Annotated in this window: 73 protein-coding genes and 2 pseudogenes; 47 read left to right on the top strand and 28 right to left on the bottom strand. The window is 44.1% G+C overall.

Going from position 1 to position 53381, the window contains the following annotated elements; genetic code table 11:
• Window positions 1–387 precede the first annotated feature (387 nt).
• From QUB12_RS21600 to QUB12_RS21580, 5 genes are read right to left on the bottom strand one after another with little or no spacing between them, the layout of a single operon-like run.
• A complete protein-coding gene (locus tag QUB12_RS21600; protein WP_333308349.1) occupies window positions 388–1842 on the bottom strand; it encodes a bifunctional DNA primase/polymerase in 1455 nt (484 codons plus the stop codon).
• 2 nt (window positions 1843–1844) lie between these two features.
• Window positions 1845–2075, bottom strand: a complete 231-nt coding sequence (locus QUB12_RS21595) for a hypothetical protein (protein WP_333308346.1) — start codon at window positions 2073–2075, stop codon at window positions 1845–1847.
• Window positions 2076–2077: 2 nt separating this feature from the next.
• Window positions 2078–4273, bottom strand: coding sequence for a hypothetical protein (locus tag QUB12_RS21590; protein WP_333308344.1), 2196 nt, complete (start codon window positions 4271–4273; stop codon window positions 2078–2080).
• 39 nt (window positions 4274–4312) lie between these two features.
• Window positions 4313–4690 (bottom strand): hypothetical protein, encoded by a 378-nt coding sequence (locus QUB12_RS21585; RefSeq protein ID WP_333308342.1) that lies wholly within the window; start codon window positions 4688–4690, stop codon window positions 4313–4315.
• 27 nt (window positions 4691–4717) lie between these two features.
• The gene (locus QUB12_RS21580) at window positions 4718–4846 is read right to left on the bottom strand and encodes a hypothetical protein (RefSeq protein ID WP_333308340.1); all 129 of its coding nucleotides are present in this window, start codon (window positions 4844–4846) and stop codon (window positions 4718–4720) included.
• A gap of 260 nt (window positions 4847–5106) precedes the next feature.
• On the opposite strand from QUB12_RS21580, the gene QUB12_RS21575 reads away from it, so the two are divergent.
• Complete coding sequence (locus QUB12_RS21575) at window positions 5107–5412, top strand: hypothetical protein (RefSeq protein WP_333308338.1); 306 nt, start codon at window positions 5107–5109, stop codon at window positions 5410–5412.
• A gap of 83 nt (window positions 5413–5495) precedes the next feature.
• On the opposite strand, the gene QUB12_RS21570 is transcribed toward QUB12_RS21575, so the two are convergent.
• On the bottom strand, window positions 5496–6158 hold the full coding sequence (locus tag QUB12_RS21570; protein ID WP_333308337.1) for a hypothetical protein: 663 nt from the start codon (window positions 6156–6158) through the stop codon (window positions 5496–5498).
• 1166 nt (window positions 6159–7324) lie between these two features.
• Here QUB12_RS21570 and QUB12_RS21565 point away from each other — a divergent pair.
• From QUB12_RS21565 to QUB12_RS21525, 9 genes are all read left to right on the top strand, one after another.
• On the top strand, window positions 7325–7642 hold the full coding sequence (locus QUB12_RS21565) for a hypothetical protein (protein WP_333308335.1): 318 nt from the start codon (window positions 7325–7327) through the stop codon (window positions 7640–7642).
• Window positions 7643–7736: 94 nt separating this feature from the next.
• Complete coding sequence (locus tag QUB12_RS21560; protein ID WP_333308333.1) at window positions 7737–8048, top strand: hypothetical protein; 312 nt, start codon at window positions 7737–7739, stop codon at window positions 8046–8048.
• Window positions 8049–8535: 487 nt separating this feature from the next.
• The gene (locus QUB12_RS21555; RefSeq protein ID WP_333308331.1) at window positions 8536–9063 is read left to right on the top strand and encodes a hypothetical protein; all 528 of its coding nucleotides are present in this window, start codon (window positions 8536–8538) and stop codon (window positions 9061–9063) included.
• A gap of 2 nt (window positions 9064–9065) precedes the next feature.
• Complete coding sequence (locus QUB12_RS21550) at window positions 9066–9248, top strand: hypothetical protein (RefSeq protein ID WP_333308329.1); 183 nt, start codon at window positions 9066–9068, stop codon at window positions 9246–9248.
• A complete protein-coding gene (locus QUB12_RS21545) occupies window positions 9248–10030 on the top strand; it encodes a hypothetical protein (protein WP_333308327.1) in 783 nt (260 codons plus the stop codon). Before QUB12_RS21550 ends, QUB12_RS21545 begins: the two co-directional genes overlap by 1 nt.
• On the top strand, window positions 10027–10350 hold the full coding sequence (locus QUB12_RS21540; RefSeq protein ID WP_333308325.1) for a hypothetical protein: 324 nt from the start codon (window positions 10027–10029) through the stop codon (window positions 10348–10350). Before QUB12_RS21545 ends, QUB12_RS21540 begins: the two co-directional genes overlap by 4 nt.
• Window positions 10343–12037: a hypothetical protein gene (locus tag QUB12_RS21535; RefSeq protein ID WP_333308324.1), complete on the top strand. Its 1695-nt coding sequence runs from the start codon at window positions 10343–10345 to the stop codon at window positions 12035–12037. The genes QUB12_RS21540 and QUB12_RS21535 overlap by 8 nt, the downstream gene beginning before the upstream one ends.
• A gap of 9 nt (window positions 12038–12046) precedes the next feature.
• Entirely contained in the window at window positions 12047–12337 is a 291-nt protein-coding gene (locus QUB12_RS21530; RefSeq protein WP_333308322.1) for a hypothetical protein, read from the top strand.
• Between the two features lie 9 nt (window positions 12338–12346).
• Complete coding sequence (locus QUB12_RS21525; protein WP_333308320.1) at window positions 12347–12529, top strand: hypothetical protein; 183 nt, start codon at window positions 12347–12349, stop codon at window positions 12527–12529.
• A gap of 126 nt (window positions 12530–12655) precedes the next feature.
• Here the strand turns inward: QUB12_RS21525 and QUB12_RS21520 are convergent, their stop codons facing one another.
• Both QUB12_RS21520 and QUB12_RS21515 read right to left on the bottom strand, forming a co-directional pair.
• A complete protein-coding gene (locus QUB12_RS21520; RefSeq protein ID WP_333308318.1) occupies window positions 12656–14008 on the bottom strand; it encodes a collagen-like protein in 1353 nt (450 codons plus the stop codon).
• A complete protein-coding gene (locus tag QUB12_RS21515) occupies window positions 14008–14337 on the bottom strand; it encodes a hypothetical protein (protein ID WP_333308316.1) in 330 nt (109 codons plus the stop codon). Before QUB12_RS21515 ends, QUB12_RS21520 begins: the two co-directional genes overlap by 1 nt.
• 56 nt (window positions 14338–14393) lie before the next feature.
• Between QUB12_RS21515 and QUB12_RS21510 the strand changes: the two genes are divergently transcribed.
• The 14 genes from QUB12_RS21510 to QUB12_RS21445 all read left to right on the top strand — a co-directional run bounded on the left by QUB12_RS21510 (window position 14394) and on the right by QUB12_RS21445 (window position 23180).
• Window positions 14394–14891 carry a hypothetical protein gene (locus QUB12_RS21510; protein WP_333308314.1) on the top strand — a complete coding sequence of 166 codons (498 nt, stop codon included), beginning with the start codon at window positions 14394–14396 and terminating at the stop codon, window positions 14889–14891.
• Window positions 14888–15475, top strand: a complete 588-nt coding sequence (locus QUB12_RS21505; RefSeq protein ID WP_333308313.1) for a hypothetical protein — start codon at window positions 14888–14890, stop codon at window positions 15473–15475. Before QUB12_RS21510 ends, QUB12_RS21505 begins: the two co-directional genes overlap by 4 nt.
• A 4-nt stretch (window positions 15476–15479) precedes the next feature.
• The gene (locus QUB12_RS21500; protein ID WP_333308311.1) at window positions 15480–15692 is read left to right on the top strand and encodes a hypothetical protein; all 213 of its coding nucleotides are present in this window, start codon (window positions 15480–15482) and stop codon (window positions 15690–15692) included.
• Window positions 15689–17368, top strand: a complete 1680-nt coding sequence (locus QUB12_RS21495) for a hypothetical protein (protein WP_333308309.1) — start codon at window positions 15689–15691, stop codon at window positions 17366–17368. The genes QUB12_RS21500 and QUB12_RS21495 overlap by 4 nt, the downstream gene beginning before the upstream one ends.
• A gap of 5 nt (window positions 17369–17373) precedes the next feature.
• Complete coding sequence (locus QUB12_RS21490) at window positions 17374–18390, top strand: hypothetical protein (protein ID WP_333308307.1); 1017 nt, start codon at window positions 17374–17376, stop codon at window positions 18388–18390.
• Window positions 18391–18468: 78 nt separating this feature from the next.
• Entirely contained in the window at window positions 18469–18774 is a 306-nt protein-coding gene (locus QUB12_RS21485) for a hypothetical protein (protein WP_333308305.1), read from the top strand.
• Window positions 18775–19974, top strand: coding sequence for a hypothetical protein (locus QUB12_RS21480; protein WP_333308303.1), 1200 nt, complete (start codon window positions 18775–18777; stop codon window positions 19972–19974).
• 180 nt (window positions 19975–20154) lie between these two features.
• The gene (locus QUB12_RS21475) at window positions 20155–20787 is read left to right on the top strand and encodes a hypothetical protein (RefSeq protein ID WP_333308301.1); all 633 of its coding nucleotides are present in this window, start codon (window positions 20155–20157) and stop codon (window positions 20785–20787) included.
• 67 nt (window positions 20788–20854) lie between these two features.
• Window positions 20855–21229: a hypothetical protein gene (locus QUB12_RS21470; RefSeq protein ID WP_333308299.1), complete on the top strand. Its 375-nt coding sequence runs from the start codon at window positions 20855–20857 to the stop codon at window positions 21227–21229.
• Between the two features lie 2 nt (window positions 21230–21231).
• Window positions 21232–21606, top strand: a complete 375-nt coding sequence (locus QUB12_RS21465) for a hypothetical protein (protein ID WP_333308298.1) — start codon at window positions 21232–21234, stop codon at window positions 21604–21606.
• Window positions 21607–21611: 5 nt separating this feature from the next.
• Window positions 21612–21908, top strand: coding sequence for a hypothetical protein (locus QUB12_RS21460; RefSeq protein ID WP_333308296.1), 297 nt, complete (start codon window positions 21612–21614; stop codon window positions 21906–21908).
• The gene (locus tag QUB12_RS21455; RefSeq protein ID WP_333308294.1) at window positions 21908–22180 is read left to right on the top strand and encodes a hypothetical protein; all 273 of its coding nucleotides are present in this window, start codon (window positions 21908–21910) and stop codon (window positions 22178–22180) included. The genes QUB12_RS21460 and QUB12_RS21455 overlap by 1 nt, the downstream gene beginning before the upstream one ends.
• Window positions 22181–22188: 8 nt before the next feature.
• Window positions 22189–22404 (top strand): hypothetical protein, encoded by a 216-nt coding sequence (locus QUB12_RS21450; protein WP_333308293.1) that lies wholly within the window; start codon window positions 22189–22191, stop codon window positions 22402–22404.
• Between the two features lie 11 nt (window positions 22405–22415).
• A complete protein-coding gene (locus QUB12_RS21445) occupies window positions 22416–23180 on the top strand; it encodes a C39 family peptidase (RefSeq protein WP_333308291.1) in 765 nt (254 codons plus the stop codon).
• 98 nt (window positions 23181–23278) lie between these two features.
• Here QUB12_RS21445 and QUB12_RS21440 read toward each other — a convergent pair whose 3' ends face one another.
• From QUB12_RS21440 to QUB12_RS21430, 3 genes are all read right to left on the bottom strand, one after another.
• Complete coding sequence (locus QUB12_RS21440) at window positions 23279–23830, bottom strand: tetratricopeptide repeat protein (RefSeq protein ID WP_333308289.1); 552 nt, start codon at window positions 23828–23830, stop codon at window positions 23279–23281.
• Window positions 23831–24074: 244 nt separating this feature from the next.
• A complete protein-coding gene (locus tag QUB12_RS21435; RefSeq protein WP_333308288.1) occupies window positions 24075–24599 on the bottom strand; it encodes an HAD-IIIA family hydrolase in 525 nt (174 codons plus the stop codon).
• A 2-nt stretch (window positions 24600–24601) separates the two neighbouring features.
• The gene (locus QUB12_RS21430) at window positions 24602–24880 is read right to left on the bottom strand and encodes a hypothetical protein (protein WP_333308286.1); all 279 of its coding nucleotides are present in this window, start codon (window positions 24878–24880) and stop codon (window positions 24602–24604) included.
• A gap of 573 nt (window positions 24881–25453) precedes the next feature.
• Between QUB12_RS21430 and QUB12_RS21425 the strand changes: the two genes are divergently transcribed.
• Complete coding sequence (locus QUB12_RS21425; RefSeq protein ID WP_190737907.1) at window positions 25454–25636, top strand: hypothetical protein; 183 nt, start codon at window positions 25454–25456, stop codon at window positions 25634–25636.
• A gap of 76 nt (window positions 25637–25712) precedes the next feature.
• Here the strand turns inward: QUB12_RS21425 and QUB12_RS21420 are convergent, their stop codons facing one another.
• From QUB12_RS21420 to QUB12_RS21390, 7 genes and pseudogenes are all read right to left on the bottom strand, one after another.
• Window positions 25713–26636: a leucine-rich repeat protein gene (locus QUB12_RS21420; protein WP_190737909.1), complete on the bottom strand. Its 924-nt coding sequence runs from the start codon at window positions 26634–26636 to the stop codon at window positions 25713–25715.
• A gap of 279 nt (window positions 26637–26915) precedes the next feature.
• A complete protein-coding gene (locus QUB12_RS21415) occupies window positions 26916–27527 on the bottom strand; it encodes a type II toxin-antitoxin system PemK/MazF family toxin (RefSeq protein ID WP_333143147.1) in 612 nt (203 codons plus the stop codon).
• A gap of 4 nt (window positions 27528–27531) precedes the next feature.
• Complete coding sequence (locus QUB12_RS21410) at window positions 27532–28074, bottom strand: type II toxin-antitoxin system antitoxin SocA domain-containing protein (protein WP_333143146.1); 543 nt, start codon at window positions 28072–28074, stop codon at window positions 27532–27534.
• Window positions 28075–28199: 125 nt separating this feature from the next.
• Complete coding sequence (locus QUB12_RS21405; protein WP_333143145.1) at window positions 28200–28658, bottom strand: DUF7689 domain-containing protein; 459 nt, start codon at window positions 28656–28658, stop codon at window positions 28200–28202.
• Window positions 28648–29397 carry a hypothetical protein gene (locus QUB12_RS21400; RefSeq protein WP_333143144.1) on the bottom strand — a complete coding sequence of 250 codons (750 nt, stop codon included), beginning with the start codon at window positions 29395–29397 and terminating at the stop codon, window positions 28648–28650. Before QUB12_RS21400 ends, QUB12_RS21405 begins: the two co-directional genes overlap by 11 nt.
• A 152-nt stretch (window positions 29398–29549) precedes the next feature.
• Window positions 29550–30020, bottom strand: a complete 471-nt coding sequence (locus tag QUB12_RS21395; RefSeq protein WP_333143153.1) for a DUF4079 domain-containing protein — start codon at window positions 30018–30020, stop codon at window positions 29550–29552.
• Between the two features lie 45 nt (window positions 30021–30065).
• Window positions 30066–31335, bottom strand: a pseudogene (locus QUB12_RS21390) (RNA-guided endonuclease InsQ/TnpB family protein).
• Between the two features lie 181 nt (window positions 31336–31516).
• On the opposite strand from QUB12_RS21390, the gene QUB12_RS21385 reads away from it, so the two are divergent.
• A complete protein-coding gene (locus tag QUB12_RS21385) occupies window positions 31517–32998 on the top strand; it encodes an ankyrin repeat domain-containing protein (protein ID WP_333308285.1) in 1482 nt (493 codons plus the stop codon).
• A 508-nt stretch (window positions 32999–33506) separates the two neighbouring features.
• Here QUB12_RS21385 and QUB12_RS21380 read toward each other — a convergent pair.
• Entirely contained in the window at window positions 33507–34451 is a 945-nt protein-coding gene (locus tag QUB12_RS21380; protein ID WP_333308283.1) for a 2OG-Fe(II) oxygenase, read from the bottom strand.
• 225 nt (window positions 34452–34676) lie between these two features.
• Complete coding sequence (gene purH, locus QUB12_RS21375) at window positions 34677–36224, bottom strand: bifunctional phosphoribosylaminoimidazolecarboxamide formyltransferase/IMP cyclohydrolase (protein ID WP_333308281.1); 1548 nt, start codon at window positions 36222–36224, stop codon at window positions 34677–34679.
• Window positions 36225–36697: 473 nt separating this feature from the next.
• On the opposite strand from purH, the gene QUB12_RS21370 reads away from it, so the two are divergent.
• Window positions 36698–38590: a PAS domain S-box protein gene (locus QUB12_RS21370; protein WP_333308279.1), complete on the top strand. Its 1893-nt coding sequence runs from the start codon at window positions 36698–36700 to the stop codon at window positions 38588–38590.
• Window positions 38591–38794: 204 nt separating this feature from the next.
• Here QUB12_RS21370 and glcD read toward each other — a convergent pair whose 3' ends face one another.
• The 3 genes from glcD to QUB12_RS21355 form a co-directional block, all read right to left on the bottom strand.
• Entirely contained in the window at window positions 38795–40270 is a 1476-nt protein-coding gene (gene glcD, locus QUB12_RS21365) for a glycolate oxidase subunit GlcD (protein WP_333308277.1), read from the bottom strand.
• Window positions 40271–40339: 69 nt separating this feature from the next.
• Complete coding sequence (locus QUB12_RS21360) at window positions 40340–41224, bottom strand: DUF6671 family protein (RefSeq protein WP_333143138.1); 885 nt, start codon at window positions 41222–41224, stop codon at window positions 40340–40342.
• Window positions 41225–41424: 200 nt separating this feature from the next.
• Entirely contained in the window at window positions 41425–41817 is a 393-nt protein-coding gene (locus QUB12_RS21355; RefSeq protein WP_333143137.1) for a transporter, read from the bottom strand.
• Between the two features lie 122 nt (window positions 41818–41939).
• Between QUB12_RS21355 and QUB12_RS21350 the strand changes: the two are divergent.
• The 3 genes and pseudogenes from QUB12_RS21350 to QUB12_RS21340 all read left to right on the top strand — a co-directional run bounded on the left by QUB12_RS21350 (window position 41940) and on the right by QUB12_RS21340 (window position 43977).
• Window positions 41940–43151: pseudogene (locus tag QUB12_RS21350) on the top strand (glycosyltransferase).
• 188 nt (window positions 43152–43339) lie between these two features.
• Window positions 43340–43570, top strand: coding sequence for a hypothetical protein (locus QUB12_RS21345; protein ID WP_333143136.1), 231 nt, complete (start codon window positions 43340–43342; stop codon window positions 43568–43570).
• Between the two features lie 239 nt (window positions 43571–43809).
• Window positions 43810–43977: a type II toxin-antitoxin system RelE/ParE family toxin gene (locus QUB12_RS21340; protein WP_333143135.1), complete on the top strand. Its 168-nt coding sequence runs from the start codon at window positions 43810–43812 to the stop codon at window positions 43975–43977.
• A gap of 38 nt (window positions 43978–44015) precedes the next feature.
• Here QUB12_RS21340 and QUB12_RS21335 read toward each other — a convergent pair whose 3' ends face one another.
• Window positions 44016–44273 carry a BrnA antitoxin family protein gene (locus QUB12_RS21335; RefSeq protein ID WP_333109585.1) on the bottom strand — a complete coding sequence of 86 codons (258 nt, stop codon included), beginning with the start codon at window positions 44271–44273 and terminating at the stop codon, window positions 44016–44018.
• A gap of 71 nt (window positions 44274–44344) precedes the next feature.
• A complete protein-coding gene (locus tag QUB12_RS21330) occupies window positions 44345–44596 on the bottom strand; it encodes a helix-turn-helix transcriptional regulator (RefSeq protein WP_333143134.1) in 252 nt (83 codons plus the stop codon).
• 148 nt (window positions 44597–44744) lie between these two features.
• Here QUB12_RS21330 and QUB12_RS21325 point away from each other — a divergent pair, with 148 nt between their 5' ends.
• From QUB12_RS21325 to QUB12_RS21250, 16 genes are all read left to right on the top strand, one after another.
• On the top strand, window positions 44745–44882 hold the full coding sequence (locus QUB12_RS21325; protein WP_333143133.1) for a hypothetical protein: 138 nt from the start codon (window positions 44745–44747) through the stop codon (window positions 44880–44882).
• A gap of 163 nt (window positions 44883–45045) precedes the next feature.
• Window positions 45046–45288 carry a hypothetical protein gene (locus tag QUB12_RS21320; RefSeq protein ID WP_333143132.1) on the top strand — a complete coding sequence of 81 codons (243 nt, stop codon included), beginning with the start codon at window positions 45046–45048 and terminating at the stop codon, window positions 45286–45288.
• Complete coding sequence (locus QUB12_RS21315; RefSeq protein WP_333143131.1) at window positions 45285–45536, top strand: type II toxin-antitoxin system RelE/ParE family toxin; 252 nt, start codon at window positions 45285–45287, stop codon at window positions 45534–45536. The genes QUB12_RS21320 and QUB12_RS21315 overlap by 4 nt, the downstream gene beginning before the upstream one ends.
• A gap of 101 nt (window positions 45537–45637) precedes the next feature.
• Window positions 45638–45892 (top strand): hypothetical protein, encoded by a 255-nt coding sequence (locus tag QUB12_RS21310; protein ID WP_333308274.1) that lies wholly within the window; start codon window positions 45638–45640, stop codon window positions 45890–45892.
• A complete protein-coding gene (locus tag QUB12_RS21305; RefSeq protein ID WP_333143129.1) occupies window positions 45889–46020 on the top strand; it encodes a hypothetical protein in 132 nt (43 codons plus the stop codon). The genes QUB12_RS21310 and QUB12_RS21305 overlap by 4 nt, the downstream gene beginning before the upstream one ends.
• Before the next feature lie 73 nt (window positions 46021–46093).
• Complete coding sequence (locus QUB12_RS21300; protein WP_333143128.1) at window positions 46094–46306, top strand: hypothetical protein; 213 nt, start codon at window positions 46094–46096, stop codon at window positions 46304–46306.
• 2 nt (window positions 46307–46308) lie between these two features.
• Window positions 46309–46569, top strand: a complete 261-nt coding sequence (locus QUB12_RS21295; RefSeq protein WP_333054057.1) for a type II toxin-antitoxin system RelE family toxin — start codon at window positions 46309–46311, stop codon at window positions 46567–46569.
• Window positions 46570–46720: 151 nt separating this feature from the next.
• On the top strand, window positions 46721–46951 hold the full coding sequence (locus QUB12_RS21290; RefSeq protein WP_333109591.1) for a hypothetical protein: 231 nt from the start codon (window positions 46721–46723) through the stop codon (window positions 46949–46951).
• Window positions 46944–47330, top strand: a complete 387-nt coding sequence (locus tag QUB12_RS21285; protein ID WP_333143127.1) for a type II toxin-antitoxin system VapC family toxin — start codon at window positions 46944–46946, stop codon at window positions 47328–47330. Before QUB12_RS21290 ends, QUB12_RS21285 begins: the two co-directional genes overlap by 8 nt.
• 126 nt (window positions 47331–47456) lie before the next feature.
• On the top strand, window positions 47457–47657 hold the full coding sequence (locus tag QUB12_RS21280) for a hypothetical protein (protein ID WP_333143126.1): 201 nt from the start codon (window positions 47457–47459) through the stop codon (window positions 47655–47657).
• A 42-nt stretch (window positions 47658–47699) separates the two neighbouring features.
• The gene (locus tag QUB12_RS21275; protein WP_333143125.1) at window positions 47700–47912 is read left to right on the top strand and encodes a ParE family toxin-like protein; all 213 of its coding nucleotides are present in this window, start codon (window positions 47700–47702) and stop codon (window positions 47910–47912) included.
• A gap of 80 nt (window positions 47913–47992) precedes the next feature.
• On the top strand, window positions 47993–48217 hold the full coding sequence (locus tag QUB12_RS21270) for a DUF433 domain-containing protein (RefSeq protein ID WP_333031785.1): 225 nt from the start codon (window positions 47993–47995) through the stop codon (window positions 48215–48217).
• Between the two features lie 3 nt (window positions 48218–48220).
• Window positions 48221–48580, top strand: a complete 360-nt coding sequence (locus QUB12_RS21265; RefSeq protein WP_333102749.1) for a DUF5615 family PIN-like protein — start codon at window positions 48221–48223, stop codon at window positions 48578–48580.
• Window positions 48549–48686: a hypothetical protein gene (locus QUB12_RS21260; protein WP_333143124.1), complete on the top strand. Its 138-nt coding sequence runs from the start codon at window positions 48549–48551 to the stop codon at window positions 48684–48686. The genes QUB12_RS21265 and QUB12_RS21260 overlap by 32 nt, the downstream gene beginning before the upstream one ends.
• Window positions 48687–48830: 144 nt before the next feature.
• Window positions 48831–49046, top strand: coding sequence for a hypothetical protein (locus QUB12_RS21255; protein ID WP_333102747.1), 216 nt, complete (start codon window positions 48831–48833; stop codon window positions 49044–49046).
• Window positions 49034–49477: a PIN domain-containing protein gene (locus QUB12_RS21250; protein ID WP_333102745.1), complete on the top strand. Its 444-nt coding sequence runs from the start codon at window positions 49034–49036 to the stop codon at window positions 49475–49477. The genes QUB12_RS21255 and QUB12_RS21250 overlap by 13 nt, the downstream gene beginning before the upstream one ends.
• Before the next feature lie 100 nt (window positions 49478–49577).
• On the opposite strand, the gene QUB12_RS21245 is transcribed toward QUB12_RS21250, so the two are convergent.
• The 3 genes from QUB12_RS21245 to QUB12_RS21235 form a co-directional block, all read right to left on the bottom strand.
• A complete protein-coding gene (locus QUB12_RS21245; protein WP_333143123.1) occupies window positions 49578–50486 on the bottom strand; it encodes a YqaE/Pmp3 family membrane protein in 909 nt (302 codons plus the stop codon).
• Window positions 50487–50512: 26 nt separating this feature from the next.
• Window positions 50513–51346, bottom strand: coding sequence for a CFI-box-CTERM domain-containing protein (locus QUB12_RS21240; protein ID WP_333308272.1), 834 nt, complete (start codon window positions 51344–51346; stop codon window positions 50513–50515).
• A 108-nt stretch (window positions 51347–51454) separates the two neighbouring features.
• Window positions 51455–51637, bottom strand: coding sequence for a hypothetical protein (locus QUB12_RS21235; protein WP_333308270.1), 183 nt, complete (start codon window positions 51635–51637; stop codon window positions 51455–51457).
• Window positions 51638–52322: 685 nt separating this feature from the next.
• On the opposite strand from QUB12_RS21235, the gene QUB12_RS21230 reads away from it, so the two are divergent.
• Window positions 52323–53312, top strand: a complete 990-nt coding sequence (locus QUB12_RS21230) for an ATP-binding protein (protein ID WP_333308268.1) — start codon at window positions 52323–52325, stop codon at window positions 53310–53312.
• Window positions 53313–53381: the final 69 nt, after the last annotated feature.

The following is a 53381-nucleotide window of genomic DNA, read 5'->3' as shown; positions in this document are numbered from 1 at the left end:
TATTATTCAACGGTGAAAACGACCATACTCTTTATTGACTGTTTACAATGTTGTCCTATCATATTGTAAGTCATTTATTCCGTATAAAGATATGAAGCTCAAAACAAAAACAGTAGATCAGTGGATTGACTTAATAGAAGAACGTTTGACGCATCGCACAACCACTAAAAAGAAAGTGAAAATGTCGAAAATGTCCGAATTTTCGGACACTTTCTAGCTTTGGAAGTTTTTGCGTTTCCTCTTCCCGGTTTTTTTGGAAATTTTTCTGGGGCGCTGGTATTTAGGTTTAGGTTTTAACTCTTCTAAAACTCCTGAAAAGAAAGCTTTAATAAGTAAAACTTATTCTCTAAAACGCCCCGAAAAAATTTTTCAACCTATAATTTTCCCTTATCTATTATTTGCCTGGATTCGGCTCCTTCGGCGACGGGCCGAGACTAGCCGATGCTCCAGTAAATAGATATTGGTGTGAGGCTTCCACCAGTGCTCGTGCAAGAATAGCAAGCCATCCTCTGCACCTAAATCGGCGGGCATTCCCTTCAATTGCGGCAATTTTTCTAGTAACTGCTTCTTGATTATTGGGGGAACTCCCGATCGCTTTTGTTGCACTGGTGTAGCTTCCATGCGGTAGGAGTTTGAGAGGTGGCGGGAAACAGTCGATTTAGATACTCCCCGATTTTCGGCGATCGTCTCTTGCTTCCCTCCGTAAAATTCAAAATCCGAGGCACAGTACAAAAAACGGGAACCCCGTACCAGTACGCGCGCCGGTCGGTCGCACGTGTGAAGGCTTCCCGGTTGCACTATCCGGCTCGGAACTTTTTCAGGGTCTTTGCCCTGAGCTTTGATTTTTTCTATCTCCTCCTGTCGTTTGCAATAAAGGGCAAGCTTTTGTTGGTGTTGAGCTTCGATTTCTGTGGCGAGTATGTGGAGATTGCTCAACTCATCGACTTCAATGGCGGCGATCGGCCCTATTTTTTCTAGACCGGCCAGTGCCACAACTTTTTCAAAACTTGTATAGTAGACTATGAATTGCTTGCCTTCTCTTCTGAAGCCTCGAATCAGCCCCGATTCTTTGGCTTCGCGAAGCAATTCGTACACTTGACGTTTGCAGAGATTAAGAATACGGCTGGCGCCCAACATTGTAAAAGTTCCTGCCCCGCATCCCGTGGGTTTTCCTCCCGGATTCCAACGGGATAGATCGTAGCGGCGAGCTAACAACCAGATTCGCAGTTGACCACCAAAATGGGCGTACAATCTGGCTGGGAAATTGACTGTGGTGGCATACTCGCTATGCCGATGCTCACACAATTCAATCAGCCATTCAGGGGCTTGAAGCGGTGGAGATTGTAGCGGATTATTGATCCAAAGATAAGGCTTGCCCGTGCCCGGATGGATGGATGGCGGCAGTACGCTTTGATGCCCTACCCAGCGGAATTCTAGGCACTCTTCTTTGCCGTCATCGCCTGTTACACCAGTTAGGATTTTTTGATACTTGATGCGATGCCACGCCGACTCTGGTACAGAAAAAAGGCACTGCTTTCTACCAGGGCGACCGCTAGTCCATGCGGTTGTTTTCGAGAAATCGGATAGGTCGTTCTCACCTGCCAACTTTTCGAGTAGTTTGGCGGCGGATGGACCGTCAATATCAATAGCCAGAAATCCCTTGCCAAGTTTTAATCCCAAGCCGGTAGCCCTGCCACTCTCTAATTCGGCGAGGCATGAAAGGGGATCGAGATCCGTTTTTGTCCAATTTTTTCGGTAAGGCTTTTTGCCGAATACTGGTTCTACAATCCAGCCGGGCGGGTAAGTTAATAGGGATTCACTGGCGGTCAAGGTTTGCAGCATGATTAGCGAATCTCTGGCCCCTTATCCAATACTTTCTGAAGGAGTGGAAGATTCCATTTGTAGGTTGCCCGCATGGCATTTGTGCGCCGAACATCGCGGCAGTGGCGTCCTAATTTGAAAGTGCCATCGGATTTTAAATTCAAGAGGTGGCTGCGGCTAATCCCTAATTCATAGGCCGCCGTAGAAGTAGAAACCCAGTCGGTAGATAGTGGTCGCCCTAATGTTTTCTGCATGACTATTTCTCACCACGGCTAGCGCTACTAAGATTTGTTAGTGTTCCTATGAAGTGTTGCTCTGGGGAGTTGGGTTCTCCTTCGTACTCGTGAGGCCACATTACCCACGCTAGTGGTAATCCTGTGATAGAAACGTCTAGCTTGTGGAGAATTCCTTTTTTGTCCGGGAATCTAGTTTTGATTATCGAATCTCCGGGTTTGAAACTTTCAAATTTGACAACATCTTCTAGTTGACCTTCTAGGGTTTTGATATTGCTTTTGATTTGTCTCAAGTTCTTTTCATTCTTAGCCTGCAACAGTTCTTTGGTTGATTGCTCCAACTCGCTCTCGATCCTTTCTCTTCTTGCTGCTACAATCGCATTGATATCTTGTTCTGGAGATTGGCTGGTTGGTGGTAATTCCGGTAGTTCTGTGTTTGTTTCAATGGTCTCCCTTTGGCTTGCAATTTCGGGGCTATTTTTTAGTAAGAAATCGGGGTGCGCTGCGGTCTCCCCTGGCGTTGAAGTTTCGGAGACATTTTCTGCTAATTCAAGAGAGTCCAGGACTGAGGGCGTAGAGGCTGCAATCATTGACTGAATAACGGTTTCAGCTTCTGCGAGTTGCTCTCGCAGTCGTTGGTTTTCTGCTATTAATCCTTCGGTGTTTTTGTCCGTAGCTGTTGATGAAAACTCAAAATGTAGCACCCAAACTAATCTGTCCTGACCGTCAAAAAATTTATCGATAAACTCTTGTACGGTTGCAACCATGCCACCCTCTTCTTGCAGGTCAGTGGGTGACATTTCAGATAAATACTGTTGGTATGGTCGCTGAGTAAGTTTGATGAAACCTAGGTCGCGGCCGCCACGATGCCGCCCTTTGTCGAGTGCGGGAATCGGGATACCTTCTTCAAAGTATCGAATAAAGCTTTTGGCGTAGTCATCTTGCCAAGCGCGTCGAGTTTGTGTTTTTCTACCGGACTTCAGCTCGTCAATTGTTTTGGAAAAGCTGATTCCCAAGGCTTTTTGGGTGGCAGGTTCGGGGGCGGCACCGGGGAATAATTGCAGTAGGCTTGCAATCAAATCTGTGGCGAATTCCTTTCCTTCTTCCTCTGGCAATTCGATCGCCTGTGCAAGTGCCAGCGTTTTCACTCTCGCGGGGCTTCCTAAGCTTTCTAGGATTTTCCCTGCGAAATCTCTTTCCCACTGGTGCATGAGGTTAATTGGGCTTCCTGATGCTGTATCCAGTGCAGAAGGCTCAAGGTATAATCCAAGCGGCCATAAGTTAGAAGTGATTCTCTTTTCTTGGGGGAAGTAGTAATAGGTGTTCTTCCCAGAATTCCACACCAAATCAGAATCCCATGTGGCGTTCTTTTGCTCGGTTTCCTTGAGTAGCTCCATTTCTGCATAAGCAATGGCAATGGGGCTGTTTTCGCCGTCCACCATTACTAATGTTGTCTTGCCTGATTTCCATTGAAATATCGTACCCTTTTTGCCCTTCGATTTTGGTGAGTAGATAAATACTCTGTCGCCTTTGTTTGCAATGTCTTCGCTTAAGGGTTTGGCTGGCTGCTCATCATCTGAAAGTATCCGCAAGTCGGCGGCATCGTAGGGGATGGGGGCGTTTCCGCCATAGTGAAATTCGATATAAATTTTGCCGCCTTTGTCGATTTTGGTGACAAATCCTCTGTCTTTGTTTAAGGCTTTGAATACTTCAACTTGTACGCCCTTGCTGAAACCTAAGCCTTGAATTGCTGCCCTAAAATCCTCTGAACGTTTGCCGGAAACTTGGAAAACTGCAATCTCTAAATCCTTTTTAGTGGCCTTTCTGTTCTCTGCTGCTGCTAGTTGATTGGCGTATTCTATAGCTTTGAGTTTGTCGTCTAAGTTGTCGATTTCCTTCAGTGGCTTGAGGTGCGATGCGGGAAATTTTAATGTCACGCTTTCGCCGTACTCTTCGGAAATTCTTGCCTCCAGTTGTGAGAGTACCTTGGCATCCTCAATTAGTTGGTAAGCACTGCTGATTGATTTGCCGAATTCAGACTGACAGTAGGTTTCAAAGCTTCGATATCCGAGGGCTTTATATGCCTTCCTGTCACGAGCTTGGGCTAGCATGGCACCCAAACTGTCGAAGTTGTCTTTGATTGCTTGAGTTACTTCTTCTGCTTCTTTCCGCCCCATGTCGGCGGCGCGTACTGGTCGATCGGTGGTTGCCATTGTCATAGCGGGGCATCCTGTGTTGTGTGGGAGCAATTGGGGCGTTTATTCGTTACGGTCGCGGGGTTCTTCTAGGATTTCGATCACAATTTCGACTAGAGTTTCTGGCGGCAATAAGCGCAATAACGCAGCTACAGCCCGAAGCTCATAATCGGAAGTTTTTTCAAAGGGTTCAAGTTTGACAAGTCGAACGGGTTCCGCTGCACTTAGTTGATTGCAGGCTATTTGGGCTACAGCAATTTTTTGAATCCAGTCCATTTCGTCGAGAGTTCGACGGACTTGTGCTAAGGCTGCTCGCTCTTGAATGATTTGGTCGGCTACGTCGTTTCTGGGAGTCCAGTTAGTGTGCATTTCTTGCCGTGTTTGAGTGGGGAAGGAAGCGATCGCCCCTCTGTAAAAGCGATCGCAGAAACCATTAGTCAAATGCAATGAAAATCAGCTCGCTTGCTTCTACATGGGAATCACCTCCTGAATGTGAGGCTCGCGCCGACCGCTTCCCGGTGGTGGCGGAGTATCTGGCGTGGCGGAGAAATGTAAGCAAAAGCCGACAATCAAAACCAGCGAAAAGGCTTTTGGCATCCTTGTTTGGCAAATAGGGGGTGAGATACCTTCCCCTCATTTGGGGCGACTCAAGATACAAGGGTGGCAACCCCGGATTTTTCGGCGACGAATGCCCGCAGGACTTATATCGCTCAGTCCGATCGATCTCGTGGGTTGAAACTTATATTTGAGTCAGCAGGCCGTGGACGCTAATCACCGGCCTGCTGTTTTTGTTGTTTCTGGGTCTAGTCAAATTGGCAGTCAATTTGCTTGTCAATTTGACGAGATATTGCTATGGTATGTCTAACGAGATAAAAAGTCAACCGACAGTAGGAGATTTCCCTTTGACAACCTTTCTTCAAAAAACAGGTTTTTCTCATGAACGGCTGGCGGGCGCTATTTCCCATATTTCTGGGCAAGAAGTGTCAGCTAGTACGCTTCGGAGAAGAGCTAGAGAGGGGAGGGAAGGCTGGGAAAAACTGGCACTTAGTGGAATGCAGTGGCTTGCCTTGTGTCAGATATGTGGGGTTCCACCTGAAAAGCTCCATGAGTTTGTTAAGGCACCTGAAAAGTTTTTGCCTGCTGAACAGAACCTTGAAAATTAAATAGTTCAGCCTCCCCGATCGCGCTGATCGGAGAGGCTGATGTTACACCTATTCGTTTGTCTAGTGCTATTGTCTAGCGCTGTCTAGTGTGGGCGGAACGAACTCAAAAATGTTTGAGCATTCTGGGGGTAGGGAGTTGTTACCCAAAGTGAGTAAAAGCGATCACCAACAATGATTTGCCTCATTACCGTGGGTGGTACATTGACATCTCTATGTTGTAAGTGGATCTCCACTCCTGGATTTCCATTTAGCCCAAAACTTCGCTTGCCGACAACTCTAAACTCTTCAAGGTTAAGATTGTCGGCAACATTTTCTAGAAATACCTGCTTCCCTTTATCACTGATGAGTTCGGAATTGCGAAAGCTCAATTGGCGTCTGATGTTGTAAAACTCATTCGCCGTCGTCACGGAGAAGGTCTGCTCTTGGGAGTTTCCTTTTTTCTCAACAGCACCCGGCACCAGAACAGAAAACCGCGCTTGTGGATCTGAAAGCTGGCTCCAGCCTTGAGTCTGAACCTGGGGGATGTGTTGCGGCGCCGCCACTATGATTGGCTGTCTCTGGATCAACACCGGTTGATGGATAGTTGTTACGGTCGCAGGAATTATGAACCGTTGGGTATCCATCTGGTTGTTCAAGTTCCGTGCCAGCTGCTCTAACTGGTCGGGCCTGCCCATGAAGTAGCCCAGTGCCACCCATCCCGCCACTCCTAGCCACTTGCGCCAGTCGATTCGCCGTTTGAAGTTCATATGTTAAACCTGGTTTTCCTAGACTTTAAGCGATTTTGGCGATCGGCGAAACCGCATAACCACCGAAGTTTTGGACATTTTTACCATTGAATCCGACTTCGCAGTAATGAAACGAGTACAGGAGGCATAAATGTCGGGATTTGGTTCTGTAGATCCGCTGATAGCTAGACATCTTGAGTCTTCTCAGGGAAAAGCTTATCGCAATCACTATACGACTGTTAACAGTCGCACAATCCGCAGGGCAACAGAACGTATTCGACGCCGTGCAGCCAAAAAGTTGTCTCCTCGTCTAGACAATGTTTGAAAATCGAATTAGACATGAAGAGATGGCATCGCTTTTATCGAGATTTTCATATCATTTTGGTGTGGAAAAATACCAAACCTGTTTCGGGTCATGGCTTCTCTATTTGGTCGCCACTAGACCCATGTCCGGGCAAGTCAAAATATGGCAGGGTGATGGTATATAACTCCTCGCAACCCTTTGGAAGTCGAGAATCTGCACTTCTTGCTGCTCAGGGAATTGTCGATAAAATGATTTCCTTGTCACCAACGGGAATAGTAGCCCCACTTTGATGCAAACTCCGGCTGATTTTCCACTCGGCCAGAGCGAAAATAATCCCATCCATGCAAAAAGTGTCCGAAATTTCGGACACTTTTGTTTTGGAATTCAGATTTTAGATTTTAGATTTTAGATTTTGAGGCAACGCTTCACCGCCTCTCCAAGCTTGCCGGGTGACGTCGGCAAGATCACGCTCTAACCAAGCAACCGGGGATCGTAAGTGGTCGCTGATGAAGTGAAATGGCAGATTTTCCTCATCGATGTCCCTCCTTTTTTGAGAGGGATGATGACTACCTGAGTTAGACTGCCGGAAACTCGCTGCCAATCGCTACCTGCGGCTAATTTACTCGGTCGATTATAGAGATAAACCTTTCATGGATGACGACCCCGATCGAGAGGGCCCATCGCCTACCAACAACCTCCCACTGCCACCCAACATAGTGACGATCGGGAGGCGAATTACTCCAGCGCTTCGAGTTAAGATTCTCCGAGCTTTAGAGGTGTTTCCGACCAAGGGACAGATTAGGGTTTATCAGTTGTTTTTCGATGTCAAACTTTGTGGTTTTAGATACGATAGTAAACGAAAAATTTGGGAGTTTGAATCTAAATGGAAGGACTCACGCCGGAACAGTTACTAGCAATCCGCGAGTATTTTTGCGAGCCTGATTGCAATCAACCTCACGGTGAAGTTGTGGCAACGCGGTTACTTGCCGCCATGCTTGCATCGGGAAAATACGAAATGGAAGAATACCCTAGGCTGGCCGAAGCAGCGGTCAGCCTAACAACTATTTTAGTGGTTCGTTTTCACAACGAATTAAAGCGTGGCGAGGTGGAAGAACCGAGAACCCCAAAGTCTCCAGAGCTAGAAAAAGATTCTACGAATTCTGACCCTGCTTCTGAGGCTTACGATCCTATCCCCTTTTAAAGGGGGGATAGGCACCTGCCTTAGTGGTGCGGCAACCCGGAGAGACGGGTGTTTGCTCGCAAGTGCGATCACTATTTTTTGTAGGAATTTAACCATGATTAGTGAAGATACTCGCATTGACCACGAACGAATTACCGAAGATGACGTGCCTTCTGTATCTAGCGCTCTGTCGGCACTTTTTGGTGCTGAATTTTGTGAAGCGAATTTAGACCAAAAATTAGCATTGCTAGAAGCCGTTGCCTACAGTTTGCGCGAAGGAGGTTCGTTTTTTGAAAATTTGATGGGTGTAATCGGTTGTGGGCTGGATACGCCGGGAATTCAGACGAATGAAGGACTGAGGTTGATGGCGGTGCTCCAGGTTGCGATCGTTGAAGGGTATTCGGCGCTTGCATTCACTCAAAAATAGCAATTAAAATGCTCCTGCGTTGCGGAAACAACCAGGAGCCGATCACCTTAATTAAACCAGGTAGGCGATATGCAAAATATATCACACAAATCATTAGATCCGAAAACTTTTCGCCAATTGACTCAGTGGTCAGTATATAAGATATCCCGCGAAACAGAGATTCCCTTGCACAGCCTCTACAATTACTTGAAAGCAGAAACCGATCCCAAATATAGGGAGCCGAAACCCTACATAAAAAGGCTTCTCGGTGAGATATACTCACGGTTACACCCCACCAATTAAACTGTTGCAGCCCTCTCCCTTGCGGAGGGGGCTTTTTTGTGCGAACTTGAATCGATTCAAATCGATTTTGGTCGGTGACTAATTGTTGGTCAGTGGCTAGTACCTTTGTAGCTAAATCCCTCCTAATCTTGGATTATCGATTCAAATCGATTCTAAATCGATTTTAAATCGATTCACGAATCGATCCTACTAGCGAGAGGACTAAATGGAACCTGAAACCGACTGTATTGTTGACGTTGACTCCGAGCGAATCGATTCTCTTGAAAAAGAATCGATTGTTTGGTATTCGGTCTCGCAGATTCAACGCCTTTTAGATTTGAATAAGCCTGCTCTGCAGAGGGCGATCGCCAAGTTGACAAGTATCTACTCCTTGGATATCAAGATTTTGCGGCGTGGGGGAGCTCGCGCCACTGAATACTCTCAAAATGCTGTAGATGCTATCAAGTTGTTAAATGCTCAGAAGTTTGCTGAACTTCGCAAGTTAGTAGATAAAGTGTCCGAGCCTACTTCGACATCGGCGGCGATCGTATTTGTTGCCCCGCATGACCAAATTGCAGCCACCGCCGCCACCGCTGCCGATGCTAATTTGACCCACATTTCTTCCTTGAAATCGGGCTTATTGAGCAATTACCGAGAAGCGGGGCGGGCGTGGGGAAGGCAGGCAGCAGCAGAGCTACAACTCGGATTCACTGAGGAAGTGGCGGCCGGTATCAAAAAGCTTCAGGATTCGTAATTATGGCTTACTACAAAGTTAAAGTTTTACGTTGTTACAACACCCCGAAAATCCTGGTAGTGACAGCCAAAAATTCACAGCAAGCTGTTCGCGTAGCCGCTGCCGATTTGAGAGCCGAAGGCGTCACCGATGCACGGGGAATTGAGGTAATTGGTCAAGTTAAAAATTTGAGAGGGGATGCGTGATGGAAAGCGCTCAGGTTTTGGATTTTTTTGTCGGCGGTTCATTGATTGAATCCGGTGGATCGTTGATGCAGGACAAATACAACATTAACGACGACATCACCACGTACACGATCGAACAATGGGCTGACCTGCACGATCGCTCAGTGAAAGCAAAATGGTTCATTGATAATTACGAAGAAATTAAGAGCAAATTTGACTTGGTAGTGACAGGGCAAGTGAAATTTCGGCAATTTCAAGGTTGGCTTTACGAGAAAGGATTTAAAGGTGCTTCCAAAATGAAGGAAGCCGAAATTAAATCCTTAATTGCTGAAAACGATCATGCCGAGGTGGTGAAGCAGCAGGGGTATTTGTTAGAGAAAGAGAAGGAGCGCGGAACTTCTGAAACTACCGAATTTGGTCGCGGCATAGATGCTCAAATCCAACATTCGATTGATGCTTATAAAGCAAAAATTGATAACGAGATTGCCGCTTTAGAAGGGAATCCACAATTTCAGGCAGCGATCGAGGAATGGAAAGCTTCTAAATCTCAGGAGCTAGCTTGGGCGACGGCGGCATTAAAGGGTGGACGGCACGGGCTAGCTCATCCCAAGTTTGGGAGTTTCGATAAGCAGCCCTCTTTGGGGGGTAACTCAAGCTCTGCCTGGACTTGGGGGCAACGCGCCACACGCGCTACGGATACCGCAAATAGGAATGTAGCACGAGCGGCTAACAATGCTGTCTCTAGTTTTGGTCGCGGTCTGGGAAAGATTAGCCGGTTCTTTGGAATTGGAGGTAAGACATGATAACTGATTTCTTTTTCCTTGCTACCTGGTTTTGCTTGGGATTATTTCTCAGCAATTTCACCTATCTCCTCCCACAATATTTCTGGCTGTGTACTATCGCAGGTGTTGCAAGTTCGATCGGTTTGTGTTTTCCCGCTGGCAGGTTTGAGATTTTGCGGCGGTGGTCAGCCTTGGCGATTATTGGCGGGATGTTAGCCAATAATTGGGAATTGCTGGGGAAAATATCAGCGGTGCAGTTCGGATTTGCCGTGATAGTGATTGTTCTGATTGTTGGAGTTTTGATTGCAGCCATTGGGGCAATCGGAGGGAAAAATGGCTAAGTCGTTTGCGATTGGTGGCATGATCTTTATGTTGCTGTCGATCGCGCCAATTCCGACCAAGCATTTTGCCTTGCTGCGAACTGTGTCCGCTGGTATCGGAGGCGGAATCTTTACAGCCGGATATCTTATCGCGAAGGCTGACGAGAAGCGTGAACAAGAAAGAGCTGTCGAAGAGGCGAAAATCAAAGAAGAAGAGGACTTTGAGAGAGATCAAGCTTTTAGGGACAAATTGGCGATCGCTGAATCTCAGAGAGAGGTGTTAGTAATTGAAGCTAAACAAAAAGAAGCAGCGCGCATTCAAGTCGCGATTGCTGACTATGCTGACGATGTTCGCGATGCTTATATTGCTGTTCAGGATGGCAAGGGTCGGCTCGACCGATGCTCTTTTGGCCAAAAACCTCCTGATGTTAATCAACCTTGTGCTGATGATGACGAAACTGAAGAATCTAAAACGGGAGATGTCGAAGAGTTCAAAGCTGTAAATAAAAAAGACGAATCGTTTGCTGCCAAAAAAGCAAGACTGCTTAAATTAATTGAGAGCCATGAGGACGGCTGGATAGGCCAGTTAATGCAAAAACCATTACTTGTTTATGGCGACATGGGTAGTTTTAAAGGGCATTTTGTCGCGTTTCTGGGACTATGCCGATATTATTTGAGAGAACATCAGATCATCTCAATTGCCGACCCTCACTTTCATCAAAATGAAGATGCGTGCTGGAAATATTTAATCAAAGTAGGTGTCCCCGGATATGGGGCAAATCACAACTACAAAACCGTCGGTGAACAGTTAGATGCGATGTATTTGCGTTTTGCGACTCGGACTTTGAAAGATAAGCCTTATACATCGATTTGGGATGAAGTTACTGGATACGCCTTTGATGAAGGCACGAAAGAGCCGGCCAAGAAGTTGATTCAGAAAATTGTAGCCGACCCTAGAAAAGCTAACGAATGCCCCATCCTTATTGGGCACGATAACACTTTGGTATCCCTCGGTGGAAGTGAAGGTTTTAGCAAATCCCGTGACCGGGGAATTATTCAACTAGAACTCTACTCTGATTCTGAAAATAAGCCTTTGTTTAAAGGGACTTTATCGGGAATCAAGAATGCCGATGGCGAGTTTATCGATGCTCAAAAAATATCTATTAGTGCTGAATGGATTCGTCCAGAGTGGCTTTACAACCTGTTTGAAGATGGCGAAAAAAGTCCACAGGTTGATTGTGTTGATGAGCAAAAACAGCAATTTGTTGCACCAAGCAATCGAGGAGAATTTCTCGAATTAGCGAGGAAGTGGCTCAATGATGTGTACGAAGTGGAAGTAGAAAACACTTCGGATACTACGCCTTGGGATGAAGTGCCGGAAGTCCGATCCGAAGTAGATCCAGAAGTGCGAGAAGTGCCACGCTACAAGGAATCCGGCGATTTTAGTAGTAATACTTCAATACTTCCAGAGGATGTGCGAGCTACCGCATTATCGAATATTTTGAGGCTTTTGAGTGAAGTAGGAAGTGCTTCAGATGAAGTAATCAAGTTAATCCCCGTAAATCCAGATATGGCAGTTTGGCGGGGCATTCAGTTACTCGGAAAAAGCGTAACCGCCGTGAGCCGAGACATTTTCAATACAGGCACAGGCGGGGCTAAGTTTGCCCAAGCTAAATCGTGGTACGAAGAATTGAAGAAGTTAAACTAAGAGGCGATTATGGAGATTCTAGGAAAGAATGGGAAACCGTTACACGGCGCAGCCAAACAAGCTGTACTTAACAAGCGGTTAGTTTGGTACAATGATGAGACAGAAATATGTTTTACGTCGATTTTTGATCGCATTTCCCGAATTGAGCGACAAACGAAATATTTACCGATTGCCGTCATCGTGGCTTTATTTGTGGGCTGCGCTGCGGGGAAATTTCTCAAACCAGATTTAGCAGCCTTAGCTGTGGGGTGTGGCGGAGCGGGTGCGGGGATGATGTTGGCAATTTCTCGTCAAACATGAGGTTGAACAATGAAAACGCAAAGTCAAAAAGTGCTGGATAAATTTTGCCCGCAATGTGGTTCGCCAGAGATTAACTATGATGAGGATTTTGGGTTTTACAAATATTTGCACTGCGAACATTGCTGGGGTTACGATGAAGACGACCCCGACTACGAAGAAGTAGAAGGTATGATTCAGAGTGATTGCCACTAAGTGATAACTGTCAAAAAATAATCGCCAAGATAATTTAAATATCTTGGCGATTTCGCATATTTAGTTAAGTTTGTCATCCCAAGAGCCCCAAAGCCGATGGTGGGATTTGAACCCACGACCGTTCGATTACGAAAATACAGCGATTTGCAATGGCAGCCCGATCCCTGCATTATTTGGATCTGTTTCCGTCCGGAAGATCGCAGTTGTAGTGTTGCCACTGGAATTTAAGGATAATCCATATCTGTATCCTGTGCTTGTGGTAATCCCTGGAGGAATTCGCACTCCAGGAGCTATATCTAGTAATCCAGTGATGCCAATAATCCGGGAAATTGGGGTTGCCAACAAAATCGAAAATCCAAGAGCCGATGTATTCAAATTGATTTTTTCTATTACTAGCCCTTGAGGCCCTGCGGGCCCCGTAGCTCCAATCGGCCCCGCTGGCCCTGTAGCTCCAATCGGCCCCGCTGGCCCTGTAGCTCCAATCGGCCCCGCTGGCCCTGTAGCTCCCGCTGGCCCCGTAGCTCCCGCTGGCCCTTGAAGTATGTCGGATTTCCGGGCGATCGTCGCAGGAATATCCGCATCAGTCAGAGTCCTGCCTTGAATAATTATATTCTCATCAATATTATTAAAATTCTGGCCAACTGATTGATAATCAATCCATACATCTCTTCCGGTTGTCCCGCTCCATTTTCTAATATCAATCCCCGCACCTACGCTTCGAGGGGAAAGAGGTAATTTCTGGGAAGTAGTTAAAACATCCACTCCGTTGATAGTGAAAACCGCAGCTCCATTTTTGATTGCAATCTTCAAGTCAAACCACTGATTTGCGATTACGGGTACATTGCTGGTAAAGGAAAAGCCGTCGGAGTTGTTTCGCGTGTAGCACTGCCAGTTTGGCGATGCTGCGTCATACACAAAGCAAACCGCATCCAATCCTATAGAAGTACCCGCCGTCTGAAAACCAGCATCTATTGTAAAGTCGTTTGTCGCATCCCTGAGTACAGGAATTTTAAGAATTCCCAAATACTCGATATCTCCATCATCAATAGTAAATGGCGATGAATTATTGCCAAATCCGGTTGCCGAGCCGACAAATCCTGCTGAGTTTGCGCTAGTGCTGAGCCCCAAAATGCCAGGGCGATCAACTTCACTGCGACTATATCCAAATCCCCCGTTACCCGAGGTGGTTGGAAAATCGCCACTTCCCGCCGTGGCGGAGTAATGACTCTCAATAAAGAATCTGCCTCGGAATCTTTTTTCTAGCGCGCTTTCGATCGCGGAAACTGCGATCGTGGCCGCGATGCCTGAGCCTCCACCAGCACCCAGATACCGTGCGTCGGCTTCAGTTTTCGTGAAGTAAAGGCTTGGGTGGCCGGCTGCTAGGTGCGTGGCATCGGCTGCCTGAAATTCGGCATCGCGGGCGATCACTGCTGGAATGTCGGAGTCGGTGATCGCCCGGTATTTTTTGATTATTGGCATTAAATTATTATTAAATCTTCACAGTTTACGCTTGTGGAGCCACCGATCGCCATTGCTGCAATTGCCCCTTGGAAGCAAGCTGATGGCTCCTCATAATAAAAATCAGTAGGCTCTAACCGAGCGACCTGCGTAGCCAAAGAAACCGTGTTTCCGTGTCCCAGTATTACCGGCAGGGTGCCGGAATTGTACACAGTGAATGTACAGCGGTTCTTTAGGGTCGATCGATCCACTCCAATAATGCTAGGGCTGGTACCTACCGAGGGGTTGGTTGGCGTTGAGGTGTTAGGCAGTCGAGTTGCCTGTTGGGTGAAAGCGCGTACTAGGCCCATATTTGTGTATTTATAGGTTTGTGATATTATTAGCATATCATTTATACTTTAAAGATATGGCTTTAATTACGCCTGGCGAGGGCGGCACCGTACAAGCACCAACTGCAGAAGGACAGGCATTTCAGTTGTTGCAATGGTGGCAATTACAAGAGGAAAATCAATCTATTAACCCCCTAGGTGAAGAATATTTTACGGGGACTAAAAGCACCGACACTAACAATAAATTTTTTGAGGGAACTTGGAAAATTCCGGGTAATTTTTTACCCAATCCTCTGACTATAGTGGCTGGTACGATTTACCAAGGGCTTTTATTTGTTTGCGGAACCGGAGGAACTTTTACGGGTGAGTCCCCGACCGCCTACACCCTAGAGGTATTATTGTGGTTGGTGCAACGGGAGAACGACAGTAACTTTAATCCCGACAAATTCAACTACATTGCTGCCAAATATGACGCAAATCTAAGGATGTGGGAGGGAACATTCAAGATTCCTTATCAAACTACCTTATTGCCTAATGGTGGCACGCAGGATATCGCTCGGACTTATTTATTATGAGCGAACAAGGGAGGCATTACAGCGGAGCAATTTTATTTAAACCTCAAGTTACTTCTGCACCTCAAGTAATTATTGATTGTGCCACTATTTATAGCGAGCAATGTAGTTGGATATCACAGTATGCGCTCTTGCCAACAACTGTAAATCCACCTCCAATTTTTTACTCAAATCCGGGATGGCAGTTCATCCTTGAAAACTTGCAACTAAATTATTATGCTGCGAGCCTGCCCACAGCGCCTGCGCCCGACATTGCGGATAATTCCACGCAAGCTGACAAGCTTGTAGAGGCTAACGCCATCGCTCGCGACTACAAAAGATTTGAATTATCTCTCTTGCAGCGAGAATCGCCTTATGGTGATTGGCATATAGTAGGAATCGAAAATATTCACAATTACGGTAATATATTTAATTATCTTTCTCTTAAAAATCCTTTCCTGAGTCAGGGAGATGTTGATATTTTTTCTCCCACTACTCAAATCGCAATTCAATTTAGGGAGCAAAATATTAGCCGAAAAATTGAATTACCTACAACATCTGATATTCTATCCATTCGGGGAAGTTGGAGAACCATTATTACTCTATAGGAACATGAAAATATTACAAGATGCAGAAACTGGTCAATTGAAATATCACCTTGATGCAGGTGAGGTTTATAGCACTGATGAACACTTAAGCGCTTTGTCGGAGTTTGTTTCTAGTCAATCTGTTACAGTGTTTCGTTTGGCTAATTCTTACAGGAAAGTAATAGGAAGGTTGGAGAACTTGGAACGCCAACTAGAGGAATTAAAGGCTAAAACATGAAAGGAATTGGAGCGACTAGGGGGACGGGAAGTAGTGGGGGAATTATTGGCGCGTCCCCCACTGGGGTCGAGTTTGGGCTAGACGTGGGAATTGGAAAATTAGGAATCTCTACCGACTACGGTGGGGGTATTGTAGTCGTAATTTTTGGTCAAAAGATTGTCTGGGGCAGGGAAGGGGGGAAAATTCATTACAATTTTGGAGGGCTTGAGGTAATTGTTGAGGCTCGCAATTGTGTAGTTACGGAGACTCGCCGAATTTGGGGTCAAGTTGTCGGGCGCCACGTTTATCCCGATCCGGGGTGTAAACTACCACCAGAACCTAAGCCCGAACCCAAACCCAAACCAGAAACGCCACTTCCTCCTCCTGGTATCCCAATACCAAGACCTTCATCTCCTGATCTTTCCTGCTCGAAAATTTTTTCAACTTGGAAGTATAGAGGCCCCCTTAGGCGAGATGTTGACAATCCCGATCCTATCGCAGGAATTACCAAGTTATACCCTGACAATCGAGAAGGTTCTAGAGAGGAAAGTATTCGACAGATTTACCCCTTGTTATACGGAAAATTGTCGGATAGTGAGATGGCTCAACTTTTTGGAATTCCTACGGAAAATCTGACTTCTGTTTTCGTGGAACAACTTAGACCTGTTCGTTACTATATCCTTCGGAATTCTTATGGTGGAACAAGTTTCGTAGAAGTTTTTGATGAATCTGCTGTTAATGCTAGCGATATGCGGATTCTCAGCGGCTGGCATAATATCGTTGAGAAAGACTATACATATAACATTGTATTGCACAAAGTTGATGCAATAGAAATTAATTATGCTAGAGAAATAATTGGGCAGAGTAACACTGGTGCTTTGATTTGGAGCTCATGGGCATTGGCTGGGACATGGAGGTATAGTTTAAAATGCGGGGATGCAATTTCTTTGTCTCCGCCAGCCGGAAACCAACCAATCATGACCGACAAATGTTGCCAAGCTTTAAAAGCTGACATTGCTGAAATCAAAAAAGTCCTGGCCACGAAAGAGATACTTGCAGGCAAAATGACCTTCCCTTGGAGATGGCGAATGCCGGGAGGGGCGGGTGAGGAGAAAATCATGGATTATCCAAACTTAGCGCGAGCGATCGCCCAAATGATCGACCACCTGGGTATTCACCCGCCCAAGCTCAGTATTAAGGATATCAACAATGCGATCGCCGGCGACCAATCACTGTCAAACCAATTTCCTAGTGCTACTCAGGGCTTTGAGGCCTTGATGGCCCAAGTCTGGGATGCGAATGCAGATGTCGACACTCTTACTAATTTTCTGTATCGATTATCATGGCTCTGTGTGCAGCAATCCATGAATCTCGCTCGCTTATCCGGTGACATTCAGACCCTTAAAGATATGCTGGGGGGGGAGACAGAACCCGAAGAAACTTCAATTACCACACCATTTAATATTGGTGCTGGCATAAAAGAGCAATCCACGCGAGGGCAAGGATTTGGCAAAAATGCAGGCAAGATTGATGGCAAAATCGACATCAATACGGAAGTTGCTACCGAGTCTCTGTTGCCTGATTTCTTGAAAATCAGGGAAAACCCAATTGTGGTAGAGAAGTTTTCGGGGGATAAAGATGTTTTTGACTTGTTGACGATAATTATCTTGAAACTAGAATCATTACAAAGGACTTAATTAAAATGACAAAAAAGAAAGAGCCGCCAAAAGATATAAGTTTTAAATCAACGCAGAGCAGTAGCGCTGCTACGCACTACGGCGAAGTTGATATGACTTGGCTTCAGAAAATCAAGGGTACAGTAAATTGGATTAAAATTCCACAGGTGGATTTTGGCAAAATAGCTGGCAACATCAAGGATAGATTGAGTCAATTTGGAAGAAATGGCTTTGCCAAGGAATTGGCAAATGCAATCATGGGAAATCTGAAGGAGCTTTTTAATTCAGGGAAGCGTGCAGTTAAAACTCAAATTAATTCAATCATGGAGGTGGGAGGCAAAATTGTTGGGCAAATTGCAACAACTCCCGAAGGTCAAGGCTTGGCGATTTTTGGCGCAACTTCTGCAGCACTTCTTGGCGGTGCGACTTTGTTAGGTGCTGGTCCAGAAATGATTACAGGAATGTTGCGAATGTATCAGTTAGCATACGCCCTCGACTTAAGGCAAAGCGACGAGGCAATAGAGAAACAAATAGAAGGGAGTATTACGGGATTGTATGCCGTTGCCGGTGAAACTTTTGGTGCTGGTTTGGCTAGTTTTGTTAGCGGTGGTGTTTTTCGGATTCCAAAAGTTCAGATTAACATGACAAAGGTAACAATTTTGTGGAGAGCGTTAAACGAGGAAGCGAGAACACAATTACTTTCTCAGTTGCGAAATTTGGCGCGAACTGCTTTTTTTACAGGATTAAGAATAATGACCAAAGTGTTTTATCGCAGTAGTAGAAAGTGGATTAAAGAATTAGCCAAACGAGAGCCAAACCATCCTTTAATACAAGCAATTCCAGGGGGAGCAGCGGCAGTCGCACAGTGGGGTGCAGGCGGGGAGCCTTGGAGCTTAAGCCTGTATGTGCAAGGCAAACTGGAAAAACTCCAAGCTAACCCAGCTTTTAAAAATATTGGGGTTTTCCTAGAAAATGCGATTGAAGGTTTTGGGGAGGCTATACAAGAATTTTTGCCCGAATTAGTTCGTCAACCAATTGCTTAAGAATATATGGCGCGTTCTTCTTCCATTCGTGTACCTATTAGGGGCCAGCGATTACCAAGGTTGACTTCTGAAGGTCGATTGCTTAGTGATCAGCAGATCGGTAAAAATATCGACAGTTGGGTAGATGGAGTTTTTGGTGAAGAGTTAAGATTGACGGCATTTTTAGACGTAAACACCCGCCGGCAAATTCGCTTAGCCACGGGCGTGGGGGATATCAATGCCTATGTGGAACAGTTTAACAATGGATTTGCTCAAACTTCCCAACTTTCACCTGACAAAGCCAAACCGGGTAAAGAAGCTTTTGGGGAAACTTGGACAAATCGCCCTAGATTGAGGAAAATTTCTGTAGAAGGAAGAATAGTATACCAACCCCAAAAAAAATAAATGGCAACCCCTAACAACCAAAAAAACGTTAACGACGCACAAGACTACAGTAAATTTGAGCGTAAAATTGCTGAAGAAGTGAATCGGCGGGAAGCCCCGACTTATATTGAAGGGCGAGTAATTCCTCAAAATTATGAGGAACGCTCATATTTTGATGTTTACAGCTTGGATTTTGGGCGCTTGGATAACGAACCACCGCTGATAATTGCAGGCAATGACGCTCAAATTGCATTACAATCTTCAATATTGCGAGCACTAGATCAGCTATTGTCGGTACGAGGTTTAGGCCCCTTTAATTTTGCTGTGTGGGCAAAAGAATTTGAAAATGGTTTTATCAGTTTTGCTGGCTCATCAGAGTTAAAAAAAATGCGGGGGAAGGAAATTTGGCCGGGGATAAAAAAAGAAAATCGCCCGCAGGTAGTGGAATTAAAACCAGAAAAAAAGGATGCTGAATGGGATTTTAAGGTTGTCCAGCTTTTTCCCGATCGTAAAAATAGAAAAGATTGGCTTATTTTTACTGGCTCTTATCGGGATATCGCACGAGAGATTCTTAATTGGTGGAATCAGAAAGAGGGAGGAGAATCATCAATTAAACCGCGTTTAACTTCAGATATTTCTCAGTTATCCAAACATCCCTACATCGAGCTTTATTTTAAGGAGCCTCCTACTAGCGGTAGAATTGGAACTCCTTTAAAGTCTGAAATCAGCTTTAGATTGATGAACGAAATCGAGTACGAAGGTCTATTGCCAAATAAATCTGTGATGACTATTGCTGACATTAAGCGCTACGCGAAAGCTATAGAAAATGTTTTTAACAAGCCTGGAAACGATAAGCCTTATACGATCCAACGCGGTCGCGGATCTTACACTTACAATAACTGGCCGCTAGGTTATAAGCTGTGGCTGCTTGCTAACTCAGCTACGGAGGCGGAGCGGGTATTTAAAGATGTTTTACGAATTCAAAATCATGTTTTCGATGAGATTTACATGGGAATTGGAGCAAGTAGAAACCCTGCGAAAAGATACCCAATTACCCAACCCAAGAAAAAAGTAATTGGTGAAGACAAGGCACTCCCCAATCAACGACAAACGGGAGCCATAACATTCAGATGGGCTAAGCTAGTCTTTCCCATGACCAAAGAGACATTAGTTTTAACATCTCGGGAGCCTAGAATACGGGTAGACGATCGCCTAAAATAACCTTTTAAAATCGACTTAATAAAGCTTCACACAACGTTCTAAAAGAATTTTAAGCGATCGTCGATCATTTAAATGTTCTACCACAAGTTACAACCCCTAAAACCCTTACCTCTAAAGCATTACAGCCCTTGACATCCTCTAAGCCTTTCTATACCGTAGGTAGTAATAGAGGAGGTGACTATGCCACTAAATAAATATGACAACAGAACCCTAGTTTCCGTACCGCTCAGCAATGGGTTAATTTATGTTTTCCCCACTAACGTAGATACGGTTGCGCGCACCGCGCTAGGGCATACCGTAGTGCCGGCGACCGTACCCGCATCAGCCTTTCAGGGGGGTGACAGCCCAAAACCGCGCAGGGCTAGAATTTTAACGGCTGATGGCTGGAATTCCAGTTTTGTGGCGTCAACTCCTGCCACAATTGCTGCCGCAAAAACAGCCGGATACCAAATCTCGAAACACGAAAAGAGACAGGGGCGAGTGCCGACATCTGGGAGCCGGGCTACCACAGTCTACGTAACCGTTCGCGGCATCAAATATGCATGGAATATTCCGAACGAGACGATCACTACAATAACTCAAGCAACCCTGACAGCTTTGGGTATAGAGATCGCAACTGCTGCAGATGAGGCAACTTTAGTTTGGGGTGCTTCTATCCCCAAACCCGCCAAAGCAACATTTTTTAGTGCTGCAGGACCCAGCGGTGGAGACAATTTGAGCACGTTTGTAGGGCAGGCTCAAGAGGATACTTTGCCGACAGGATGGAGGTTGAAATCCCCCAGAATTATGTTCCCAGGCGATCCGGCAGTCTAGAATTGGGTTTAACCTTCTTCAAACCTTTTCAAATTCAACAATCACGTTCAACAATCACGAAAATTCTATGGACGCAGCGACAACACCCGCGCCAACTACGGCGGAAACTCCACCAATCGATTTAGAGACTACTCCTGAATTTGCAGCATTTAAGGCTGCTCAATTAGCAGATGTAGCAGCGTACCTCGATAGTAACTGGAGGATTAAAAATGCAGAAGTGGTAATGATGCCTCGCTTTGTGTTCCCCGATCGTGAAAATCGTCGAGATTATGCCTCGGTTGCTACTGGTCGGATTTTTAGAGATGCTGACGGCAAAACCGCTATCAACCCAGCGACCGGACAAGAAATGATTTACACAGTCTGGCGAAAAGTTGAACGGCCAGAACAACCAGTAGCCGAAGACGCAAAGCCAGATATTGCTCCTCCGACTGACGCAACATAAATATGGCATGGCAACCACTGGGGGATGTAACACCCGATTTCAATTTGTGGCTGCCATTCCCCGGCGATGCGGGTGCTGGTACGGTTTTTCGCTTTCAATTCTTAAGCGGTGGAAATATCGAGAATGTGTTTAGCACCCTCTGGTTTCGGAGAGTATGGACGGCAGGTATTTTTAGAGAAAAAGAAGTTGAGTTAGTCCATAAAATATACCCGCAGGTGAACTCTTTAATTTTATGGTTGCCAATCCCCCCGGAACTAGAGGCAGCAGGATTGGAGCCATCGGGATACGAGGCGAAAAAAAATTGGTACAAATACAAAAAAGGGGCTGTCGAACCTAATTGGTATATCTCTTTAAATGTTTGGACTATCCAAGATTAATCACAATGACATCAAAGGATTTAATCGAAATTATTGCTGTAATAGTGGGCGTCGGCAGTGCAGCAGCGGCAGGAGGATTTGCCGTTGCGACTTCTCGGTCGGAAGCTCGTATCGATCGCATTTTAGGTGAGTTAGATGATTGGCACACTTTCGCTCAGAAAGTCAAGCAAAATATCAATCATAATTTGGTTGAAATTGGCTTACTGAAAACAGACGTTCGTGATATTAAACGTGTCTTGGAAATGCGTCGAGCACAATCTTTTCCAGAGGAAAATAAGCCTCCGCACACGGATTTTAACTAATGCTAAGTAATACTAAATCTGAAAATATTTATGCTGTTGCTGAAATTATTCGAGCGCTTACCCCGTTTTTCTTTGGTAGCGCCGGCTTAGTAATTATATTGTGTGCAATCCTAAACAGCGACCGTTTAGTGGGCGATCGATTTGCTTACACGATAGGCGCAGCGGGCGCATTTCTTGGCTCCGCTGCGGGAGGATTTAGCCCGCAAAATAGGCAGCAGCCACAAACTAAAGTTGGTCACGCTGATCAGATTGACATCGATCAGAGTAAGTGATTTTTTGAATGGCTTATTTTCAAGCTTCTGAATTACTGAAAAATCCTGAAGCTTCCCTCGAAGATTTACTTGTCGCACTGGAAGATTTAGGGGTAGAATATGGATACATTGTAGCTATGACCACTCATGGAATGCGTGAAGATTCAGAAATAGATTTGGTAAGAATTTTACTATTGATAAAAGCCATTAAGCTTCGGGTTCAACAGCAAAATATACATTATTAACAATATTAGTCATGAAATATCAACTAACAATTACACAACCTACTATAATCAAAAAACGCCCGCTGCAAAGTATAGTTTTACCAAGCAATGAAAAGCGTTTAATTGCCGCTGACTCAAGTTTTTATTTAAATTCCTGCAAAGACGATAGAGAGCATTGGCAAATTCGGTTTGCGGATTCTTGGTCAGAGATATGGTACATCTTTAAAAAACACTGCGTGGTTAACGAGGTTGGCTACCCGCTAATCCAGGAAAGGCCTGCATCCATCAAACTAAAAGTCCCCTACAAAAGCCAGCTTGACAATGAAGAAAATCCCACAGGTTCGTGCAATGTAACAAGCTTAGCTATGGCGATCGAGTTCCTCGATCCAGACGCAGGAGATTTAATAGGTAGGCAATTTGAAGACCATCTTTACAGGCTCATGGAAAACAACGGGTTGAGCCGCCACAATCCACAAGATTTAGCTAAGATTGTCACCGACTTTTACCATTTGCAAGATGATTTCACAGTTTTCGGCAGCTTTGAACGCTGCCGAAATCATCTTGCAATGGGCAATCCTTGCGTCATTCACGGGTATTTCACGTCATTCGGGCATATCGTTACTCTGGCGGGATACGACGCCACCGGATTTTTGGTTCACGATCCGTATGGCGAATGGTTCCCCGATGGCTACGACACGGCTGCTAGCGGTGCTTTTTTGCACTATTCTTACGATTTAATCACCCAAGTCTGTATGCCTGATGATCAATTTTGGGTTCACTATATCGAGAAAAGGTAAATAAATACAACCTGTTCCGACTCCAAAAAAATAGCGTAGACCAGTACGAGCAAGAGAAAGTGGACGCACAACCGTGACACCCCGGAAAGACGGGATATTTAATTCTTTGTAGTTTGCAAGCGTTTTTCAGCCTGTTTTTGGTAAGAGCTTAATTTGTATTTTTTGAAAAGATTGGCAGCTTGCTGGAAATCAGATCGAGCTCTGTCTTTGTCTCCCGTTCGTTCATAAGCGTCGCCACGATTTAGATAGGTGATTGCGTCATTGGGTGGGAGTATCCCAATTTTTAATGTTCTGTTAAAGCAGTCAATAGCAGATTCTAGTTTTCCGATCTGTGCGTAACTCTGACCAAGTTTAAAATCAAACTCTGCTGATTTTTGAATAAGCTGGCGGTTTTCGTTTCTAAAATCTTCCACATCTCCCACGTAATCTTCTATTTCCGCTGTACTGCCACTGGCAATCGCCTCATTCAATGCAGCCGCTCCCGATTCGTGGTATTTCCGAATGGCATCTTTATGCTTCCCGGTTGCTGCTAACTTGTCGGCAGTAGCTTCCAGCTTCTCGGAGTTTTCGGATATGTTGGAAGCCTCAGATCGAGTTAAGGCATCTGCGTAACAAGTTTTTTCCCAGCCTGGCTCAAGTTTGGTGTTCATAGGTTCAGCGGCTTCCTTGCTTGAATCTATGGCAATAGGTAAAGGGATTGGGACTGGAATGACTAAGCAGCCATGACACATTGAAAGGGCGATTGCTGCGACTGTTGGCTTAACAAAGAGCTTTTGCACAATAATAAAAATTGAAAAGGTTTGCTACTCAAATTTTCTTGCAATTTAGTGAGTGAATTAGTGCTTGCTGACATCGTGATGAGTGATAGCAAGCACCTGTGGTGTCCAACTTTCTTCAGTTGAAAAAATCAGATGCCCATTTAAACGAGATATTTGCAGCCAAGGCCGCGCCTTCGTCTTCAGGTCGATCGCCCACATAAAGTATTTCGTCAAAATTGTAAAAGCTTGCGGTCAGCAAGAGCATGCCAGCATTAGGCTTGCGAAATTTGCCGTCAATCTGTAAGTCTGTCGTTTCCCAAGAATTTTGGTTGTACAAAATTCTTGAATCTTTGCCGCAGTCTCCCCATGTTCGCCAGCACTCTTTTCCCTCAAAGTCAGGGCAAAAGTAAGCTTCTTTAATTTGTGGAAAAAGATGAAGGGCAAATTTCATTTCTAGGATGCAGTTTTCGAGCGACTTATGCCCTGCGGCCACTCCGCCCTGATTGCTAATGATTGCCATCTCCCAGCCATCGGCAGCATATTTTTTCAGGGTTTCGGCAATTCTGGGAAGTGGCTCTTGATCCCACGGGTCGCCTACGAATTTAGCGCCAGATTTGGGGAAAATCAGTGTTCCGTCTTTGTCAAGAAGCAGCAAGTTCATTGTTATTCGGAGTGTTTTAAATGTTGCCAAACTGAAGTATCGGACAAACCGACTATCTCCCCTATCTCTTGATAAGTCAGGTTTTGTGATCGCAGTTGCGATATTTTCTCCCTAACTTGTTTTAGTTCCTCTGGCGTGTAGTAGCCCGCGATATGTCGCGTCTGCACGCCCAACCTTCTTAATCTCTTGGAGATATTCTGGCTAGTGCAGTCGAAATACCTTGCGATTTCTTCGCAGGATTTTCCTTCCTCGTAGAGCTGGATTATTTTTTGGTTATCCATATTTTCTCTTGTTTCAATCCCTGATAGTATCTTAGCCTCATCGATGAAGTAGTGCAAGTCTAGTGCAAATTTTTTTTGTGACTATACAAGCCTTATCTGGTAAGCTTTTAATTAGCGAGGCAGAGGTCTGCAAAACCTCCACCCCCAGTTCAAATCTGGGTGCCGCCTTAATTTTTAGTATTTTTAATAAGTCTTAAATGCTTGTGTGACAAGGTTTTTGGGTTTATTATAGACTGTAAATTGTATTTAAGTAAGTCGGCGCTTTAAAACGCAACTATGTAAACGATGTAAAGTGTCCAAATGCTCTCTACTGGCTGACTTAAGCCTATTTACATACTGTTACATTATTCGGTTTAATCCCGCCTACCTACTTAAATGTGCATAATTGATTGCGGAAAGTAATGCAAATTTAATGCAATGCAAAAAGTGCTGACCATTAAGACCAGAGTGGGCAGAATAGTGGGAGCTAGCGGACATTAAGAGACCACTTGTTACGGGTGAATGCCATGCTGATCTTGGCGATCGCGTTTGTAAGTTTTTGCCCGATCGCCCTTCGACTTTTGCGCTTACGATTTGCGCCACGCTTGGGCGATTCGAGCGATTCGTTTCGGGCTAGATTCCTCGCTGGCTGCTAAACAGATGGGGCACAGCTTAGCCACGCATACGCAAACCTATCACCTGGCTCTCAATGAGCGCGAACAGCAGCGAGCTTACGATCGGATTTTGTCGCTGCACGCGCTTTCTGACTACACTTAGATTTTGGATTTTCTACCTAACACAGCATCATAGGGGCGTGGTTGTGCTTACGTGCCTCCCACTACAACAATTTCCACTAACTGTCCTCAAGTATTCTCAGATTTGGCAACTGTCTGATCGCTTGTGGGATGGAAATAATCTGATCCCCTTCGATGTCAAGGTATCTCAGGTTGAACAGTTGTCCGAGCGATTCTGGAATGGAGGTAATCGGATTACTTCCAATGCTAAGCTCTGTCAGATTCGACAGTTGCCCAAGCGCCTCTGGGATGGAGGTAATCTGATTATCAGAAAGGTAAAGGAGTTGCAGATTATACAGTTGCCCAAACGCTTCTGGTATGGAGGTGATCTGATTACCAAAAAGAATAAGGTCTGTCAAATTCGACAGTTGTCCAAGCGTCTCTGGAATGGTTCTAATTTGATTATCGTTGAGATCAAGCTTTCTCAGATTGAATAGTTGCCCAAGCGCCTCTGGTATGGAGGTGATCTGATTACTGTCGAGGTGAAGCTCTGTCAGGTTTGATAGTTGCCCGATCGTTTCAGGTATAGAGGTAATGCGATTTCCTCTGAGGTTGAGTTCTGTCAGGTTTGACAGTTGCCCGACAGCTTCAGGGATGGAGGTAATGCGATTGTAGCTGAGGTCAAGCTTAGTCAGGCTTGACAGTTGCTCTATCTCTCCAGGGATGGAGGTAATGCGATTTGAATAGAAGTTCAGCTCTGTCAGATTTGATAGTTGCCCGATCGCTTCAGGGATGGAGGTAATGCGATTTGAACCGAGGTTAAGTATTTTTAAGTTGGTTAATTCAAGGACAGCATTAGGAAACTCAGTTAACCTATTTCCAACCTGTCTGTCTTCATCTTGGCCCAACAGCAAAGTTTCAAGTTTTATGCACTTGGCAATTTCTGGTGGCAACTTTTTCAACTTCAGCCCCGACAAATCCAGTTTTGTCGAATTCTCCTCAGATGCTTGATCGATTCTCTGCACTGCTTTCTCTCGCGTCATGTTCTTTGCCTCTCAGTGAAATTCATTTTAGTGTGACTATGATTTTAGTCTATCTCTCGTCTATCAAGTTCTTCTTTCCGCAGTAAAACTTAGCTAAAACTGTCCGAAATTTCGGACAGTTTTAGGGTAGTGGTATTTCGTAAAGGACAGAGTAAAATACTCTATTTTGGAAGTCAGACTGGGTAAGACTCCTCGAAAGGTCGATTATTCTTCATCCTTTACGAAAAGACACTACCCGTACTCCTACGCGATATTTGATTTTTTGTAGATGTCTATTGACTACGATCGCAAATCGTCGATCAGTTTTTCTATAGCCATACTTTTTGTGGTTTCATCCGGTAGAAGATTAAACACTTTCTGTAAAAGTTCTGGAGACGCATTTTTAATCAACCAATCTTCACCCGAATTATCCCCAAGATTTAAAAAATACTTTAAACGTTCCTCTATAGCTTCCTTATCTGCTTTATCCAGTTGTGCAACTCGCTTAAGCCAATCCCCTTGCGAATCTTTAAAACAGTTAGCATCAACAGTACATATCTGATGCACTAGAGCGAAGGAATTCTTAGAAAGACCATTTGTGCTTGTAGAATTAATCGGATATACAGTTGGCAAACCTTTATAGGTTTCTTGTGAAGTCAACGGAATCAGCGTCAAAGTTTGGATGTATTTAGATTCATCTTGAAATTGGTCACTTGTCCAAACGATATAAGGATGCTCTCCCCGAAAAACCCGACTCGAATTAATCACCTGAGTGCAAGAAATTGTCTTGCACTCAATCTCCCCTGGTTCATTTATCTCATAAATATGATGATGACCGAGTTTGCAACGAAGAGATACTCTATAGGGATTGATAAAATAAATCCAACCTTGACGCGGTTTTTGTCCAGCCACTCGCTCACTCCAATTCACTCATTAACTTTTCTCTTTCTTTGTATAGATTAAGTCTCACCTGTTCCTCTGGTTGGTGGCTATATCTAACCTCAAGCATGGGAGCAGTGCTATAGACATATTCTAGTAACTGATTCAGTTTATCCTCTCCTGAACCTGCCCATTCTCTCCTGATGTTGTCAAGTATGAGCTTCAGACCTAAAGGTAACTTTAAATCATCCACATTACCTGCTCCCTCACCAAGTCTGATGAATATACTGTCTCCCTGAGATTCTTGAACAATCTCTTTGCCATTCATTTGATTTAAAGCAGCCTCTATGCCTTCATTCCAAGGCCCATAGTAATAATAACGCCAATCTAAATCAGTAAGCTGCTTGTCTGTCCATTTGACCGCATAAAGATCAGCTAAGTACAAAAACTTGATTAACTGCGTTTTTGTAATATAGCCTTTTGTTGCGTACACAAAGTATTTGATCAGGTTTTCTAGCATGGCTTTCCTTCTTTTAATTTCAAAAAGCTCCCTAATTAATCTTATAATTTGTTCGCTCAATTTAACTTTATTCTATTATATCATCCAAAGGAAAGCTTGGCTATTAAAGCAGATAAAAAATACCCAATGGTAACAAATAGAGTGTGTGCGTCCAAGAGTGTATTCTTCAAAAGTTGAATTGCCGTCTAAGAAATATTTTGAAGGATTATCGCTCGCTTTAATATTTGTTGGGCAACTCCATAATAGTTAGGATTTTCTAACCCTTCTAATTCATGTTCGATATCTTCCCAATCCCCTAGCTTGCTTTTCCACTTACCATCCTCTTCTTGTCTGGCTGCGTGCTGTGGCTGGCCATTATAGGTGTAGATTGCTATTTTTTGAAACCCCGCTTCAAGGTCACGATTCTCGCAAGGTTCATATCCAATAGTTTGATAAGCTTGGATAAAAGCTTCCAGCGTTAACTCTCTTGAAACACCATCCGGCCAGTACCCATCAGGGTCTACCGGGTCCCATCTGCATTCCTCTTCTCCAGCAGCAAAAGCAAAACAATTATAATCTACTGTTTCTTCACTTGTTACTTGATATTCAGTAAGCTCTAAGTTAGGAAATCTCAATATTTTTCGGTACTCTAGCTTACCACTCATAACCGTGTTCTTTTCCCCATTGTATCCAGGCTTGGGCCATTTGCTTCATTCGGCCGCGCTGTTCGGGTTTTACCGGATTGTCACCAGTAATTGCCCTCAACGCCCAAAACCAATGGTCTGGCTTTTGTTCGAGGTCACGCAAAATCAAGGGGATAACTGGCTGTCCCATGCCGATAATTCTCTGATAAGCCTGGTGCATTGATTTCTGTGTAACTAATGATAGCATCCCCGTTTCGACGCGCCATTCTTCGGCGAACTTCTTAAACTCTGCTTCTAGTTCTACCTTGCTTTTAATCGGGAAGTCATCAGCAGGAATTCCTGAAGGCAACAAATATACTTTTAAAACATCTTTGGCTTTTGATGCCGATTCTAAAAAGCTATTCGGCATCAACAAGCTATTAAGCTTTTCACAAAATCGCTCTTTTTCTTCGGTTGATAAGTTAGAGAGTTCTTCAAATTCATCAACAGCCGCAATAAGCTCATCTGCTAGTTCTTCCACCGTCCAAGCATAAGTTTTCTTTAAAGCGTATATAGGAATAATACTCTCTAGTATATTGACTAAATCATCATGGTTCGTGTTTTCTACCTCTGACTCTACGTTTCTGACTAAATCATCAATAGGCAACGCAGGGACTGTTTTTCTCAACGCAGTCAAAATAGCCTCAAACACTGAGTTGTCCAAGGCTATAATTTTTTCGATGCCGGATTGATATTGGCGATGTATTTTTAAAGAAGGCATATTAGTTTTCTTGTCTTTCCTAAGAGAAAGTTAACTTGAGACTAATTGGCTTACTTATACATTCCTTCAAACACAAAGGGTAAGGTGCGCTAGGCGCACCCTACAAGTAGAGTCTGTGCGTAAGTCCTAAATTAGCAATCTTACTCAAATCATCACATTTTGCTGATAATTCTTTGCAGGATTTCCACCCCTGATACCGCTTGCCAGCCAAACAGCCCCAAGAGCACAATATTCAGAAAGATGTGAGTGTTTCTCGCCCAATCACTGCCTTTTTGCATCAAAGGAGTCAGCGAGGCTGCGATCGCAATTATTGCCATCATTCCCAACCCTGCTAGCAAGTGCGGGCCCACAAATAGCTTGCCGTTGTTGATGTAGGTGACAGCCATCCCGACGATCGCCACCGTAACCATCAAGGCTAACAGCAAAGAACCCATCTGGTGGTGCTTGACGTTGAATTTGCCCTTAAGTAACTCTTTTTTGACTTCGCCTTCGGCACTTCTGGTACGTCGGATTTGAATGCCCAGATACAAAGCATAAAATGAGATGGCCAGCAGTACCCACATTAAAACAGGGTGGATGAATTGGCTCCAAACTTTCACTGACTGAGGAATTTCGAGATTCATAGTGTTCTGAGGATTAGCAAACATAGCTAGTAAAAGTATAGTCATTTATGACATGACATGGGAGGCATTAAGTCCCTCCCCCTTCACTTTCACTTTAAGCGGATTGACCCGCCTCGGCTGAACTACGCAGCTCCCTATCAAGAAAGCTAAACGCATTTGGGATTGCTTTTCTCAAAATGTTGTAAGAAGCGTTAACATCGGAGTTAATTAATTGACCGACTGATGTCTTGTACAAACCTCTTTTGATCCGCCTGCCACTAAATACAATATCCTTATCTGTCTTTCCATAGACAGGGATTGGATATAAATCGAGAAAATTAGACCGAGATGTATAAGATTCTTCTTGCTCTAGTACCTTGATTCCAACTAATCGAGCTTTGTATTCCAACATCTCAATTAGTCGAGCGTGGGGAATACTGACAAAGTTTTGATTAGTTTGCTTTCCCAAATCAATCTCAGTTTTCCATTGTACATTCTTGCCAATTACCAACGTCCCAATTTCTTTGGCGATTAAAAGGTCAACAATCAGGCGACTGGTATGATGCAAGTAATTATCAATTTTTGGGTGGCGACAGCGAGTTAACCGTTGAATGCGGGATGAACTCTTGCGACTTCCTTTTAATTGAGATTGTAACTGTGCTTTACGTTTGTTGTAGAACTGATTGATTGATTTCAAGAGTCGCCCGTTAATCAGTAGCGGGATAAAACCCGGCTGATTTGAAGTTAACGCCACTAAGTTATTCAGTCCTAAATCAATACTAGCTACGAATTTATCATCGCTGATGGTGGACTCCGACTTGTCATAAATTACCTCAATCACATAAGAATCACATTTGGGAACCAACCTAACTTGACAAATTCGATCGGGATTTACTTTGGTTTTGATTGATAGATTAGTAGCCGAAAGCTTAATAATCCCTTTCTTCAACAGTTTGCTACTAATTGCTTGTATTGTGTATACGAGAATGTTTCGCCCTTTGACCTTATCCTTGTACTTGGGCATTTTTGGGCTACCAGTGAATTTAGAGGAATCAACTTTGTAAGCTTTAACCGCTTCAAAAAAGGATTTCCAATTCTTATCTAGTATCATTAAGATTTGCTGACTGACTTTTGCGGGCATTGCCTTGTATGCTTGATGAGACTTCATCAAACGGTTCATTTCGTTGTAATTGATGTAACTCCATCCATAAACAAAACTCTGACGAATGACGTAGTTAGCAGCATTGTAGAGATTCTTGGATTTAAAAGCTAATTCATCAATCTGGGCGAAACGGTATTCCGTAGATTTAATGATATGCCTCTCTGCTAGTTGCATTTAGTACCTGTATTTTTCAAAGATCGCAACATTTTATTGTTTGACTTTCCTGACTATATGATACTACTATTGTTTATTGATGCTTACAAACTTAATCAAGTTTTATGATACTTCATAAAACTTAGCATACCAGTCAGGCCGTCTCGTGCGACGGTAAAAATATACGGTATGAGAGACTATTATGCCTGCCACTAAACAAGACGCTGTATTGATTCAAGCCGCCAAGACTGGCAACATTATTCACGTCCAAGCTTTACTCGCTAAGAATGTTAACGCTAACGCCAAAGACTCTGAGGGGACGACGGCTTTGATGTTTGCTGCCCAAAAGGGCTATACAGAAATCGTGCGTATTCTACTAAACAATGACGCTAATGTCAACCATGTGAGCAGGCGTTTTGGCTTGACAGCTTTGATGCTGGCGGCGGCTCACAAACAGGCTGACTCTGTGCGGCTGTTGCTGGCTGCGGGTGCTGATGTTAATGCTAAAAATGATGATGGAAGTACCGCTTTGATGGCTGCTTCTCTGAAAGGTGATATCAATGTTATCCGGCTTTTACTTGATGCTAATGCTGATGTAAATGTGCGAGATAAAGATGGAGATTCAGCTCTGAAAATAGCTGCTTTATCGGGTCACGAAGCTGTTGTCAAAGCTTTGGCAGATGCGGGTGCTGTTGCTGACAATTCTATGCTGTTTTTAGCTGTCCGTCAAGGAAGCGCTGAAATTGTGCGAATTTTGCTCAATTGTGGGGCGGATGCTAATGTTAAAAATCTAGAAAGCAAAACTGCTTTAATGCTGGCTGCGACGGCGGGAAATTTGGCTGTTGTCGAGGCGCTGTTGGCTGCTGGTGCTGATGTCGAAATTCCCGACAAAAACGGAGAAACTGCTTTAACTTTGGCTGCGGATGCCGGCAATACTGATGTGGTGCAAACTTTGCTTGGTGCGGGTGCTAATGCGAATGTGAAAAATGGAGATGGGGGTACGGCTTTGATGGCCGCTGCTGCTGGGGGAAATGCGACGATCGCCCATATCTTACTCGATGCTGGCGCGGATATCAACGCTAAGGATAAAGATGATGAAACTGCTTTGAATTTTGCGGTGGTTGAAGGCTGCGAAGATGTGGTGGAATTGCTCTTAAACCGAGGTGCTAGTGTCGGTGCTAGAAATCGGTTGGGCGATACGCCTTTACTGGTGGCGGCTGTTCACGGCCATAGTGCGATCGTATCGGCTTTGCTGCAAAAAGTAAACTCAAATCGGGATGAGTTTCTGAATGCTAAAAACTTTGGGGAGACTGCTTTGACGCTGGCTGCGTTTCACGGACATACCGAGACTGTGAAGGCTTTGCTTGACGGCGGTGCTGATCCCAATGTCCCGGCGGATTTGGGGAAAACGGCTTTAATGAAGGCGTGCGATCGGGGTTATGTGGCGATCGTCCAATTATTAATCGAAAAAGGTGCGGATGTCAACTTGCTCGATGATTCGGGCGCAACCGCTGTAATGTGGGCTGCACATCGGGGTTGTGTCGGTGCTGTACAGGTTTTAATTGATGCTGGTGCAGAACTAAACCACAAAAATCCGGGAAATTATACAGCTTTAATGCTGGCTGAGTTTAAACGTTATTCCAGTGTGGTGAAATTGCTCAAAAGTGCTGGAGCACGGGAGTAAGAATGAAAGAGTTTTGAGTAAGGTAATTCTGTCATTCTGAGGGTAGGCTTTGGGAAGTGAAGAATCTCAGATATGGGGACTTATACCAATTTTATATGAGGCTGCATAGAATCTGATCCCCCCTAACCCCCCTTAATAAGCAGGGCTGTTTCATTCTCACCAAAAACGAGGCTTTTGTAGGGGTAGTGCTACCCCTACTCCCCGTGCCTACCCCCGCCACCAACCCTCGAATGGGGGTTTCAGGCCAAAAGGGCCGGCACGGGGGCACGGCCCCTACCAAGAATGAAACCGCCCTGCCTTAATAAGGGGGAGTAGGGGGTGGACAAGAGCTGGGTCAAAGTCAACCCCTACTCCCCTCCCGCGGGGGATTTAGGGGGATCGAAATATATGCCACTTCACATTAAATTGGTATTATGCACTGTAACGATGTGGCAATAGTTTGAGATTCTTCGCTTCACTCAGAATGACAAAATTAGGTGATTAGTGCGTCCAGGACAATGAATTAACCTCAATTTGCTTTTCGCACCCAGCCGTTAATAGTAAAGCGGCTATCAGCAAAAGCTTTTGAGGGACAGCTAACTCGCAAAACTTCGTGCATATAGCGACTCAGAAAAAATACGATGCTATTATTGCGCGGTTCAACAGTTCTGAATGTCTCGTCCGCCACATAAAAATTGTTCTCGATTTTGCTGTCATAAATCAGCAATTCACCACCTGAAAAAGCCTTGGGCTCTCGATAGAAATAGTAAACGTAAGTAAAAAACCGGCTGGCTGTATCTGCCGAGCCGCTGTCGTTGTGAAGTTTGTAAAAGTTGTTGTCATTGTGCATGGTTAACTGAGCTTCTATCTCACCCAGCGGAAATGATGGAATATTTAATTTTTGCAGCACGTCGGGGAGAATTGCTTTGATGCGATTAACCATCAGTTCGGAAAATTCGGGGAACGAGTGGAGTACCATCGAACGGCGGTAATCTTCGGCATTGGTTGAGGTGCTGGTAGTCACAAATTGTGATTCTTTTGCTAAGACATATTTAAGGAGTTTGTTCTTTTCAGCAGGTGTCAAAAAGTTATCTATTTGGGCGTAGCGAGATATTAAGTCGTCATTTACCGGCGGCGCAGGGGCAGGAATTTCTGCGGGAATTTCTGCGGGAATTTCTACAGGAGTTGCAGGCTGCTGCGGTTGCAGTTGCTGCAAGTAAATTGGGGGTTCTGTGACTAATCCGACTAGGTGTTCGGCGGGAAAAAAAAGGGTGGAACGCCCGTCGTCTATGGGGATTTGAAATAATGGCGAAAAACCCAGTGTTTGTTGGGTGCGATCGACTAATGTTTTGATCAGGCTGTGGAATAATGGTGTATCAGATTTGAGCGTGACGGTGCACTGATGTCCGCCAGTGAGCAGGATTTTGACTTTTACGTCTTCAGGTTTAATTTGCGGTTGAATTGTGCTAGTCATAGCCGTTAGTTATAGCAGAAGGAAAATTTTTTTAGGGCGGGCTAGAAGCCCAACCCACAATAGAACTGGAATTGACTCTTTTCTTTGTGAAACAGGCCGGTAAGCCTGTTTGTGGCGGGCTCGCGTGCCCAACCCCTACTCCCCACAATAGAATTAACTCTTTGTGGAACAGGCCGGAAAGCCTGTTCATAATAGAGGTGCAAAATGTCATTGCTACGAACTTAATTAATGCAAGAAGTGGCGGATATCAGTGAAAACCATTGTGATTCCGAGTTGGTTGGCGGCTTCAATGGAATCTCGATCGCGCATACTTCCTCCCGGTTGGACGATCGCAATTATGCCCGCCTCAGCCGCAGTTTTGACTGAATCGTCGAAGGGGAAGAAACCATCGCTAGCCAAAATCGCTCCTTTGCTTTTGTCTCCTGCTTGTTCCAATGCTAGTTTAACCGAACCGACGCGATTCATTTGTCCGGCGCCGACACCGATTGTAGTGCGATCGCGCGTGACAACGATCGCATTTGATTTGACGTGTTTCGCTACTTTCCAAGCAAACAGCAATTCTTCCAACTCTCCCGCCGTCGGCTGTTTCTCAGTAACAATCCGCCATTTGCTAGTTTGTTCTACTACATTATCTGAGTCTTGCACCAGCAAACCGCCTGCAATTATTTTAACAGTTTGTGGCGGCCCTTGAGTCAAATCTGGCAAAATTAATACTCGAACTTTCGCCTTCTTCTTGATAATTTCTTCGGCTTCTGGTTCGCACCCCGGCGCGACGATACATTCTAAAAATGTTTGAGTTAACGCCGTTGCGGTAGCAGCATCAATCGGGCGATTGAGGGCGACAATTCCGCCGAAAGCTGAGACTGAATCGGTGTCGAAGGCTTTTTGATACGCTTCAGAAATAGTTGTTCCCAAGGCTGTGCCGCAAGGATTTGTATGCTTCAGAATAGCCGCGGCGGGTGTGTCAGGGAATTCTACAATTAGTCGCCTTGCTGCTTCTAAATCTACTAAATTATTGTAGCTTAATTCTTTGCCTTGCAGGATGGTGCTAGTCGTCCAGCCTGTCGGTGTACTTCCGCTTTGATACCAGGTGGCGGCTTGATGGGGATTTTCGCCGTAGCGCAGAGTTTGCAACTCTTTTCCTGATAAATTAAACTCGTCTGGTAGCGAAGAACCTTCAGCGGATTGGCTGCTGCTGAGATAAGTTGCGATCGCGCGATCGTAGTTGGCTGTATGTTTGAAGGTTTCTAGCGCACATCTTTGCCGAAACTCTAAGGATGCTTCGCCGCCATTTTCCCGCAGTTCTTTTAAATAAGTATTGTACTGTTCTGGGTCGCACAAAACTGTCAAATGAGCGTGGTTTTTTGCTGAAGCTCTCAGCATCGCCGGCCCGCCGATATCTATCTGCTCAATGGCGTCTGCTAGAGTAACTCCGGGTTTAGAAATTGTCTCTTCAAATGGATACAAATTGACTACAACTAGATCGATCGCCCGAATTTGATTTGCGGTTAAATCTGCAAGGTCTTCCGGTACATCGCGGCGTGCTAAAATGCCACCGTGGATTCGTGGGTGAAGTGTTTTGACTCGCCCTCCCAAAATTTCGGGGGAACCAGTATATTCCGCAACTTTGGTGACTGGGATGCCTGCTTCTTTGAGGGCCGTTGCTGTCCCGCCACTACTAATTATGTCAAATTCAAATTCTTCTACTAGACTGCGCGCTAAGTCGATTAGTCCGGTTTTATTGGATGTGCTCAGAAGTGCTAGACGTGCCATTGGTTTGAAGTTGCGATCGCAAAAATAGACAGGTTATATTCTATACCAAGTCTGGTGGCAGGCACATGATTTGGTAATGGCTAATTATGATTATTTTTAATAAACAAAGATGAGTTCGCTTATTTTTGCCCAGATTTTTTGTCAAACCTATATAATATTTTATACTGACCAGTGGCTTCTAAATATTTAGGACTTGCGCGTGGAACTGATTATTTTGTGAGTGCGAGGGGGATTGCAGCCCTATCCAGCTTTCACAGTTCGTGTCGCTACGTAAGTGTCAATGTTGTTGAAATTACTTAATAAAACTTAATAGATAATTCTAGGCGATCGCTCTTGAATTTTAACGATGTCTTATGATGAATTCTAAAAGTAATGTGCTAGCATCGGGTGTAAATTGCTCTCTCCCTAAAATTCTAGGAAAATTGGGCGATCGCAACACCTTAATCTAGAAAATAATTTGGTAGGGTTGAAATATGTTTTTTCAAGAAGCCGAGCCCGAAAATAAACTCAGTAATATTAGCAGGAATCATAAAAAAACTGCTCCCAATCAGGCCAATAGAACAGGCTACCAACAGATTTCAAAAAAAAGAGTCCAGAATTCGACCGAGGCCAACATTTCCGAAGCTTATAGTGTTAGTTTGTGCGAATTGCAGCAGATGGAGCGAGCAATGGAACAGCTAAAGCAGGATTTGAAAGCTAGCGAATCTCGGTTTCGGAATGTGATAGAAAAAAATGCCGACGGCATCGCAATCGTTAACAAGCGAGGACTTGTCTGTTTTGCCAACCCGTCAGCAGAAGCGCTGTTTAACTGCAAAGCAGAGGAACTTTTAGGTCAAGCATTTTTTGGCAATTTAGTAGTAGAAGTTTCAGCTTGCGACATTGAGATGGCGACGGATATTATTCCCCAAGTTGGAAAAACAGAAGCACCAGGAACTCGCGTCGTGCAAACAGAAGTTGAAGCTATTCGCAAGCAAAAAGCAAATGCTGTAGTAGAAATGCGGGTGGTGGAAACGGAATGGGATGGAGAAATGGCTTATTTAGCTACGCTGCGGGACATTACCGATCGCAAGCGCGCAGAAGAAATGCTTTGGTTGTACGATCGAGCTATCGCAGCTACTAGCACCGGAGTTACGATTTCTGACGCCACTGACCCCGAAAATCCAATTATTTATTGCAATCCCGCATTTGAAAGCATGACAGGTTATCGGCGACAGGAAATAATCGGAAAAAACGGCCGATTTTTGCACGGAAGCGATACCGACCCGGCGGCAGTAGAAATAATTCGCCAAGCCTTGCAAACAGAAAGCGAATGCAAGGTAATATTAAAGAATTACCGCAAAGACGGAACCGCTTTCTGGAATTGTTTCTCAATATCTCCTGTGCGCGATCGAATGGGAAAATTAACTCATTTTATAGGCGTACAGAGAGACATCACTGAGCGCAAACAAGCCGAAGAAGCCTTGCATAATTCCGAAGCACAAAGCAGAGAACAAGCCGCTCAACTAGCCGCCACACTTGAGCAACTCAAAGCCACTAATTCCCAATTAGTTCAAAGCGAAAAAATGTCTAGTTTGGGATTGCTACTTGCCGGGGTCGCTCACGAAATTAACAACCCAGTCAGCTTCATTTACGGCAATCTCGCTCATCTCACAAATTATACTCAAGACTTGTTTCACCACCTCGAACTTTATCAACAGCACTATCCTAATCCCGTCGCCGAAATTCAGCAGGCAAGAGAAAAAAATGATCTCGATTTTTTAGCTGAAGATTTACCTAAAATACTGTCTTCAATGAGCGTTGGTGTCGAGCGGATTTGCCAGATTGTGCAGTCGCTGCGGAACTTTTCGCGGCATGACGATTCACAGATGAAACCCGTTAACCTCCACGAAGGTATTGACAGCACGCTGTTAATTCTCAATCACCGTTTGAAAGGGAGCGGAGAAAAGCCGCCAATTCAAATTGTCAAACAATACGGAGAATTGCCAACTGTTGAGTGTTTTGCTGGGCCGATAAATCAAGTTTTTATGAATATTCTCAGCAATGCGATCGATGCTTTAGAAGATGCCAACAGTAGGCAAAATTGTCAAGAAATGCTAGAAACTCCCAGCCAGATTAGGATTGGTACGGAAGTTGTCGGCAATTTTGTAGAAATTAAAATTGCCGACAACGGGCCGGGAATACCTGAGCAAGTCAAACAGCAGATATTCGATACATTTTTTACTACCAAACCCATTGGCAAAGGCACGGGAATGGGTTTGTCAATTAGCTATCAAATTATTGTAGAAAGACACAAAGGCGAATTAAATTGTACTTCGGAATTGGGCAAGGGCACGGAATTTACTATCAGAATTCCGATCGCACCTTAGTGCAGAATGTGCAATCCGCGCCTTACCAACGTGATATATAGGCAAGCAAGCGAGCGGGACGCTCGCACTCCTAAAAAACGAGAAAAATCGTTTTTTCTCGTTCCCAGACTCTGGCTGGGAACGCATACTTAGAGGCTCTGCCTCCCCATTCTAGAAACAATTTCAGGGTGTTTTTCGGCTCACATTACCCGCATAAAAAGCGAATTAAAAAACCTCTGCACCCTCCAACTTCTTAAAAGTTTCAACCTTAGCCCTCGCCGCTTCCCCGCAAGTCTTCGGCGTCGGAAACATCTTCCCAGGATTCGCCAAACCTTTCGGATTAAACACCTGGCGCACCCACTGCATCGTCTCCAAATCTACCTCCGAAAACATATCCGGCATAAAACACTTCTTGTCAGCGCCGATGCCGTGTTCCCCCGAAAGACTTCCCCCAACTTTCACGCAAAGCCTGAGAATTTCCCCGCCCAATTCTTCCACCTTTTCCAGCGCACCTTTTACCGAGTTATCGTACAGAATCAGCGGGTGCAAATTCCCGTCTCCCGCATGAAATACATTAGCAATTCGATAACCGTATTTCTCGCTCAAGCCCTCAATTTCTTTCAAAACATAAGCCATTTGCGTTCGTGGAATCACGCCGTCTTGCACGTAATAATCCGGGCTGAGATGACCCGCCGCCGCAAAAGCAGCTTTCCGCCCTTTCCAAATTTTTAGGCGCGTTTCCGCGTCGGTTGCCGTGGTGATATTTCGTGCTCCGTTATGCTTGCAAATATCAGCAATCCGCTGTTTGTTTGTGGCAACTTCCACTTCTAAACCGTCGATTTCTACGAGGAGAATTGCCGCCGCATCGCGGGGATAACATCCAGTTGCTACCACATCTTCCACAGCATTGATGCTGATGTTATCCATAATTTCCATGCCGCCGGGAATAATACCAGCGCTGATAATATCGGAAACTGATTCGCCCGCTGCTTCTATACTGGAAAAATCCGCTAGGAGAACGCAAATCGATTCCGGCGCTTTGAGAATTCGTAAAGTAACTTCTGTGGCGATTCCTAATGTGCCTTCGGAACCGACAAATACACCAGTTAAATCGTAACCGGGCATTTCGGAAATTTCGCCACCGACATCGACAATTGAACCGTCGGGAAGTACCAATTTTAATCCTAAAACGTGATTTGTTGTGACTCCGTATTTGAGGCAGTGAACGCCGCCAGAATTTTCGGCAACGTTGCCGCCAATCGAACAAATAATTTGACTGGAAGGATCGGGGGCGTAGTAGAAACCGGCGCCGCTAACTGCTTGCGTTACCCAGTTATTAATTACTCCCGGTTGCACGACTACTTGCTGATTTTCTAAGTCTACTTTCAGGATTTTTCGCATCAGGGCAGTAACAATCAGCACGCAGTTTTCTACAGGCAAAGCGCCGCCGGAAAGGCCGGTGCCTGCGCCTCTAGCCACCCAGGGAATTGAGTTGCGATCGCATATTTTGACCACTTGCGCCACTTCCTCGGTAGTTCGAGGCAATACCACCAGGGCGGGGCGCTGGCGGTAGCTGGCGAGTCCGTCGCACTCGTAGACAATCAATTCTTCGCGGCGCTGCACGACGCCATTTTTGCCAACTACAGCCTCGAATTCTTTAATAACGGGTTTCCAGTTGCGTTCTGTTTCTACGGCTATCATTAGTGATTTTTATTAGGGAACTATCAATAATATTGTTGCAAATTTTACTAAGTTTAGCCAATTATTTTTCTAAGGGTTGCAATATTGACACAGGGAAGGATCGGCAGTGTCTCGACCGTCGGGAAATAGTTTTTCTTTAGTATAACCGCAGTTTTTGCATTTATAGATTGCCGATCGCACTAGCTGAGTCGGAAAATAGCAAAGTCCGCAGGGCAATCCGATTTTCGTCTCAGCAATATCGAACCCCGGCCAACCGCACTCCGGGCAGAATTGCTTAAATTTTTTAACTAAATCGAGAGTTGCATTTTCGATGTTTTTCATCCGAGTTGGATTGTACATCGCCCGCATATCTGTTTCGATGTGAACTCGGCCGGTTGACGATTTTTTTAAGCCTGCTGTAACAGCGTCAAAAAGTTTTTTTTCTGTCCTAATTCCCTTGACAATTTCGCCGTTACCGAGGGCAGCGTCGCCAACTACAACCACCAGTCCATGTTCGGGAAATCCCGCTTTTTTCGCAAAATCATCTGCTTCTTGTATACTGGAAACTAACTGGTGACTGTAGTTAGTTTCCACGGAGAAAGAGTCACCGATTAGTTCTAGATTGTTGGTTCGATCTAATAAAATTACGATTTCTCTGTTAGCTGGCAGATACGGCATCATTGGGTGAGGGCCGAAAAAACCTTCGCTGGCAAAGGCAAGAGTTTCGCCCGCAATTTCTAGGGCTTTTTGTGCTTTATGGCGAGCCGCTTCTATTTGTGTTCCTAAGCGTTTAACTTCTCTGGTGAAGGTGCCGAATGCGTCAGTGTCAAGCGCCGCAGGTACTAGGATATTTACGCCCAATTCTCGTTCCAAAATGGGAGCCATTACCCGTTCTTTTTGGTGCATGGTAGCAATAACTGCGGTGCGATAGCTCAATAATTGATTGGGATTCACAGGCTCATAAATATTAGACATACAGCAGCATCATTTTAGGAAAAAAAACTCACATACACCCTTTCCACCGCCCCACAACCGATAGAAACCCTGACTTAACTTGCGAGTAAAAATTTTAGACCTCAGTTAAATATTCATGATATTCACCTGTGGACTTAATTTAAAATTCTTCAATCTAAAATCTAAAATCTAAAATCTAAAATCTAAAATCTAAAATCGTATTAGTTCCCTCCAGTCACTCCCCCAGCTTGACCTCTGAGTACAAAAATTACTCCTGTCATAATTAGCCCCACGCCTACCAACCGCAGCGGCGGCAAAGGCTCGTGAAATATCAGTTTGCCACCTAAAACAGTAAACAAGTAACTAATTGACAGTAAAGGTGAGACTATGCTAAGGTGTGCCCGCGACAAAACTACAATAAAGCCGATCGAAGAAATTGCATACAAAGAAAGACCACTTACTATCAAAGGCTCAGTAGCCATTGCTATAATTTTTTCTATTAAATTAGCAGCGCCAATGGGCCCTAATATTTTAGCTCCTGCCTTCAGACTGAATTGACCGGCGACGCCGCACAATATTGCAGCCAGCAATAACAAAAACACGCTTCTATTCATAAGTTTATTAACCTATAGTACAATCAAAAATTGCCGTTCCCAAAACCGGAAAAACTTTAATTAAGTTTTGCTAGGTTTTATTCACCACTAATATTTTTAGCAGAGATACAGGAAAATCAAGTATGGTCGATCGCGATCGAGAGTGGAACCCATATATGGCAGAGCCGACCAACCCAACCGGAGAATATACTCTAGAACTATCGATACTCATGCCTTGTCTGAACGAAGCAGAAACTTTAGAAATCTGCATCGAGAAGGCACAGAAGTTCCTGCGCGAACTTGATATGGCCGGCGAGATCATCATAGCAGACAACGGCAGCACTGACGGTTCTCAAGATATCGCTACCAGAATGGGAGCGAGAGTTCTGCCCGTAGCAGCTAAAGGCTAAGGCAGCGCTCTGATGGGAGGAATCATCGCAGCCCGCGGAGTTTATATTATCATGGGCGATGCTGACGACAGCTACAATTTTTCCAACCTCGGCGCTTTTGTCAACAAATTGCGAGAAGGTTTCGACTTAGTGATGGGAAACCGCTTTCAAGGGGGCATCAAACCGGGTGCAATGCCGCCGCTGCACAAATATTTAGGAAATCCGGTGCTGACATGGGTTGGGCGGCTATTTTTTGCAAGTCCCGTCGGCGATTTTCACTGCGGACTCAGGGGTTTTAGGAGAGACTCAATTTTGAAACTCGACTTGCAAACAACGGGGATGGAATTTGCTAGCGAAATGGTAGTCAAGGCCTCTGTATACAAGCTGCGGATAACTGAAATCTCAACCGTACTTTCTCCCGACGGGCGCAGCCGTCCGCCGCACTTGCGAACTTGGCGAGATGGCTGGCGGCACCTGCGATTTTTGCTGCTTTACAGTCCTCGGTGGCTGTTTTTGTATCCGGGTACTGCGCTGATGATTGGGGGCATAATTATCGTGGTTTGGCTGTTACCCGGTACTCAAAAGATTGGGAGTATCAGCTTTGATGTACACACGTTGCTTTATGGTGCGATCGCAATTATCATCGGTTTTCAAGCAGTAACTTTCGCTTTTTTCACCAAAATTTTCGCCATCAGCGAGAAATTCCTGCCGGAAGACCCCAAAGTCAACAAAATATTTCGCTATGTCACCCTAGAGACAGGATTGATTGTCGGAGTCACGCTGATATTAATCGGAATAGTTGGCTCGTTCTTGTCATTAACTATCTGGAGCGAAACGGCTTTTGGTACTCTCGACCCTTCTAAAACTCTGCGTTTGGTTATTCCCTCGCTCACTTGCCTGACTGTCGGTTTGCAGATGGTTTTGTCGAGCTTTTTTCTCAGCGTGCTGAGCTTGAAGCGTAGGTGATCACATTAAAGTTACTGGCAACCGTCCTCAAAACTAAATTTCCATGCAGAGGAAGTTCAGGGCGATCGCCATGCAGGCAACATCGGGGCGATCGCAATGCAGGCAAAATCAGGGCCGCAGGAGCCAAATTTCAGACTATCTGGTATAATAAAATAGCCAGCTCTAATAATTTTCAATAGCTATGAACTATGAAAACTCAAGAACTTCGCCAGAATCTTAAGCAATCCATAGATCGCTTATCTCCTGAACGGCTGATCGTTGTGGCTGATTTCTTAGCTTATTTAGCAGAACGTGAAAGCAATGAAGCTACGGTGGAATTATTAAAAATTCCCGGTTTTCTTGAAGTATTTAATAAAGCCCAAAAAGATGTAGCAGCAGGTAAGGTGACGACCGTTGAGCAACTCAAACGAAAATACTGATGAAAGTCTAAAGTTTTATTCAGTCGTTCTTAGCTTTGATGCTCAGGAGTTTTTTGAAGAAGCATCAGCTTCTTTACAACGCAAGCTAGATATAGCAACCCTAAATCATTCGCCTAATTATTGTAGGGGCAATCCCCCTGTGGTTGCCCCGATAGATAGGGGGTAGGCACGGGGAGTAGGGGTAGCACTACCCCTACAAATTTACATGAATGATTTAGGATTGCTATAGATGTTTTGAGATGTTGAAAACTGACCCTCGCAGTCATCCAAATATTAAGCAACTCAAAGGCGAATTAGCTGGATACTATCGCTATCGCGTTGGAGATTATCGGGTAGTTTATGAAATTGATGATGAGCAAAAGCGTGTGGTTGTGACTGTTATTGCTCATCGTCGTGAAGTGTATTAGGGCGCACTTTGGGAAGAAAAGGGCGATCGCACATTTATTTATTCACTGCTTTTTACGTGATGTTCAACATACGAGCGCAGCACAGCGTTCATTAAAGATTGATAGCCTTTTCCTTGGCTTTTAAACCAATCTAATACATCGCTATCAACTCTTAAAGAAATAGCTTGTTTTGTCAGTGGTGTTACGAGTTTTGCTTTTGCCCAAAAATTCGCATCTAATTCAGGAATATCAGAGGTATCGATCGCAGATTCTGGAATATTTTCTAATTTTTCAAGTCGTTTGCGCGAGATAGTCATATTCAAAGTACCTAAAAATGTATATACAAAGCGTATATACTTAGAGTATAGCATAAAGGGCGATCGGATACTCACTCAGGCGGGCCAAAGCGATCGGGCAAGTCATCAAGAGTTAACCGGCGCGATCGCAAAAAATTTGCCAAAGCTTTCATCTGGGCAATTGTGAATGTCGGCACGTTATCTCCGGCTTCCCAGCGACTCACAGTGCGTACCGATGTCCCAATTTGCCGAGCAAATTCTTCTTGGGACATTCCTAACTCATCTCTGAGTTTTTTCAGCGGTGATTCGCCAGCTTCTTCTTGAGGTTGTCTTCGCTTAATCATTACAAAATGTGACATAGTGTCTAGACTACTTGACAAAACAACTTTGTCCAGACACTATGTCTATATAGACAGCAAAAGGGCAGAGTACGGGAAATCAGCCCTGCCTTTCTAGTGTCTCATTTTGTCCGCAATCTATTGCAGAACTAGGATGAACTACAAACAACAACTTTACCCGTGGGTGATTTACCGCCACCTGCCCAACCTGCAACGCCTGACTGTGGCGCGTTTTCGCCGCCGAAACGACGCCGAGGAACACTTGCGGATTATCAAAAGATTGCTGCCGTAAGCGGAGTTTGCGAGATCCTTTGAGGTGAATTCGCAACAGCTAACAAATTGTGCAAGATAGTATAAGAGCGATCGAACTTTGGGAATAAAAGGGCGATCGCTTTTCCCATAATTTTAAATGGAGATATAATAGAGAGCAAGCAAAAACTCTTACAACCAAATCTATGTTTACTTATAGCAAGGTACTGAATCAAGTTAAAAGCCTCACGCTTGCAGACAAACTGCGGTTATTAGAAGAATTGAAAAAGATGATTCAGTTACGGGAAGAAGTTGCCGAAGATGATGAAGTAATTTCAGCAGAAGAAATAGCAGAGAGCGAGGCTGCTTGGCAAGATTACCAAGCTGGTCGCGATCGGGGGATATCCTCCCAAGAACTCAAAGTGAAGCTATTTGGAGAAAAAAATTGAGTGACTACATTCTCCTGAAAGCAGCAGAACGCTATTTATCGCGAATGCAACCGGATGACCAAGTACGAATTGTCAAGGCTTTAGATACTTTAGTAAGTGACGATAGAGGGCTTGACATTAAGCAACTTAAAGGTCGTCCTGAATTAAGGCTGCGAGTGGGTAAATATCGGATACTTTTTGTAGAAGACAGGGAAAATCAAGTATATGTTGTGACTGCGATTAATTCTAGGGGGGATGTTTACAAATAAGGGGGCTCGCACTTTCTTTGGGGAAGAAAAGGGCGATCGCACTTCCCTCGATCCTAAATTGCTATAATAACAATCAGCCAAAAAATCTCAACATAAAGCCTATGTCTACTTATAGCGAGGTACTGAGTCAGGCTCAAAATCTTACTCCTGACGAGCAACAGCAGCTTTTAGAAGTATTGTCAGCTTTGATGCGCGATCGGGTAACAACCCAAACTCAGGGTAAACGATCGGAAATTGATGCAGGACTGATTGAAATGGTACAAGATCCAGAGTATCAAGCTCAAGTGCTACAGATCGAGGCTGAGTTTGCGGTAGCGAGTTGGGAAGCGCTGCAATTGGGAGAATCTCCTGTATGAACCGGGGAGAAGTCTATGATGCTAGACTTGAATTTGTTGAGGGTTCTGAACAAGGAGGAACCCGTCCTGTTATCATCAAAGTTAAGGAACTAGCAGGAGTTAGAGAAAATTACTCTAAAAATGGATAGCTAAGTTACAGATACAACCGTACTAAAGTTGCTATTATTTATTATTGATAATCCCACAGACTAGGAGATTAAGATGCAAGTCAAAGACATGACAGTTGACCAATTGCGGGACTTAATTAGGCATACCGTGGAACAGTGTTTAGAAGAATATTTGGGCGATCCTGATGCAGGTTTAGAAGTTAAGGAAGAAGTCAAGCAGAAATTGTTAGAGTCAACGAAGCGCAAACAAGCAGGAAAAAGTAGCGTCGAACCTGGGGAAGTTTATCAAAAACTCGGCATAAAATAGTAATGAGCTATTCGGTTGAGTTGACTGCAGAAGCTCTGGTTAACCAAGAAAGATTGACTCAGGCTGTGCAGGAGCGTATAGGTAATAAAATCAATTGGTTGGCGGAAAATTTTGAACAAATTACTCCTATGCCGTTGTCGGCTAATCTGGCAGGTTTCTTTAAGTTAAGAGTGGGTGATTATCGGGTAATTTATTCTTTTGATGATGATTTAAAGGTGATTACTATTCACCAGATTGGACACCGGAGAGAAATTTATGATTAACTGAAGTGCGATCGGACTTTGGGAAAATAAGGGCGATCGTACTTTAGGAAGAAAAGGGCGATCGTACTTTGGGAAAATCAGGGCTATCGCACTTCCCTCGATCCTAAATTGCTATAATGACAATCAGCCCAAAAATCTCAACATAAAGCCTATGTCTACTTATAGCGAGGTACTGAGTCAGGCTCAAAATCTTACTCCTGACGAGCAACAGCAGCTTTTAGAAGTATTGTCAGCTTTGATGCGCGATCGGGTAACAACCCAGACTCAGAGTAGCAGTGAAAGATTGCCCAGGAAAAATTTAAAGAGATGGCGAGGTTTTTTGCCGTATCGTGTGGATGCTTTGGAATTCCAGTTGCAACTTAGAGAAGAATGGGATGATTAATAAATATCTTCTCGATACCAACATTCTGATTTACTACTTCTATGACGAGCCGGAGGTTCAGCCTATATTTGATGAGATTGAAGCTGGAGATGCAGAGGCATTTTACTCTCCGATTAGTTGGGTGGAGTTACTTTGTTACCCGGCATTGACAGAAGAACAAGCGAATGAGATGCGAGAATTTTTGAGGCTTCTTAAGTGCGTATCATTGACAGAATCAGTGTTAGATAGTGCAGCCCATATTCGCCGAGATTATCGCTTAAAACTAGGTGATGGTGTAATTGCCGCCTGTGCTTTAGTTGAGGGATGTGTTTTGGTGACTCGCAATGCTAAGGATTTTAAGCGTGTTAATGGGTTAACTATATTGAATCCATTTGATTAGGTAAAAGAAGGGGCGATCGTACTTTGGGGAAGATAAGGGCGATCGCTTTTCCCCGAATCCCGAATTGAGATATAATAAATACCCCGCCAAAAAATCAACGAAATTTAGTGTAAGTTAAGATAGCCTATGTTGACTATTGAACAGATAGAAAATGCGATTCTCCAACTTCCGCCCAACAAGATTGGAGAGTTGTTAGAATGGTTTCTAAATTTGGATTACCAACGATGGGATGTTCAGTTAGAGAAAGATATTGCTGAGGGTAAACTGGATGCTTTAGCAGCAGAGGCGATCGCAGATTTTGAGAGTGGTAACTATCGAGAGATTTAATGCACTATACGAAGGAGAAAATTTTGGGATTGTTACAATGCTTTGCCATCAAATGTACAAGCTACAGCAGATCAGTGTTATGAGTTGCTGAAGGCAGATCCGTCTCATCCTTCTCTGCATTTTAAGAAGGTTGGTAATTATTGGTCTGTAAGGGCCGGACAGGCTTATCGGGCGTTGGGTGTTGAAATTGAAACAGGCATTTTGTGGTTTTGGATTGGTACTCACGCAGAGTACGATCGGCTGATAGGAAAATAATGCCGGTGGTGAAAAAATACAGGTTGCGATCGCCTACCTGATGACTTAAAATAGAAGAGACATAGAGCTGCGTGGTCAAAATGGACAGAATCTCCGTCAACCCTCAAATTCACTTCGGTAAGCCTTGCATAATGGGTACGCGCATTACTGTACAAAGCGTTCTCGAATTACTAAATGAAGGGCTTTCTTTTGGAGAAATTATCCGAGACTACTATCCCGATCTGGAAATGGATGATATTCGGGCGTGCTTGCGTTATGCGATCGCACTGGTGGCGGCTGAAGATGTGCATTTGGCATTAGCTTAAATTATGAAATTTCTGATTGATCAAGATGTGTATGCTGTCACCACAAAGTTTTTGATTGATGCAGGACATGATGTAATTGTGGTCGCTCAAATGGGTTTAGCGCAAGCAAGTGATGAAGAAATACTGAGAGTAGCGCAAGCAGAAAATCGTATCCTGGTTACGCGAGACAGAGATTACGGAAATCTTGTTTTTGTGAGGGCGATCGGAACAGGTGTGATTTACCTTCGAGTCTTACCTAAAATGGTGAATGAAGTTCATAAGGAACTAGCAGGAGTTATAGAAAATTACTCTGAAGTAGAACTAAAAGGGGCATTTGTGGTTGTAGAACCTGATGGATATCGGTTTAGAAAACCGCTTAGATAGGGTGTTAATTAGTTTGGTGTGGGAAAGCAAAGGGCGATCGCGCTTTGGGGAAATAAGGGCGATCGCGCTTTGGGGAAATAAGGGCGATCGTACTTGGGGAAGATAAGGGCGATCGCACTTGGGGGAATAAGGGCGATCGTACTTGGGGAAATAAGGGCGATCGTACTTGGGGAAGATAAGGGCGATCGTATTTGCCTAGCTCCTAAATTGCTATAATGACAATCAGCCCAAAAATCTTAATGAAGAGTCTATGTCTACTTACAGCACGGTACTGACTCAGGTTCTCAAACTTGCACCAGATGAGCAAATGCGACTCATCTCTGAATTGTTTGCACATATTCGTCAACGGGTGATTCCTAAGCCGAAGCGCAGTATTTTAGAATTATCAGGTTTGGGTAAGGAAATTTGGCATGGGATTGATGCTCAAGAATATGTCGATCGGGAAAGAGATTCATGGAATGGATAGCTCAGTTACAGGGACAAGTTGTCGGATTGGATACTGCGCCTCTGATTTACTTTATGGAGCAAAATCCAAAATATCTAGAGATGATGCTGCTTTTCTTTAAATCGTTTAATCGCGGTGATTTTAGGATAGTGACATCAACAGTAACGCTCGTAGAAGTGCTAGTTCATCCCCTGCGACAGAAAAATACTGCCTTGGCTCAAGAATATCGTGAAATATTGATGAATCAAGAAAGTTTAACTGTTGTTGAATTAACTCCAGATATTGCTGAAACAGCGGCACAACTGAGAGCAACTTACAATTTGCGATCGCCCGATTCCATTCAAATGGCTACAGCTATCCGTGAGGGTGCTTCGTTTTTCTTGACAAATGATGCGCGGTTGCCTTCTTTACCGGGGTTAACGGTTTTAGTGTTGGAGAATTTGAGAAGTTGAGGGAGTATTTTTGGATGGGAAGAGAGGGGCGATCGTACTTTGGGAAGATAAGGGCGATCGTACTTTGGGAAAGATAAGGGCGATCGTACTTCCCGACTGCTTAACTTCGATCGTGATTGTAAACCAGCCAAACAGCGTGGATCATGCCGGGAATCCACGTAAAAACAAATGTGAGCACCAGGCTGATCCAAAAATGAATGCCAAGCCCAACCGTCAAAAATACGCCCAGCGGGGGAAACAAAATCGCCGCGACTACGTGGCTCATCTGAACGGGGCTTTGCTTATTATCACTGATACTGCTGTCACTACTTCCTTCCGCATTCCTCAGTATGTTAGCCCACATCATAGCCTCCTGGGATGCCTTAGTATCTCCCTGAGCCTGGGATAATCTAGCTGCTGTATCGAAGTCTGAAGCGGCGCTTTTCATATCATCTAATGACATATAAGCTCCACCTCGTCCATAGTAAGCTCTATAGTAATTACGATCTCTGCGAATTACCTCTGTAAAGTCGATAATTGCTTCATGGTAATTTTCGAGGTCTTTGTGACAACAGCCTCTTCTTTGGTGGATTTTAATATCTTCTGGGTCTAAACGAATGCTTTGGTTAAAATCTTGAAGCGCTGCCTGATAGTTTTTTAACTTAATATAAATATCGCCTCTCAAAGTGTATGCTATCTCATTCACGTCACTATTATTAATAGATAAAGCTTGATTGCAATCATCTAGTGCCCTCTGTAAGTTACCTGTAATCTCAAATAAGGATGCACGAAATGAATAACCTTGAGCAGAATTAGGTTGAAGTTTCAAAAATTCATTGCAATCTTTAATAGCTTCTTGATTATTTCCCAACTTTTGCCATGCAATTTGTCTGTACCAGTAAACTTGCGAGTCATTGGGGGTTAGTTGCAATAATCGGTTGCAGTCTTCAATAGCTGCTTGGTAATTTTGACTTTGAATATGTAACTTTGCCCTGATCCGTAATTCTTCACTTTGATCCGAATTATTCATGTTAAATAGTTCCTTTTAAAACTGTACTAACTTTTAACTTCTCGGCTACGCATCCACTCAGCTAAACGCTCTAGCTGCTGTCTTAAAAAGCTCTTGATAACCGGCTGCCTTTTCACATAGTTAGCGACGCTAGGGCTAATCTTGTAGTATAAGCTGACTAACACTTGACCAACAGGATTGGTTAAAAGTTTTTTGTCCCGGAAATTGCGGAAGGTGTCGATGTCTGGGTGTGCGGAAGTGCAGTAAGCTGCTGTGGCAATGAAGCAAGAGCTACTAGAACTACTACTAATAATAACTCCTTTGGATGGCACAAGAAATGTTTCATAGGAACAACATTCTTCATAGTATGAAACCATTTCTCTAAATATGGGATCGTCTGAATTGTCAATAATAGCTTGATGGCTTTTTTCTAAAAAAGCTTTAGCTTCAGCAAATTCAATTTCATCAGCATCTAATTCTATTTCTTGTTTTAATTTCTGATAAAAAATAAGTTGTTCAGCACTTAATAATTTTTCATTTTCACCAATGGTCTTTACTATTTCTTCAAAGATTTTAAGGAATACTGATAATTTGTAAGGTTCCTTGAGTTTCGTATAACACTTTTTAATTTGGCCTACTATGTCAACAACAAATAAAAGTAAAAAGACTTGGGTTTTTGGAGATAATGCAGCACTATCTAACGCGCAAAAACCAAAAAAATTCTCGAAAGAGTATAAACTAAAATTGTATTTTTCAAGAGCCTTTTTATAGTATCCTAATTTTTGATATTTTTTAGCTTCCAAGCAAGAAGCTTTAGCATCCTCAAGCCTCTTGAAGGTAGTATCTTTATATATATAATCACCTTCATTTAGGTTAAACATTTTTCCACTCCAAATTGATATTTTCAACAACAAGCCAGTACATTTTTGTGATCGATCGCCCAACCTTTAACTTTTCCTGTCAATGTGGGCGATCGCAAGTTTTCTCAATCAATCCTTCCATTTCTGAAGCGTAGTTGCGTAGAAATTCGCTTTACGCCAAGCTTCATCAGCGGATGAGGCTTTACCAGCAGATTCATTACCAACATATACTTCGCCAGTATCTTCATCCCAATAATAATCGTAAGAAGAATCTGTCGGCGTTTTAACTGTACCCATGTGTTTTCTAGCCATAACTACTCCATTGATGTTTGTAAGATTCAACTCAATCTCAGTATTAACTGAACTCTGACTAGCAGGTTTGGTGAAGTTATCGTCTAACATTTAACCTTTGCTATAAATGTTGGCGGGCGCGTTCCATTAACCCTCTAACCTTTTCATAATAAAAGCGTCATATCTGATTAATTGAAAACCGCCGGAGTTATCTTAATCCCCTTTTGATTGGCTACATAAACTCTGTGTCTTCCACTATAAACTTCGTAAGGTGGTGTACCTTTATGGAGAGTTATAGGATCTGTTTCGTCGTGAAGCAGACTTGAGATAGAGTCAGGAGAATTTTCTATTGACCTTATTTTTCCTTCAATGAGTTCGCTTCTATTTGGAACTCGAATATCTGACATTTTTACAGGGACAGTTTCCATTTGGTTGAGTTCTGTAACGCTGAATATGGTATGTTCATGAGGTTGAGCAAGTCAGAGATGTCGGGACTGACCCCAGACGCCCCGCAAATACCAGAAATATCGACAAGCCCGGATGTGGCCCGATCGCCCTCAGTGCAACCAACCTCTACTCCAAAAATCATACAATGACCACTTTGGCCCATCCCCCACCCACTCACTTTAGAAAATGTTATATTTTGTTATCTAAAAAGTTATAAAAAATAAGTTATAATAACTAAAAATTACCCCAAACGCGATCTATGGAGCTTAAGGAAGTCTTAAGATTTGCCGATGACAAAGTTTTTTCCAAAACAGGGAAGCACTTAGACGACCTGCAAGAAGCTATTTTAAAAGAAGTCCTCCAAGGTCGAAAATATACAACAAAAGTAGCCCAAGACCGTGATTGTAGTGAAGGTTATGTTAGGGTGGCCGCTTCTGAATTATGGAAGATACTATCAGATGTCTTCGGGGAAGATGTTAGTAAAGTAAATGTTAGAGCGATACTGGAAAGAGCAAAATTTTATAATAGTTATTCATCAGCTATTGCTAAAAATTATGGAACAGTTAATAATAACCTTAATGTTTGTCAAGAAAGGGCGAGAAGTCCCACAGAAGCTCAAAACCCCCAACAAACTCCAACCCAACTCCACATAGACTTAGGCGACGCACCGGAAATATTCACGTTTTTCGATCGCACTTCCGAACTCTCCACCCTCGAAAACTGGATAACACAGGATCGCACTCGCCTCATCGCACTCCTCGGAATCAGCGGCATCGGCAAAACAACCCTCTCCCTAAGCCTGATCGATCGCATCAAAACCCAATTCGATTACGTCATCTATCGCAGCCTCCGCTTTTCCCCAACCCTCGATGCAACCCTTACCAACCTGCTGCAAATATTTTCCCAACAATCAGAAATTCCCCAAAACATCGAAACCAAAATTTCCCAAATCCTCGATTACCTGCGAAAAAACCGATGTCTGATTGTCCTCGATGACGTACAGATGCTTTTGGGCAGCGGGCAAGTAGCGGGACAATATAAAACTGGATATGAAGATTATCAGTTGTTTTTTAAACTAATTGCCGAAGTTTGTCATCAAAGCTGTTTGATATTGAATAGTTGGGAAAAACCCAGAGAAATTGCCAGATTATCAAAAGATCATCATCCCGTGCGATCTTTTGTATTGGGAAGTTTAGGAGAAGCAGCTAAAGAAATTTTGAACTCACAAAAGTTATCCGATGCAGGGTAAGAGCATCTCAATCAGCCTTGACAAAAGGATTTGAGAAGAAGCATCATGTATTCATCATTCATTGCAGCC

It is taken from the genome of Microcoleus sp. B7-D4 (genome assembly GCF_036705125.1).
Taxonomy (GTDB): domain Bacteria; phylum Cyanobacteriota; class Cyanobacteriia; order Cyanobacteriales; family Microcoleaceae; genus Microcoleus.
This window is presented reverse-complemented; position numbering and strand designations above follow the sequence as displayed.

Excerpts from the sequence above, each read along its gene's own strand:
- QUB12_RS21490 (WP_333308307.1), top strand. The coding sequence starts at position 17,374 with ATGACAAAAAAGAAAGAGCCGCCAAAAGATATAAGTTTTAAATCAACG.
- QUB12_RS21355 (WP_333143137.1), bottom strand. The coding sequence starts at position 41,817 with ATGAATAGAAGCGTGTTTTTGTTATTGCTGGCTGCAATATTGTGCGGC.
- QUB12_RS21545 (WP_333308327.1), top strand. The coding sequence starts at position 9,248 with ATGGAAAGCGCTCAGGTTTTGGATTTTTTTGTCGGCGGTTCATTGATT.
- QUB12_RS21260 (WP_333143124.1), top strand. The coding sequence starts at position 48,549 with ATGGATATCGGTTTAGAAAACCGCTTAGATAGGGTGTTAATTAGTTTG.
- QUB12_RS21360 (WP_333143138.1), bottom strand. The coding sequence starts at position 41,224 with ATGTCTAATATTTATGAGCCTGTGAATCCCAATCAATTATTGAGCTAT.
- QUB12_RS21310 (WP_333308274.1), top strand. The coding sequence starts at position 45,638 with ATGTCTACTTATAGCGAGGTACTGAGTCAGGCTCAAAATCTTACTCCT.
- QUB12_RS21460 (WP_333308296.1), top strand. The coding sequence starts at position 21,612 with ATGACATCAAAGGATTTAATCGAAATTATTGCTGTAATAGTGGGCGTC.
- QUB12_RS21495 (WP_333308309.1), top strand. The coding sequence starts at position 15,689 with ATGAAAGGAATTGGAGCGACTAGGGGGACGGGAAGTAGTGGGGGAATT.
- QUB12_RS21245 (WP_333143123.1), bottom strand. The coding sequence starts at position 50,486 with ATGAATAATTCGGATCAAAGTGAAGAATTACGGATCAGGGCAAAGTTA.
- QUB12_RS21595 (WP_333308346.1), bottom strand. The coding sequence starts at position 2,075 with ATGCAGAAAACATTAGGGCGACCACTATCTACCGACTGGGTTTCTACT.
- QUB12_RS21385 (WP_333308285.1), top strand. The coding sequence starts at position 31,517 with ATGCCTGCCACTAAACAAGACGCTGTATTGATTCAAGCCGCCAAGACT.
- QUB12_RS21550 (WP_333308329.1), top strand. The coding sequence starts at position 9,066 with ATGGCTTACTACAAAGTTAAAGTTTTACGTTGTTACAACACCCCGAAA.
- QUB12_RS21265 (WP_333102749.1), top strand. The coding sequence starts at position 48,221 with ATGAAATTTCTGATTGATCAAGATGTGTATGCTGTCACCACAAAGTTT.
- purH (WP_333308281.1), bottom strand. The coding sequence starts at position 36,224 with ATGGCACGTCTAGCACTTCTGAGCACATCCAATAAAACCGGACTAATC.
- QUB12_RS21505 (WP_333308313.1), top strand. The coding sequence starts at position 14,888 with ATGAGCGAACAAGGGAGGCATTACAGCGGAGCAATTTTATTTAAACCT.
- QUB12_RS21235 (WP_333308270.1), bottom strand. The coding sequence starts at position 51,637 with ATGGCTAGAAAACACATGGGTACAGTTAAAACGCCGACAGATTCTTCT.
- QUB12_RS21320 (WP_333143132.1), top strand. The coding sequence starts at position 45,046 with ATGTTTACTTATAGCAAGGTACTGAATCAAGTTAAAAGCCTCACGCTT.
- QUB12_RS21405 (WP_333143145.1), bottom strand. The coding sequence starts at position 28,658 with ATGAGTGGTAAGCTAGAGTACCGAAAAATATTGAGATTTCCTAACTTA.
- QUB12_RS21580 (WP_333308340.1), bottom strand. The coding sequence starts at position 4,846 with ATGCCAAAAGCCTTTTCGCTGGTTTTGATTGTCGGCTTTTGCTTACAT.
- QUB12_RS21600 (WP_333308349.1), bottom strand. The coding sequence starts at position 1,842 with ATGCTGCAAACCTTGACCGCCAGTGAATCCCTATTAACTTACCCGCCC.
- QUB12_RS21555 (WP_333308331.1), top strand. The coding sequence starts at position 8,536 with ATGGAACCTGAAACCGACTGTATTGTTGACGTTGACTCCGAGCGAATC.
- QUB12_RS21240 (WP_333308272.1), bottom strand. The coding sequence starts at position 51,346 with ATGTTTAACCTAAATGAAGGTGATTATATATATAAAGATACTACCTTC.
- glcD (WP_333308277.1), bottom strand. The coding sequence starts at position 40,270 with ATGATAGCCGTAGAAACAGAACGCAACTGGAAACCCGTTATTAAAGAA.
- QUB12_RS21510 (WP_333308314.1), top strand. The coding sequence starts at position 14,394 with ATGGCTTTAATTACGCCTGGCGAGGGCGGCACCGTACAAGCACCAACT.
- QUB12_RS21335 (WP_333109585.1), bottom strand. The coding sequence starts at position 44,273 with ATGACTATCTCGCGCAAACGACTTGAAAAATTAGAAAATATTCCAGAA.
- QUB12_RS21445 (WP_333308291.1), top strand. The coding sequence starts at position 22,416 with ATGAAATATCAACTAACAATTACACAACCTACTATAATCAAAAAACGC.
- QUB12_RS21250 (WP_333102745.1), top strand. The coding sequence starts at position 49,034 with ATGGAATGGATAGCTCAGTTACAGGGACAAGTTGTCGGATTGGATACT.
- QUB12_RS21305 (WP_333143129.1), top strand. The coding sequence starts at position 45,889 with ATGAACCGGGGAGAAGTCTATGATGCTAGACTTGAATTTGTTGAGGGT.
- QUB12_RS21565 (WP_333308335.1), top strand. The coding sequence starts at position 7,325 with ATGGAAGGACTCACGCCGGAACAGTTACTAGCAATCCGCGAGTATTTT.
- QUB12_RS21590 (WP_333308344.1), bottom strand. The coding sequence starts at position 4,273 with ATGACAATGGCAACCACCGATCGACCAGTACGCGCCGCCGACATGGGG.
- QUB12_RS21500 (WP_333308311.1), top strand. The coding sequence starts at position 15,480 with ATGAAAATATTACAAGATGCAGAAACTGGTCAATTGAAATATCACCTT.
- QUB12_RS21230 (WP_333308268.1), top strand. The coding sequence starts at position 52,323 with ATGGAGCTTAAGGAAGTCTTAAGATTTGCCGATGACAAAGTTTTTTCC.
- QUB12_RS21515 (WP_333308316.1), bottom strand. The coding sequence starts at position 14,337 with ATGGGCCTAGTACGCGCTTTCACCCAACAGGCAACTCGACTGCCTAAC.
- QUB12_RS21540 (WP_333308325.1), top strand. The coding sequence starts at position 10,027 with ATGATAACTGATTTCTTTTTCCTTGCTACCTGGTTTTGCTTGGGATTA.
- QUB12_RS21400 (WP_333143144.1), bottom strand. The coding sequence starts at position 29,397 with ATGCCTTCTTTAAAAATACATCGCCAATATCAATCCGGCATCGAAAAA.
- QUB12_RS21535 (WP_333308324.1), top strand. The coding sequence starts at position 10,343 with ATGGCTAAGTCGTTTGCGATTGGTGGCATGATCTTTATGTTGCTGTCG.
- QUB12_RS21340 (WP_333143135.1), top strand. The coding sequence starts at position 43,810 with ATGTTGAAAACTGACCCTCGCAGTCATCCAAATATTAAGCAACTCAAA.
- QUB12_RS21435 (WP_333308288.1), bottom strand. The coding sequence starts at position 24,599 with ATGAACTTGCTGCTTCTTGACAAAGACGGAACACTGATTTTCCCCAAA.
- QUB12_RS21440 (WP_333308289.1), bottom strand. The coding sequence starts at position 23,830 with ATGAACACCAAACTTGAGCCAGGCTGGGAAAAAACTTGTTACGCAGAT.
- QUB12_RS21295 (WP_333054057.1), top strand. The coding sequence starts at position 46,309 with ATGAGCTATTCGGTTGAGTTGACTGCAGAAGCTCTGGTTAACCAAGAA.
- QUB12_RS21575 (WP_333308338.1), top strand. The coding sequence starts at position 5,107 with ATGTCTAACGAGATAAAAAGTCAACCGACAGTAGGAGATTTCCCTTTG.
- QUB12_RS21465 (WP_333308298.1), top strand. The coding sequence starts at position 21,232 with ATGGCATGGCAACCACTGGGGGATGTAACACCCGATTTCAATTTGTGG.
- QUB12_RS21430 (WP_333308286.1), bottom strand. The coding sequence starts at position 24,880 with ATGGATAACCAAAAAATAATCCAGCTCTACGAGGAAGGAAAATCCTGC.
- QUB12_RS21255 (WP_333102747.1), top strand. The coding sequence starts at position 48,831 with ATGTCTACTTACAGCACGGTACTGACTCAGGTTCTCAAACTTGCACCA.
- QUB12_RS21285 (WP_333143127.1), top strand. The coding sequence starts at position 46,944 with ATGATTAATAAATATCTTCTCGATACCAACATTCTGATTTACTACTTC.
- QUB12_RS21270 (WP_333031785.1), top strand. The coding sequence starts at position 47,993 with ATGGACAGAATCTCCGTCAACCCTCAAATTCACTTCGGTAAGCCTTGC.
- QUB12_RS21370 (WP_333308279.1), top strand. The coding sequence starts at position 36,698 with ATGTTTTTTCAAGAAGCCGAGCCCGAAAATAAACTCAGTAATATTAGC.
- QUB12_RS21395 (WP_333143153.1), bottom strand. The coding sequence starts at position 30,020 with ATGAATCTCGAAATTCCTCAGTCAGTGAAAGTTTGGAGCCAATTCATC.
- QUB12_RS21420 (WP_190737909.1), bottom strand. The coding sequence starts at position 26,636 with ATGACGCGAGAGAAAGCAGTGCAGAGAATCGATCAAGCATCTGAGGAG.
- QUB12_RS21480 (WP_333308303.1), top strand. The coding sequence starts at position 18,775 with ATGGCAACCCCTAACAACCAAAAAAACGTTAACGACGCACAAGACTAC.
- QUB12_RS21290 (WP_333109591.1), top strand. The coding sequence starts at position 46,721 with ATGTCTACTTATAGCGAGGTACTGAGTCAGGCTCAAAATCTTACTCCT.
- QUB12_RS21380 (WP_333308283.1), bottom strand. The coding sequence starts at position 34,451 with ATGACTAGCACAATTCAACCGCAAATTAAACCTGAAGACGTAAAAGTC.
- QUB12_RS21345 (WP_333143136.1), top strand. The coding sequence starts at position 43,340 with ATGAAAACTCAAGAACTTCGCCAGAATCTTAAGCAATCCATAGATCGC.
- QUB12_RS21300 (WP_333143128.1), top strand. The coding sequence starts at position 46,094 with ATGCAAGTCAAAGACATGACAGTTGACCAATTGCGGGACTTAATTAGG.
- QUB12_RS21525 (WP_333308320.1), top strand. The coding sequence starts at position 12,347 with ATGAAAACGCAAAGTCAAAAAGTGCTGGATAAATTTTGCCCGCAATGT.
- QUB12_RS21530 (WP_333308322.1), top strand. The coding sequence starts at position 12,047 with ATGGAGATTCTAGGAAAGAATGGGAAACCGTTACACGGCGCAGCCAAA.
- QUB12_RS21475 (WP_333308301.1), top strand. The coding sequence starts at position 20,155 with ATGCCACTAAATAAATATGACAACAGAACCCTAGTTTCCGTACCGCTC.
- QUB12_RS21450 (WP_333308293.1), top strand. The coding sequence starts at position 22,189 with ATGGCTTATTTTCAAGCTTCTGAATTACTGAAAAATCCTGAAGCTTCC.
- QUB12_RS21520 (WP_333308318.1), bottom strand. The coding sequence starts at position 14,008 with ATGCCAATAATCAAAAAATACCGGGCGATCACCGACTCCGACATTCCA.
- QUB12_RS21455 (WP_333308294.1), top strand. The coding sequence starts at position 21,908 with ATGCTAAGTAATACTAAATCTGAAAATATTTATGCTGTTGCTGAAATT.
- QUB12_RS21560 (WP_333308333.1), top strand. The coding sequence starts at position 7,737 with ATGATTAGTGAAGATACTCGCATTGACCACGAACGAATTACCGAAGAT.
- QUB12_RS21570 (WP_333308337.1), bottom strand. The coding sequence starts at position 6,158 with ATGAACTTCAAACGGCGAATCGACTGGCGCAAGTGGCTAGGAGTGGCG.
- QUB12_RS21330 (WP_333143134.1), bottom strand. The coding sequence starts at position 44,596 with ATGATTAAGCGAAGACAACCTCAAGAAGAAGCTGGCGAATCACCGCTG.
- QUB12_RS21280 (WP_333143126.1), top strand. The coding sequence starts at position 47,457 with ATGTTGACTATTGAACAGATAGAAAATGCGATTCTCCAACTTCCGCCC.
- QUB12_RS21470 (WP_333308299.1), top strand. The coding sequence starts at position 20,855 with ATGGACGCAGCGACAACACCCGCGCCAACTACGGCGGAAACTCCACCA.
- QUB12_RS21325 (WP_333143133.1), top strand. The coding sequence starts at position 44,745 with ATGAACTACAAACAACAACTTTACCCGTGGGTGATTTACCGCCACCTG.